This window comes from Longispora sp. NPDC051575 (genome assembly GCF_040681875.1).
In the GTDB taxonomy this organism is placed as follows: Bacteria; Actinomycetota; Actinomycetes; order Mycobacteriales; family Micromonosporaceae; genus Longispora.
Window position 1 is genome coordinate 225,897 of sequence record NZ_JBFAZP010000012.1, and the last position, 57,359, is coordinate 283,255.

Sequence of the window (57,359 nt, forward strand, 5' to 3'; positions counted from 1 at the left end):
GCCGACCTGGGCGCCCGCCGCGCCGACACCACGATCCGCGTGACCAAGGTCGACGCCGGCCCCTGCTGGGCGGGCCGCCGGTTCGTCTACGGCTACCGGCTCAACCGCGACGGCAGCGACCGCAAGGGGCAGACCGCGCCGACCTGCTTCTACGTCACCGCCGCCCGGGTGCGCGTCACCGCCCGCCCCGCCCCGGTCGGCGTCGAGGTCACCGACGCCGCGCCCGAGCAGCCCGTCGAGCAGCCTGTCGCCGAGCTGGTCGAGCGGGGCCGGTGCGCACACTGTGGCCTGCCGATCGCCCGGCGCACCCACCGGCCCGGCTGCGCCTGGGTGCACGACAGCGACGACTACGCCGGCCGAGGCTGCCCCGGCGGCGCCGACACCGAGGCGACCCCCGACGCCGTCACCGCCGCCGACCGGTACCTCGCCGAGCTGCTCGCCAGCATGAGCCCCGACGCCGCCCGGGGCCGCGTCCGTGAGCGCATCCGGGCCGGACTCGCCCGCCGCGCCGCCTGACCGTCCGCCACCCCAACCGCCCCGACGCCCCTGAGGACACGCCGCCATGTTCAGCACCGATGCCCCCGCCCTGCTGCGCAAGCTCGCCATGCTCGCCACCGTCGTCATCGCGTTCTGGGGCGAGTACCAGCTCGCCGCCGCCGCCGGGTTCCCCTGGTACGTGGCCGTGTTCTACCCGCTGGGCCTCGACTGCTTCCTCTGGCTGATGCTGATCAACGACGACCGGCGCGGCATCGCCTGGGGGCTGGGCCTGGCGCTGGCCTCCCAAGAGATCGCCCACCTGATCCACGCGAACTGGTCGAGCCCCGTCAACGTGGGTGTCACCGCGTTCGTCTCCGCCGCCATGCCCCTCGTCGCCTGGCGGATGCACCAGCACACCGAACCGACCGCCGCCGCCCCGGCCGAGCCCGTCGAGCAGCCCGTCGACGCCGCCGACCCGGACGCCGCCGCCCTGCTCGCCCTGGCCGCCGCGCTCCCGCCCAAAGGCCAGCGCCGCCGCGACCAGACCGTCGCCACCGTCGCCCGCATCCGCGCCGCGCTCCCGCACATGCCCGAGGTCACCATCGCCGACGCCCTCGGCATCAGCCCCGCGTACGTCCGCCGGGTCGCGCCCCGCGCCGCGTAGACCAGACACAGAGACGCCGCCGAGCTGCTGCCCGGCGGCGTCTCGCGCATCGTGGTATCTAGCGCTGTGCGCCCGACGCCTCGACCTCGTCCATGATCAGGTGAAGGGTCGGGTTGTGCTGGGCCACCGGGAGGGCGTTGAGCGCCTCTCTCGCGTACTTGACGCCGCCGCGTAGGTCGCCAGACCGGGCCATGAGTAGCCCGCGCTGTACGTCGATCTGAGTGACGTAGCGAGGCATGTTCGCCGGGAGCGCCGCCGCCGCCCAGTCCTGGGCCGTCACAGCGCGCTCGTTGCCGAGCAACGACAGGACCCGCGACTCACTCAGCGCGTAACGCCAGTCCGGCATCTCGTGATCGGCCCCGACTCCGGTGGTCCCCACCTGGTCGAACAGTCGCCGGGCCTGGGCGAGCAGCGAAAGCGCCTCGGCCTCGTTCCGTTCGCTGGCGGCGACCAGGGCGAGCGCGATGAACGAGTCGAGCCGGGCGACGGTCGGACGATCCGACAGGCCAAGCGCCTCGTTGGCGAGCCTGGCCGCTACCACTTGGTTGCCCCGGCTCTTGCCGTCGCCGGGCTGGGACATGCACAGCGCGGCCCGCCCTCGCGTGATCACTCGCGTTGCAGTGTCCTGCGACTTGTCGGCAGCACCGACGCCGAGCGCGTACCACCCTCGCGCGTCCTTGCCGTTCTGCGCCGCGCGGGGCGCCTGGTTGCCGAGGAGCGTGAGCATGGTCGCGGAGACCGCCCATATGCCGGTTGGCATCTTGAATAGATCGGTTGCGACGCGCTGTGTAAACGCGTCGCCGCCCATCGTCATCCGGGCAGTGCTGAGCTGCTCGGCCCTGCCGTGCCAGTAGTCGATGCCGTTGCCGTCCTCTTCGAGAGCGGCTGTGTAGCTGGCGTGTACCACGTCTGGGAGCGCCAGCGGTATCACCGCCCCGGCGACGAGTGCCGCGAGTACGCCTCTACGCTGCATGATCTCCACCCCTAGGTGTGTTTCGTAGGCTGCGATCAGATCCTCTGACGCCTGGATTAGGCCCCGTTCGATCTTGCTCAAGTTAGAAAAGCTGGTGTGAGCCGCGACCGCCATACGTCGCAGACTCCAGCCTCGACTTTCCCGGGCCTTCCTCAGTCTCACACCCATATCTGTCATCGACGGCCTACCCGATCGAATTGGAAACACGATGACACGGCCACGGTCTTCTATGTGACGTTGTGCTTTCGCCAGACTACCGGCAGGACTTGCGGGCAGGAAGGCAGAGAACCGGCATTCCGCCAGCCCAGCGAGTCCGCCCACAGTGGTAGGAGGTGATCATGATGAGTGTCTACCTCGACGGCAAGAAGGACGACGACGAGACCACGGAGGACGGCGAGTAGCCCGCCAGCTCAGCGGGCATGTACGTGCACGGGGACTGTTCAACTGGCGGCAAGGAGACCGTGAAATGACCACGTGGTTGATCGAGACGTTTGAAGCCTCCGACGAGGGGCACGAGCACCCGCTACGCCACGAGCGCGCCTCATCCCGCCAGGAGGCACAACAAATGGTCAGGAGGTGGAGCGCGTCCGCGTCGACCCGGAAGGGTCAGTACGTGGTCACCTGCACGCCTCCGATCGACGCATCGTCACCGTGATGATCTAAGCACCACGGCGACGACGGCAGGCAGGCCGGGAGAAGACTTGTCTAGGGCCATATCCCGGCCTGCCCTGACCCCGAAGGGCTAAGAACCATGTTCAACCCAACCCCTGACCAGCGCAAGGAGCTAGGCGGCAAGATCCGCGACTTTCTCAACGAGCACCCCCCGACGGACGTGGACGCGGTGCTGTTCGTCGACGACCACGCCGCCGGGGGCTACTCGGCCGGGCCGGACGTTCCTGCTGGTTGCCGGCTGCTGGTGCGCCGAGACGAGCTGGACATGATCGCCGTGACCAACGCCGCCTACGACGTGGACAGCGAGGCGGGGCGCGACGCTCTCGTCGAGCTGGTGCTCGAACGTGCGGAGCGTCAGCCGTGACGACGATGGGGGTGACGCGCGAGTTCCCCCAAGTCTCGGCGCGTCTCGCCGCTCCGCCGACACGATGCGTGCACTGCGGTTCGGGAGCCTCTCCGATGCTGCCCGATCAGATCGCCCTGTTGCTCGTCCCGACGCGACGGCCGGAAGCTTTCGCTGTGACTGACTGCCCGATCTGGGCGGGCCGGCGGCACGTGACGCGCCCTCGGAACCACGGGCGGCGCATCGTTACCCCGTTCCGTGCCCTCGTGGCCGCCCTGCTGCTGCTGGCCGCCGTGCCCGTAGCCGTAGCCGTCTGCACGGCCGCCGGGTGGGTCCGGTGGTAGCCCGGCGGCGGCGCGGGACCTGTTCTCACGGCTAGACCACCGTCGACAGCGCCGCCCAGATCACGCCACCCCGGGTAGATGGGTCGGCGCTGACCGCTGCGAGGCTGTTTCGTGCGCGTCGAGTTGGCGTGCGCTCCATTCACCGGAAGGAACCGACGATGCCCGCTCTTATGCAGGAACACCCAGGCTGGACGGCCACACCCACCGGCTACGCCCGCGTCATGCGGTCCGGGCGCGACGTGTGGCTGTTGACCTGGCGCCAGGACGGGCCGGGCACCGTCAACACCGAGGCGGTCGGGGCCACGAGCGGCACGGCCCCGACCGTCGACGTGTTCGACCCGGCGCCCGTCCGCGACCTGTTCGGGCCGCTGGGCGCCGGGCTCGTCGAGGCGGGGCCGGTCATCAGGGTCCGCAACGTCGACCTGTGGGACGCCGTCGGCACCGCGATCAATCGGCAGGTCATCACCGCCGCCCAGGCACGCAAGACGTACGAGCTGTTCTGTTCCACCCACGGCGAGCCGGTCCCGACCTCCGACGGCGATCTGTTCCTGTTCCCGACCGCTGAGCGCGTCGCCGAGCTGCCCGACGAGGCGTTCGACCGGCTCGGGATGAAGTTCAAGCGCCCGATGCTGCGGGCCGCCGCCGCCGCGTACCTCGACCACGGCGACGCCTGGGCGCACCTGGCCCCGGACAAGCTCGCCGAGGCGCTGCTCGCCGTGCACCGCATCGGCCCGTGGACGGCCGGTGCCGCTGTAGCGGACTGGTCGCACGAGTTCGCGCTCTACCCGTACTGGGACATGGCCGTACGGCACTGGGCGCGCACCACCGCGCCCGGCATCGACTGGCCTACCTCCGACAAGCCTTTCGGTGCTCTGTGGCGCGCTGGCGCCGGGGAACACCTGTCCGTTCTTACCCTGCTCACCCTTGCCCAGGGAGGCGCACGAAGTGTTAACGGAACGACTTGACGCCGGTCTCATCTCCGGCCACACCCCCGACCGCGCCCTCGACCTGCTGCTCGTCAACGCACCCTTACGTGACTACGCGCTCCGTCCCCGCGTCAACGACTTCACGCTCCCCGTGCTTGGTATGGCCTACATCGCCACCGCCGCCGCCGGGGCCGGGTTCAACGTCGGGGTACTCGACGCCGAGGCGCACGGCCTGGGCATCGAGGCGACCGTCGACCTGATCAACCGGCACGCGCCCCGCTGGGTCGGGTTCAACCTGCTCGCCCCGACGTACGAGATCAGCGCCCGCATCGCCGACGGACTCGCCCCGACGATTCTGGTGATGGTCGGTGGGCACCAAGCCAAGGCCATGCCGACGGAGATACTCACTGACCCCCGTATGCGCCACGTCGCCGCGCTGGTTCTGGGCGAGGGCGAGTCGCGCGTCGTCGAGCTGCTGCACGATCACCGCCGCCGCGCCGAGCTACCCGGGGTCATGTGGCGCGATCCGATCCTCGCCACGATCAACAACGGCAGGGGCAGTAACGCGCACCTGGCACCGTCGATTGATGACCTGGCCTACGTCGACCGGCGGTACCTCGCCCAGGACCCATACCGGGCCGACGACGGGGAGCTAGAGGCGAACATGGTCGGCGCCCGGGGCTGCCCGTACGACTGCTCGTTCTGCGGGGCTGCCGTGAGCGCGAACCCTGACGTGTCGATCCGGGTACGCCAGCCCGCGAACATCCTCGGGGAGATGTTCCAGCTTCACGCCGCCGACGGCGTGACCCGGTTCCGGTTCGTTGACGACCTGTTCCTCGGCGCTGGTCGGGTGATCAAGGCAATGATGGCGCCGTTTGCCGCCGAGCGAGTCGGCGACTGGGCGCGCTGGGACGCCACCGGCCGTATCAACGTCCTTGACCGGCTCGACGACGCCGGGCTCGACCAGCTCGCCGCGAACGGGCTACGCGAGGTTGCCCTCGGGATCGAGTCGGGAAGCACCCGCATGTTGCAGTACATCGACAAGCGGATAGACCCCGGCATGGTCCAACGCACCGTGCGCCGCCTGGGCGAGCGCGGCATCGGGGTAAAGGGGTACTTCATCCTCGGATTCCCCGGAGAGGCCCGAACCGAGATGCTCGAAACCGTCGCCCTGGTCCACGAGCTGTGGCGGATCACCGACGGTCAGCCGGGCAACTTCCGCGCCAGCGTGTTCGAGTTCCGGCCGTACCCGGGCACCCCGGAGTGGGATCGGCTGATGAAAACCGGCAGGTACACCGCCGACCAGTTGCTCGCGTACGGCGCCGTGGACCTCACCGACGACGGGCTCGACGAGGCGATGCGGGGCCGCGACGAGTTCAACTTTTCCGTGGGCATCCGGTTCGGCGAGGCGCCCGTCGACGAGGTGCGCCGCCACATGGCCGACCTGTCCCGCGAGCAGTACGCGCGCAGCAACGGGCAGCGTGGCGCGTGATCTACAACGACGCTCCCCAACTCGGCCGCCGCTGGCGCGGGTTCTTCCTCACGCTCGACGGACCGGGCGGGGTAGGAAAGTCGACGGTCACGCTGAACCTCTGTGCGCAACTCGTCGCCATCGGCGTGCCGACCTACGCCACGACCGAGCCGTCGCACGGGTCGATAGGCGAGCTGGCCAGGCACGGCACCCACGAGTTCGGGGGGCGCGCGTTGGCGTGCCTGGTCGCCGCCGACCGACACCACCACCTGAAAACTGAGATCCGCCCCGCGCTCGACGACGGGCGCCTCGTGGTCTGCGACCGCTACCTCGCCTCGTCGCTGGTGCTGCAACGCCTCGACGAGGTGCCCGTCGAGTACGTCGAGGCGATCAACGAGGGCGCCGACCGCCCCGACCTGTCGGTAATCCTCACCGCCGACCCGGACACCATCCGCGCCAGGCTCACTGGTCGGGGCGAGAGTCACGGCCGGTTTGAGGAGGCTGACCAAGTCGAGCGGGAACTCGCCTACTACGTCGACGCCGCCGCCCGCCTTACCGCTCGGGGAGTGGACGTGATCACGCTGAACGTCGAGGGTCACAAACCCGACGAAACGGCGGCGCTGATCGGCGCGGCGATGGCCGAACGCTGGGCTAGCGTCATGACGTCGACGACAGAACACCACCAGGGGAAACACGAATGAGCACTCAGCGACACCGCACCATCATCGACCTACACGCCCTGCTGATTCGTGACGGCGAGATCCTGCTCGGCCAGCGCCAGGGCACCGGGTACGCCGACGGCCAATGGCACATGCCGTCTGGACACCTTGAGGACGGCGAGAGCGCCCTCGACGGCCTCGTACGCGAGGTGAAAGAAGAGATCGGGGTCGTACTCCAGCCCGGAGCGCTGCGACTCGTGACGACCATGCACCGGGGCGACCCGGCAGAAGAGGCCCGACTCGGCCTGTTCTTCGAGGCAACCGAGTGGGACGGCGAACCGGCGAACCTGGAACCCCACAAGTGCGCCGAGTTGCGCTGGTTCCCGCTCGACGCCCTGCCTGCCGACATGGTGCCCTACCCCCGTGCCGCCGTCGCCGCGTACATCGCCGGCCAACCGTACGCCGAGATCGGCTGGTAACAGCCACACTCCGGCCCCGTCGACACCAGCTCGGCGGGGCCGCAGCACCCAGGGTTAGCCACGATCGACCAAGCAAAACGGCGCCGTACCCCGGCCCCGCGCAACCGTCCCGACCGGTCCCGCCTCCGAAAATAATGGTGCCAGTAGCCCCCGCCCGTCTTGCCGACCCCGCCCACCCCGCCGACGGTACTGATCACCACCGCGCCCGGCTGGTCCGCCAGCCCGTCGAGGGCGTCGAGCTGGTCGTCGCGCCCCGTGAAGTTCGGCACGGCCGGCGGCAGCTGGGCGGGTCGGGCGCCCGCAGCCCGGGGCGCGGGGTCCAGCGCCGGGTCGGAGTGCGCGATCGCGCGGCGCAGGTCCCGGAGCGCCGGGGTCGGGTCCAGGCCGACGCGTTCGGCGAGTTCGCGGCGCGCGGCCTCGTACACGGCGAGGGCGTCCTGGCGGCGGCCCGCGCGGTACAGCCCGAGCATCAGGAGTTCGACGAGCCGTTCCCGGTGCGGGTACTCGGCCACCAGCGCCCGCAGTTCGTCCACGACGTCGGCGTGCTCGCCGAGGGACAGCTGGCAGTCGAGGCGCCCCTCGGTGGCGGCCAGGCGCAGCTCCTCCCACCCGGGCAGCACCTCCCGGCGGACCTGCCCGGTGGCGGCGTCGGCCAGGGGCGGCCCCTGCCAGAGGGCGAGGGCCTCGCGGAGCAGCGCGAGCCTGCCGGCCGGGTCGGGGACGGTCCGCGCCCGGTCGCACAGCACGCGGAACCGGTGGGCGTCGACCCGCTCGGGGTCGCCCTCCAGGACGTAGCCGCCGGCCCGGGTGACCAGGCGGACGCCGTACCGCTCGGCGCCGGCGGCCGCGAGTCCGGAGCGCAGCCGGGAGGCCAGCACCTGGACGGCCGCCCGGGACCGGGCCGGCGGGTGGTCGTCCCACAGCAGTTCCGTCAGTCGTCCCATGGTGACGACGCTGCCGATGTGGAGGAGCAGGACGCCGAGCAGGCAGCGTTCGCTTCTGCGTCCGCCCACGTCCGCCGGCGCGCCGTCGACGATGACCCGGACGGGGCCCAGTACCCGGAACTCCATGCGGTGAGGCTAGATCATGGTTCTCGGGACGGGCGGGCTCGCCAGGTCAGGCGTCCGCCGGTGCGGTCGCCAGCACCGCCAGCGCCCGCGCCTCGCGCAGCGGGAAATTCGCCTCCCGGGCGAGCCGGGCGGCCTCCTCGGCGGGCTCCCGGGCTGGCTGCCCCAGGCCCTGCAACGCTTCGGCCATCCCGGTCAGGGCATCGATCTCCCCGTGCCGGATGGCGTGCCTGCGGGACAGGGCGAGGGCCAGCTCGTGCCGGGTCAGCGCCTCGCGGTGCTGGCCGCGACGGTGCAGGATCGTGCCCAGCGCGACCATCGCCTGCGCCTCGGCCCGGAACTCGCCGACCTTGCGGGCCAGTTCCAGTGCCGCGTTGGCGTCCCGCCAGGCCTCCGCGAGCCGCCCCGCGTCGCGGTGTACTTCCGCCAGGCCCCGGAGCGCCTCCGCCTGGGACTCCTCGCTGCCGACCTCCCTGGCGAGTTCCAGGCACCTGGTGTGGCAGTCCACGGCGCGGTCCAGCTCGTCACGGGCGTGGTACAGCTCGCCGAGGTTCCCGAGGATGGCGGCCTCCATGAAGCGCGCCCCGGCCGCCTGCGCCAGCGGCATCGCCTCCAGCAGGTCGGCGAGCGCGTCGTCGAGCCGCCCCAGCTTCGTGTTGAGGCCGCCCCGGTTGGTGAGGTTGATCGCCGCGCCGGTCTCCCGACCGATCCGGCGGTTGATGACCAGCGCCTGGGTGTAGTACTCGACGGCGTCGGACAGCCGGCCCAGCTCGTTGGCGCTGGTGCCGAGGGTGCCCAGGGCCGCGGCCTGGTACTCGGGCCAGCCCTCCTGCCCGGCGAGGTCCAGCGCCCTGGTGCTGTGCGCGATCGCCTGCTCGTGTCGGCTGGCGCTCGCGTAGGCCAGGCCCAGGCTCTGGTTCGCGGTCGCCTGGCCCTTGGCGTCCCCGGCGGCCTCCGCGGCGGCGAGCGCTGCCTCGGCGGCGGCCATCCAGTCGACCGTGAGCCTGCGGATCCAGAAGTACCCCCGCAGCGCGTCCGCGATCCGCCATGAGGCCTCGCCCTGCCCGGATCCGGCGCCCTGCACGACCGCGTCGACCAGGTTCCGCCGTTCGAGGTCCAGCCAGGCCAGGGCCTCCACGTGGTCCGCGAAGGCGAAGTCGTCGGACGGGTCCACGGGCAGCCGCAGGTTGTGCGGGTACAACTTCGCGGCGGCGGCGTCCACCTCGTGCAGGTACCACCCCGTCAGGCGGCTCAGGGCGGGCCCGGCTTCGGAGGGGTCGACCTTGTCCCGGGCGTACAACTTGAGCAGGTCGTGCAGGGTGTAGCGGTCGTAGCCGAGCAGCTCGACCAGGTGGGCGGCCAGGAGCCGGCCGAGATGCCGCCGGGCGTCCGCCACCGTCGTGCCGGACAGGGCGGCGACCGCGTCGAGGCTGAAGTCGGGCCCCTGCACGAGGCCCAGCAGCCCGAAGGTCCGCGCGGTTCCCGGGTCCAACGCCGCATAGGACAGCTCGAACGTGGCCCGGATCGAACTCAGCTCGTCGCCGTCGACCGAGAGTGCGGTGAGCCGGTCGCCGGCCCGCAGCAGTGCGACGTAGTCCGCGACCGAGTCCGCCGGGTGGTCCGCCAGGTGCGCCGCCGCGATCCGCAGGGCGAGCGGCAGGTGTCCGCAGGCTGCCGCGAGGGCGGAGGCCGCCTCCGGTTCGGCGTCGAGCCGTCGGTGCCCCAGGATCCTGCGCAACAACGCGATGGCCTCGGAGTCGGGCAGCACATCGAGGTCCAGGCGTCGGGCGCCGTCCCGGGCGACCAGCCCGCCGAGCCTGCTGCGGCTGGTGATCAGCGCCAGGTTCCCCGCTCCGCCCGGCAGCAACGGTCGGATCTGCTCGGGGCTGTGCGCGTTGTCCAGCAGGATGAACATCCGCTTGTCGGCGATCCTGCTCCGGAACAGGCTGCTGGCCTCCTCGACATCCAGCGGAATCTGTTCGGCCGGAACCCCGAGCGCCCTCAGGAACCCGGCGAGCGCGTCCAACGGGCGGGTCGCCGGAGACGGCGAGAAGCCGTGCAGGTTGGCGTAGAGCTGGCCGTCGGGAAACCGTTCGCGCACCTGGTGGGCCCACTGGATGGCCAACGCGGTCTTGCCGACCCCGCCGACCCCGCCGATGGTGCTGATGACCACCGCCCCCGGGTTGTCGAGCAGGCGGTCCAGCCCGTCGAGCTGGTCCCGCCGGCCGGTGAAGTCCGGCACCGCCTGCGGGAGCTGGGCCGGACCGGCCGTCGGGGACTGCGGCGCGGACACTGCGAGGGTCGGGTCGGAACGCAGGATCCTGCCGTGCAGGCTCTGGAACTCCGGGCGGGGATCCAGACCGCTGTGCTCCGCGAGCGTCTGCCGGGCGGTCGCGTACACCGCGAGCGCGTCCGACTGCCGGCCCGCCCGGTACAGGCCCAGCATCAGTTGCTCCGCGAAGCGCTCCCGGAACGGGTACTCGGCCACGAGCGCGCCGAGTTCGCTCACCGCCTCCACGTGCTGGCCGAGTTCGAGCTGGGTGTCGAGGCGCAGCTCGGTGGAGTCCAGGAACAGGTCCTGGAGCGCGTGCCCGATCGACAGCTGCACGGAGTCGGTGGCCACGTCCGCGATCGGCGGTCCGTGCCACAGGGCGAGGGCGCGGCGGAGCAGGGTGAGGCGCTCGACAGGGTCCGGGACGGTCCGGGCCTGTTCGCACAGTCTGCGGAACAGGTGCGCGTCCACCCGGTCCGGGTCGCCTTCGAGCACGTAGCCGCCCGCCCGGGTGACGAGGCGCACACCGTACTCGTCCGCGTTGTTCGCCGTCAGCCAGGCCCGGAGCCGGGAAACCAGCACCTGGAGGGTGCTCCTCGACCGTTCCGGCGGGTCCTCGCCCCACAGCAGCGCGGTCAACCGCTCGGCGGTGACAGGGGTGCCGATATGGAGGAGGAACAGGCCCAGCAGACAACGTTCCATCCGCCGTCTGCCCAGATCAACGGGCTCCCCATTGATCCGGGCGCCGACCGGGCCGAGCACCTGGAACTCCATGCAGTGAGGTTAGCCGGTCGCCTCCGGGCCGAGAAACGAAAAGCCCCGGCAGCCGTCCGGCTGCCGGGGCACTCGATCTCAGGCCTGACTAGACCCGCTCGACCTCCGGGAAGTGGCACGCCGCGGCCTGGGCCGGGCCACCGACCTGGAGCAGCTGCGGCTCCTCGGTCGCGCAGATCTCCTGCGCCTTCCAGCACCGGGTGCGGAACCGGCAGCCCGAGGGCGGGTTCAGCGGGGTCGGGACGTCACCCTTGAGCAGGATGCGGCCGCTCGACGCGCCCAACCGGGTCACGTCCGGAACCGCGGAGAGCAGCGCCTTCGTGTACGGGTGCGACGGGTTCTTGTAGATGTCCTCGCGCTCGCCGACCTCGACCATCTTGCCGAGGTACATCACGCCGATCCGCTGGCAGAAGTGCCGGACGACGGCGAGGTCGTGCGCGATGAACACGAACGCCAGGTTGAACTCGCGCTGCAGGTCCCGGAGCAGGTTGATGACCTGCGCCTGGATCGACACGTCGAGGGCCGAGACCGGCTCGTCGGCGACGATGATCTTCGGGCGGAGGGCGAGGGACCGGGCGATGCCGATCCGCTGGCGCTGGCCGCCGGAGAACTCGTGCGGGTACCGGTTGTAGTGCTCCGGGTTCAGACCGACGATCTCCAGGAGCTCCTGGACCCGCTTCCTCACGCCACCGGGCGGGTTGACGTTGTTGACCTCGAGCGGCATGGCGATGATCTTGCCGACCGTGTGCCGCGGGTTCAGCGACGAGTACGGGTCCTGGAAGATGATCTGCATGTCCTGGCGCAGGGACCGCATGCCCTGGTTGCCGACCCGCGTGATGTCGCGGCCCTCGAAGGTGATCTTGCCGGAGGTCGACTCGAGGAGCCGGACCAGCATGCGGCCGGTCGTGGTCTTGCCACAGCCGGACTCACCGACGAGACCCAGGGTCTCACCCGCGTTGACGTGGAAGCTGACCCCGTCGACCGCCTTGACGACCTGCTTCGAGCCGAAGAAGCCACCGCGCACCGGGAAGTGCTTGGTCAGGTTCTCGACCTTGAGCAGCGGCTCCACCGAGGAGGCCGGGACGACGGGCGCCGGGGCGCCGTTCTCGATGGTTGTCACTTCGCCACTCCCGTGTGTGCCACGTCGCGCTGGTAGGTCTCGGCCCGCTCCTGCTCCGGCAGGTGGCAGGCCACGCTGTGACCGCGCTCCTGCACCTGGAGCAGTTGCGGGATCTCGATGTCGCACGGCTTGCCGTCACCCAGCATCGCGTACCGGCAGCGCGGGTTGAACGCGCAGCCCGACGGCAGGTTGATCAGCGACGGCGGGTTGCCCTTGATCGGGACGAGATCCTCGCCGGCGTCCCCGTACAGCGACGGCACGCTGGACAGCAGGCCCCACGTGTACGGGTGCTGCGGGCGCCGCAGAACCTGCTCGGCGGTGCCCTTCTCGACGGCGCGGCCGCCGTACATCACGAGGACGTCGTCGGCGATCTGGCTGATGACGCCCAGGTCGTGCGTGATCATGATGATCGCGGAGTTGAACTCCTTCTGCAGGTCCAGCAGCAGATCGAGGATCTGGGCCTGGACCGTCACGTCGAGCGCGGTGGTCGGCTCGTCGGCGATGATCAGGTTCGGGTCGTTCACCAGGGACATCGCGATCATGGCGCGCTGGCGCATACCGCCGGAGAACTCGTGCGGGTACTGGTCCGCGCGCTTCGCCGGCTGCGGGATACCCACCCGGTCCAGCATCTCGACGGCCCGCTTCTTCGCGTCGCTCTTGCTCACCTTGTGGTGGACCTGGTAGGCCTCCACGATCTGGTGGCCGATCGTGTAGAAGGGGTGCAGCGCCGACAGCGGGTCCTGGAAGATCATGGAGATCTGCTTGCCGCGCAGCTCGCGGAGCTTCTCCTCCTCCAGGTTGAGGATGTTGCGCCCGTCGACGAGGACCTCACCGGTCATCGCGGTCCGCTTGCGGTTGTGCAGGCCCATGATGGACAGGCTCGTCACACTCTTGCCGGAACCGGACTCGCCCACGATGCCGAGCGTCTTGCCGCGCTCGACGGAGAAGGACACGCCGTCGACGGCCTTGACGATGCCGTCTTCGGTCTTGAACTGCACTCGCAGGTCCTTGACCTGGAGGTACGGGTTCTGGTCAGCCATTGGTGTCACTCCTCTCAGGCCAGCTTGACGCGGGGGTCGATGACCGCGTACATCATGTCGACGATCACGTTGAACAGCACCACGAACACGGCGGCGAGCAGCACCGTCGCCATGACGATCGGCAGGTTGTCGTCGCCGACGGCCTTGACCGCGAGCTTGCCGATCCCTGCCATGTCGAACGTGGTCTCCGTGATCACGGCGCCGCCGAGCAGGCCACCGAGCTGCAGGCCGAAGATGGTGACGATGGAGCTGAGCGAGGCGCGCAGCGCGTGCTTGATGTTGACGTCACGCGGGGCCAGGCCCTTGGCGCGGGCGGTGCGGACGAAGTCCTCGGAGAGGATCTCGAGCATCTCGGCCCGGGAGAAACGGGCGTAGGTCGCGGCGCTCAGGAAGCCGAGGGTGATCCACGGCAACAGCATGCCCATCAACCAGCCGCCGAAGTCCTCGGCAGGGCTGACGTACACCGGTCTGGGGAGCCAGCCGAGCTGGTACACCAGGACCATCTGCAGGATCAGGCCGAGGAAGAAGATCTGGAGGGACGCGCCTGTCAGGGCGAATCCGATGGAGAACTTGTCGAGCCACCCGCCGCGTTTGAGGGCGGAGGCCACGCCCAGCCCGACGCCCAGCAGCACCGAGATCACAGCGCCGCCGATCGCGATGCTGGCCGTGATCGGCAGACCACGGGCGAGGATCGTCGACACCGGCTCGTTGCTGCGGAAGGAAACACCGAAGCACGGGGCGGGGCACTCGATCTTGTCGACGCCGCCGCCGATGGTACGGCCGGTGAAGATGCCGGTCATGTACTCGGAGTACTGGACGTGATAGGGCCGGTCAAGGCCGAGCGCCTTCGTGATCCGCTCGATCTTCGCCGCGTCACAGGCCTTGCCACCGCACATGGAGGCGGCCGGGTTGGCGGAGCCAGCGAAGAAGAGCATGAAGGTCGTCACGGAGATGACGGCGAGCGTGAGCACCGCGATCAGTGAACGCTTGATGAAATACCGCAGCATTGGGGGCCTTCCAAGGTCCTGCCCGGGCGTCCGGTCGGAGCGGAACGGGGTTGAAGCTTGGCATGCCGCGGGCGACCGGTGGAGAACTCCGGTCGCCCGCGGCGTGCGGCGCCCCCTACTCGGAGGAGACGCCGCTCGCCAGGGTCACCGTCAACTACGCCTTGACGTAGACGTTGGTGAGGTTGACCTGCGCGTAGTTGGGGCTCAGGAACGCCCCACCCAGCTTGGTGCCGATCAGGGTGTAAGCCCGCGTGTACACGGTCGGGATCAGCGGAGCGTGCTTCTCCATGATCTCCTTGTCGAGCGCGCCGTAGGCCTTGGCGGCCTTGGCACGGTCGGGCTCGAGGCGGAGGTCGGCGAGCTTCTTGTTGATGCCCGGGTCGTTGAAGTACGAGTAGTTGTTGTTGCCCTCGGCCTTGATCTGGTTACCGTCCATGAGGACGCCCAGGGTCGAGTTGTTGTCCGGGTAGTCAGCACCCCAGCCAGAGGCCATCAGGTCACAGGTCGTGTCCTTCTTGCCGATGGTGGTGTAGTAGTCCTTGCGGTCGATCGGGTTCAGCGCGATCTGGAAGAGGTTCTCCCGCTCGAGGCTGGACTTGACGATCGCAGCGGCCTTCTGACCAGCGGCCGTGTTGGCGAAGCAGTAGGACAGCTTCGGCACGGTCTTGCCCGCGAGCAGCGCCTTGGCCTTGGCGACGTCACCGTTGGGGCCGGCCTTGTAGACGTCGAAGTTCTCGTAGCCGGGAACGTTCGCCGCGGTGATCGTCGTCGAGGCGACGGCGACCTTGCTACCGCCGGCGTTCTTGATCGCCGCGTCCTTGTCGTAGCCGTAGATCAGGGCCCGACGAACGTCAACGTCAGTCACCTTGGTGGTGTTGATGTTGATGTAGTTGGCGTACGGCGTGATGCCGGACAGGACCCGCTTGGTCAGCTCCGGGTCGGCCGAGACGGTCGAGATGTTCTCCTGCGCGACGCTGGAGGTCATGGTCGCCGACGAGTCCTCACCCTGGCTCGCGATCAGACGCTGAGTCTGGGTCGCGCGGTTCGGGGTGAAGTCCACCTTGATGGTGTCCGGGTACTGGTGACGGATCGGGTCCGTCTTCGGGTCCCAGTTCGGGTTCCGCTCCAGGAGGAGGTAGTTGTCGATCTTGTATTCCTTGCGCTTGTACGGACCGGAGGAGACCCACTCCTCCTCGTACTTCGCGCCGGTGTCCTTGGCTGCCGGCACCGGGGCGGTGTTCGGGTAGACGGCCAGGGACGGGAACTCCGGGTGCGGGTCCTTGAACGTGAAGATGATCGTCTTGTCGTCCGGGGTGGTGACCCCGGGAACGCCAGCGTCACCGGTCGCCGCGTCCGGGCCCTGGTACTTGCGGTCCGGGTCGAGCGCGTTCTGGATGTACTGCGCGCCCTGCTGACCGAACGTGCCGAACGAACGGGCGATCGAGTGCTTGATGTCAGCGCTCTTGATCGGGCTACCGTCGTCGTACTTCAGGCCGTCCCGCAGGGTGTACTTCCACACCTTGCCGCCTTCGGAGCTCTCACCGGCGTTGATGGCGAGGTCACCGACGATCTTGACCGTGCCACCCTCCTCCGTCGGCTCGATGTACGACGTCAGCGTGCGGTGGAAGAGGTTCGTGCTGAAGCTCAGCGCGTCGCTCACGTAGATCTGCTGCGGGTCCAGGTGCTCGAAGTTGCCGTCCTGAAGCCACAGGACCTGGCCACCCTTGCGAGCGTCCTTGACCTCGGGCGCCGGGACCGGGGTGGTGCCCTTGAGGTCGATGAAGATCGACTGCTTCTGGTCCTTGGCGTTTTCCTCGCCCTTGCTGTTCTCGGTCTTGCTGCAACCAGCGGCGGCGAGGCCGATGGCGAGGGCGCTGATGGTCAGCACCCGTACGCGGTGTCGCACGGTATCTCCTCTCTCAGGCCCGACACTCAGGGCTCGTCCGGAGGGACCAGTCCAGGTGTGGGACGACTATGGGTGGTGCAGCCGCTACTTCGTCGACTTGGGGTCGAGCGCGTCGCGGAGGGCGTCGCCGAACAAGTTGAAGGCGAGCACCAGGATGAAGATCGAAACACCGGGGATCAGCATGTACATCGGCTCTTCGCGGTACCAGAGCACGCTGTTGTTGATCATGCGTCCCCAGTCCGGCGTCGGCTCCACCACGCCGATACCGAGGAAGGACAGGGCCGCCTCGCCGGTCACCGTCGCCGGCACCGACAGGGAGAAGGTCACCAGGATCGGGGCCCAGAGGTTCGGGAGGAGCTGGCGGAACAGGATGTGGCCGAGGCCGGCGCCCGCCGCGCGGGCCGCCTCGATGTACTCCCGCTCGCGGAGCGAGAGGACCTGGCCACGGACCAGCCGCGCGGTGCCCATCCAGCCGAAGACCGAGAAGATCACGATGATCGTCCAGATCCGGCTCCACTCGCCGACCTCGCCCTTGTCGTCGGCGAGCCACGTGTTGACGATCGGGATGGCCGCGAAGGCGAAGATCAGGAACGGGAACGCCAGCATGTAGTCGGTGAACCAGTTCAGGAAGGTGTCGACCCAGCCGCCCACGTAGGCCGCGACGATGCCGACCACGACCCCGATCACCAGGGAGATCACGGTCGCGAGGACCGAGATCAGCAGCGAGGTACGCGCGCCGAAGACCAGCTGCATGAACATGTCCCGGCCGACCTGCGGCTCCACACCCAGGATGTGGATGTGGTTGGACGGGCCGTCCGAGCTGAAGGTGATGCCGCCGAGGACGCCGAGCGGGCGGCCCTCGTCGTTCAGCAGGTTCGAGTTCAGGGTGCGCGGGCCGTAGCCGTAGATCAGTTCGATCACGTCGGCCAGGGCGGCCACGATGAAGAAGAGAAGGACAATGCCCAGCGAGAAGACACCGACCCTGTCGCGCTTGAGCCGCATCCAGGCGAGCTTGCCCGGGGATCGGCCGACGATAGCGGTCTTCTTCGCCTCGGGGGCGTCCGCCACCAGGGTCGCGCCAGCTTCGGGGGCCTGCCCCGTGCCGGTCGACTTCGTATCGCTCATGAACGTGCCTCCTCCAAGCGGGTGGGCCCGTCTCGCCCTCCCACGTCGGAAAAGTAGCGGGCGTCACGGACTTCGTGGACGCCGCGCTGCATCGTTCCGATAACAGCTCGGTCACGCGGGCCCAAATACCCGGTTGATTGGACCGGTTTTACCCGCGAAAGGCAATGATAAGAGCTTTATAGAAAAAGTGGTGTACTGGTGGTTTGTCCAGATTTTGCGTCACCATCAGTAGTGATCGCTGTGCGGCGGGTAGCGCATCGCACTCACGTTGAATCACGAGCTGGCTCAATGCCACCCCGCCCCGTTCGGCTCGCCCCCGCGTCACCACTTCTGACAAGAGACTTTGCCGAATGGGAGGGCCCCGCGCAAGGCAATAGAGGTACCTGGGGGGCTCCCCACCGTGCAACGCTGGTCACAACGTCCATGCAGGAGGTTCACATATGGCACTATTCGACGTCGCCACCGCGGCCGTCGAGGCCGCTCTGGCCGCTGGCGCGCGGTACGCCGACGCGCGGGTCATGAGTCGGCGCTACGAATCGATGTCCGCTCGGAACGGGGAGATCGAGGATCTCACCCAGCAGGAGGACGCCGGAATCGGCGTCCGCGCCCTCGTCGGCTCGTCCTGGGGGTTCCAGGCCGTGCCCGACCTGACCGAGAAGGCCGCGCGCGAGGCGGGGAACGCCGCGACGGCCATCGCCAAGGCCAGCGGCCTCGTCGCCGGCCCGGCGCTCGACCTCGTCCCCACGGAGGTCCGGCAGGACACCTGGGCCGGCCCGTGCCAGGTCGACCCGTTCGCCGTGCCGCTGTCGGTCAAGGGGGACCTGCTGGTCTCCGCGACCGCCACGATGCGCGAACACGGGGCCGACCAGGCCGAGGCGCTCTACCAGCTCTGGGAGCAGCGGTCCTGGTTCGTGTCCAGTGCCGGGCACCGGATCGAGCAGAAGGTCGTCAAGTCCGGGGGCGGGATCAGCGCCACGGCGAACGGGGAGTTCGAGACCCAGCGCCGGTCGTACCCGTGCTACCGCGGCCAGTACGGCACGGCGGGCTGGGAGCTGGTCGAACAGCTCGACCTGCCGGCGCACGCCGCCCGGGTCGCCGCCGAGGCCCGCGAGCTGCTCACTGCCCCCGAGTGCCCGTCGACCACGACCGACCTGATCCTGGGCGGCGAGCAGTTGGCCCTCCAGATCCACGAGTCGGTCGGGCACGCCATCGAGCTGGACCGGATCCTCGGCTGGGAGGCCGCATTCGCCGGTACCTCGTGGCTGGAGCTCGACAAGCTCGGCAGCCTGCGGTACGGCTCCGAGCTGATGAACATCACGATCGACCCGACGATCCCCGGCGCGCTGGGCTCGTTCGGGTACGACGACGAGGGCACCCCGGCCGCCGCCCGCGACGCGGTCCGCGACGGGATCTGGGTGGGCGTGCTCGCCGGCCGGGACTCCGCGGCCGTCGCCGGGCTGGACTACGGCGGCAGCGTCCGGTCCGACGGCTGGGCGCGGCTGCCCATGGTCCGGATGACCAACGTCGGGCTGGAGCCGGGCCCGCACACCCTGGAGGAGATCATCGCGGCCACGGACGACGGCGTGATGATGGAGACGAACCGGTCCTGGTCGATCGACGACCGGCGGCTCAACTTCCAGTTCGGTACCGAGATCGGCTGGGAAGTGAAGAACGGGGTCCGGGGGCGGGTGCTGCGCAACCCCACGTACACCGGAATCGGTCCGTTGTTCTGGCGGTCCATGGACATGTTGTCGTCGGAGTCGGTGCCCTGGGGCACGCCGAACTGCGGCAAGGGCCAGCCGGGCCAGACCGGGCACACCGGCCACCCCGCCGCCCCGGCCCGCTTCAAGGGAGTACGAGTGGGAGTGCGCTCATGACCAACCTCATCGTCGAGCAGGTGCTCGACCTGGTCGGCGGCCGCGCCGAGGCCGACGTCCACGTCGACGACTCGGTGCTGTCCCTGACCCGGTTCGCGAACTCGTTCATCCACCAGAACGTGTCCGACCAGGCGGTCACGGTGCGGCTCCGGCTGCACCTCGACGGCCGGACGGCCGGCGGCACGACCACGGTCACCGACCGCGACTCGCTCGCCGAGTTCGTGGAGCGGACCATCGCGGCGGCCAAGCTGTGCCCGCCGGACCCGACCTGGCCGGGGCTGACCGCGCCGACCGCGGCCACCGGGACCGGCAACGTCGACCGGGCCACCGCCGAGGCGGACCCGGCGGTCCGGGCGGCGGCCGTGCGCGCGTTCGTCGACGCGGCCGGCGGCCTGTCCACGGCCGGGTACTGCCGCACGACCGCCAGCACCGCCACCTACGGCAACACCCTCGGCCACCTGGTCTCCGGGGTGACCTCCTCGGCGGCGATGGACGGCATCGCCCGCGCGCCGGGCGCCGACGGGGTGGCCCGGTGGAGCGGGGTGTCCCTCGACGGGCTCGACGGCGGCCGGCTCGGGCGGGTCGCGGCGGCCAAGGCCCTCGCGGGCGTGGACGCGGTCGAGCTGCCGCCGGGCCGGTACGAGGTCGTGCTGGAGCGCGGCGCCGTACAGGACCTGCTGCTGTTCCTGGCGTCGTACGCGTTCAACGGGAAGGCCGTCGCTGAGGGCCGGTCCTGCCTGCGGCCGGGCGAGGCCCAGTTCGACCCGGCGTTGACGCTGCTGCAGGACCCGATCGGGCCCCGCTCGTTGGGCATGCCGTTCGACCTGGAGGGCACGCCGCGCGACACCCGGTGGCTGATCCGGGAGGGTGTGTCCGAGAGTCCGCTGCACGACCGGCGCACCGCCGCGGCGGCCGGCACCGCCACGTCCGGCAGCGCGGTCGTGGAAGGCGAGCGCTGGGGGCCCCGGCCGACGCACCTGTCCCTGGCGACCGGCACGGCCCCCGAGGCGCACACGGACGGCCCGGTGTCGGACGACTCCGTCGGCGGCCTGGTCGCCGGTGTGCGCAGGGGTCTGCTGGTCACGGACTTCTGGTACACCCGGGTGCTGGACCCGCGCAGCCTGGTCGTGACGGGTCTGACCCGCAACGGCGTGTGGCTGATCGAGGACGGCGTGATCACCCGACCGGTGCAGAACCTGCGGTTCACCCAGTCCTACCCGGAGGCTCTCGCGCCGGGTTCGGTGCTGGGGGTCGGGGCGGTCGCCGAGTCCACCCCGGTCAGTTGGTCGTTGGAGACGGTGACCGCGCCGGGACTGCGCCTCGGGTCCTGGAACTTCACCGGCGGCGCGTCCGGGTAACCGCTCCCAGCGGCCACGGCGTAACGTGTGCGGGCGCGGACGACGTGGCGATGATCACTAGTGATGATCACCACGGCGTCCGGGCCGACACACGCCGGAAGCGCTGAATCTCAGGGAGCGCAGGGAATGACGACTACGGCAACGACGCCGCTGCGGCCACGGGCCGCCATCGCGGCCAAGACGTTGCGGACAGACCGCTGGTGGCTGGCGCCACTGTTGACCGTGCTCGGGCTCGGCGCGTGGGTCACCTACGCCACGGTCCGGGTATTCATGCAGAACAACTACTGGGTGGACGAGTACCACTACCTCACCCCGTTCTACTCGCCGTGCGTGTCGAACGGGTGCGTCGAGGCGTCCGCGGAGTTCGGCCGGTTCCTCCCGGACCACCCGCTGCTGCCGTACGCGGCCCTCACCCTGCCGTTCCTGCTGCTCTTCCGGCTGACGTGCTACTACTACCGGAAGGCCTACTACCGCGCCTTCTGGATGTCGCCGCCCGCCTGCGCGGTGCCGGACGGGCACAAGAACTACAAGGGCGAGACGAAGTTCCCGCTGCTGGGCCAGAACCTGCACCGGTACTTCTTCTACGCCGCCGTGGCCATCTCGCTGATCAACACCTGGGACGCGGTGCTCGCGCACCACTCCCCGACCGGGTTCGGTTTCGGCCTCGGCAACGTGGTGCTCTGGGTCAACGTGATCGCGCTGTGGGCGTACACGGCCTCGTGCCACTCCTGCCGGCACATCATGGGCGGCCGGCTCAAGCACTTCTCCAAGCACCCGGTGCGCTACCGGCTGTGGAGCTGGGTGTCGGCGCTGAATACCCGGCACATGGGCCTGGCCTGGACGACCCTGGCCACGCTGGCGCTCACCGACTTCTACGTGATGGCCGTCGCGGCCAAGTGGATCACCGACTTCAGGTTCGTGGGATAAATGACCAATATTGACAGGTACCAGTACGACGTGGTGGTCATCGGGGCCGGCGGAGCGGGTCTGCGCGCGGCCATCGAAGCCCGACTGGCCGGCAAGAAGACCGCGATCATCTCGAAGTCGCTGTTCGGCAAGGCGCACACCGTCATGGCCGAGGGGGGCGCGGCTGCCTCGATGGGCAACGTGAACTCCAAGGACAACTGGATGGTGCACTTCCGGGACACCATGCGGGGCGGGAAGTTCCTGAACCACTACCGGATGGCCGAGCTGCACGCCAAGGAGGCTCCGGCCCGGATCTGGGAGCTGGAGACCTACGGCGCGCTGTTCGACCGCACCCCGGACGGCAAGATCTCGCAGCGCAACTTCGGCGGCCACGAGTACCCGCGGCTCGCGCACGTCGGCGACCGGACCGGGCTGGAGATGATCCGTACCCTCCAGCAGAAGATCGTTTCCCTCCAGCAGGAGGACTTCGCGGCCACCGGCGACTACGAGTCGCACATCCGGGTGTTCCACGAGACCACGATCACCGAGCTGCTGCTGACCGACGGCAAGATCGCGGGCGCTTTCGGGTACGTCCGGGAGTCCGGCGAGTTCCTGCTGTTCGAGACGCCGGCCGTCATCCTGGCCACCGGCGGCATCGGCCGGTCCTACAAGGTCACGTCGAACTCGTGGGAGTACTCCGGCGACGGGCACGCGCTCGCGCTGCGGGCCGGCGGCACCCTGGTCAACATGGAGTTCCTCCAGTTCCACCCGACCGGCATGGTCTGGCCGCCGTCGGTGAAGGGCATCCTGGTCACCGAGTCGGTCCGCGGTGACGGCGGGATCCTGAAGAACTCCGAGGGCAAGCGGTTCATGTTCGACTACGTCCCCGACGTCTTCCGCAAGCAGTACGCGGAGACGCCCGAGGAGGGCGACCGCTGGTACACCGACCCGGACAACAACCGGCGCCCCCCGGAGCTGCTGCCCCGCGACGAGGTGGCCCGCGCCATCAACTCCGAGGTCAAGGCCGGCCGGGGCACGAAGGCCGGCGGGGTCTACCTGGACATCGCGAGCCGGCGGAGCGCGGAGTACATCCGCAAGAAGCTGCCGTCGATGTACCACCAGTTCAAGGAGCTCGCCGACGTCGACATCACCTCCGAGCCGATGGAGGTGGGCCCGACCTGCCACTACGTGATGGGCGGCGTCGAGGTCGACCCGGACAGCACGCAGGCGCGGGTCCCGGGGCTGTTCGCGGCCGGCGAGGTGTCCGGCGGCATGCACGGCTCCAACCGGCTCGGCGGCAACTCGCTGTCCGACCTGCTGGTGTTCGGCAAGCGGGCCGGTGAGCACGCCGCCGCGCACGCCACCGAGCACGGCCCGGCGACCGTCGCGCAGTCCGATGTGGACGCGGCCGTCGCGCACGCCCTGTCGCCGTTCGAGAACGACGGCGAGAGCCCGTACGCCCTCCAGCACGAGTTGCAGGAGGTCATGGGCGACCTGGTCGGCATCATCCGCACCGCCACCGAACTGGAGTCCGCCATCGAGCGGCTCGCGGTGATCCGGGAGAAGGTCGGACGGGTGAAGGCGACCGGCGGCCGGAAGTACAACCCGGGCTGGCACCTGGCCCTCGACCTGCGCAACATGCTGGTCGTGTCCGAGTGCACCGCCCTCGCCGCCCTCGAACGGCAGGAGAGCCGGGGCGGCCACACCCGCGAGGACTTCGGGAAGATGGACTCCGCCTGGCGCAAGGTCAACCTGATCTGCGGGCTCGACGGCGAGAAGGTCACGCTCAACCCGCAGCCGCTGCCGCCGATGCCGCACGAGCTGCTCAGCCTGTTCGAGAAGTCCGAGCTGAAGAAGTACATGACCGCAGAGGAACTGGAGGGGCTCACCGATGGCAACTAAGCGCCAGTTCCGGGTGTGGCGTGGCGACGACACCGGCGGTCAGCTGGAGGACTTCGAGGTCGAGGTCAAGGAGGGTGAGGTCGTCCTCGACATCATCCACCGCCTCCAGGCCACGGAGACCCCCGACCTCGCGTGCCGGTGGAACTGCAAGGCCGGCAAGTGCGGCTCGTGCTCGATGGAGATCAACGGCATGCCCCGGCTGGGCTGCATGACCCGGATGTCCACGTTCACCGAGGACGAGACGGTCACCATCACGCCGCTGCGGACGTTCCCGGTCATCCGTGACCTGGTCACCGACGTGTCCTTCAACTACGAGAAGGCCCGTGAGACCCCGGCGTTCGCGCCGCCGGCCGGGGTGGCTCCCGGCGAGTACCGGATGCAGCAGATCGATGTCGAGCGGTCCCAGGAGTTCCGCAAGTGCATCGAGTGCTTCCTGTGCCAGAACACCTGTCACGTGGTCCGCGACCACGAGGACAACAAGGAGGCGTTCGCCGGCCCGCGGTACTTCATCCGCGCCGCCGAGCTGGACATGCACCCGCTGGACGCGCGCACCGACCGCAAGGACTACGCGGTCGAGGAGCAGGGTCTGGGCTTCTGCAACATCACGAAGTGCTGCACGGAGGTGTGCCCCGAGCACATCAAGATCACGGACAACGCGATCATTCCGATGAAGGAGCGCGGCGTGGACCGGAAGTACGACCCGCTGGTCTGGCTGGGCAGCAAGATCTTCCGGCGGTCCGAGGCGAACAGCTAGGGGCGTCTCGTGATGGTGGCCCGTTCCCGGTGGGGGCGGGCCATCGCCGTGTCCGGGGGTGGGCGGTGCGCGGGGGCGGGCCGTGCCCGGGGGCGGTGTCCCGATGTGGGCGGTGCCCGATGTGGGCAGTAGCCGGGGGTGACGGTCTCCGAGGGTGGAGCTCGCTCCGGTCGGGCAGATCAAGATCCGGTTCCGATGGGTACTCGTCCCGAGCCGCCGAAAACCGGCACGCATCCGACCTCCGCCCCTGCGGACGCGACCGTCCTGACCCGAGTCGCCCGCCCCTCTCCCCCGGGCTCCTCCAGCCGCCCTCGCGAACGCGGCTGTTCACGGCGGCGGCCAGCCCCCACCCTCGCCGCAGCGGCCGCCCTGGCCAGAGTCTCCAGCCCCTGACCTAGCGAACACCGAAGGCACGACCCGAGACCGCCAGCCCCGCCACGCCGACGCGGCAGCCCTGGCCTGCGGCCCTCCAGCACCCGCCCTCACGAACGCCGATGTCCCGACCGAGGTGGCCAGCTCCGCCCTCGGCGGCAACCGTCCCGCGCCCCGGGAACCCCCGGCCGTCCGGGCGCGTCTCATCGGTATGCGTCGACTCCTCGCACTCCTGCTGCTGACCGGCCTCGCCGGCTGCGCCTCCGGGACCACCCCGTCCGACCCGCCCAGCGGTCCGGCGGCCGTGGACGAACCGCAGACCTACGCCATCACCGAGCAGGCGCTCCCCGCCTGGGCCGCCTTCCCCGTCGACCGCGCCCCCCGCCCGGTCGTCCTGCTGCACCCGTCCGAGGACCCGGACACGATCGGCGGCTCCGATCCGACCGGGAACGCGAAGACCGCCGCGCTGACCGGCAAACTCGTCCTCGCCGCAGGCCTGCCCCGGGGTCCGGTGAGCACCCCGGAGGGCGTGCCGCTGCTGTCGGCCGCCGACGCCTGGGCCGCCGTGAGCCGCCCCCGGCCGGAGAAGGCCCCCGGTTCGACCCCGACCGCGCTGACGGTCACGGCCGTCACCCTCGGCACGACGAAGGTGGACACCGACCGGGGCCCGCGCGACCTGCCCGCCTGGATCTTCACGACCGACTCGGTGGCCCTGGCGTGGCCGGCGCTGGCGAAGTCCGAGATCTGGGCGCCGGAGAAGACGCCGACCGTCGGCAGTTCGGTCGGCACCGCGAAGGTCTCGGGCAGCACCGTCACCGTGTCGCTGCCGAAGGCGCGGCAGGGCTGCCCCGGCTCGAAGGTGTTCCGGTACGAGCCGGAGGTCCGCGAGTCCGCCACCTCCGTCGCGGTCGGACTGCGCACCGTCGTCACCGACGAGGTGGTCCCCGGCGCGCCCCCGAAGGAGCCGTGCGCGCACGACATGATGCTCGTCATGGAGGAGTACCAGGTCACGCTGGCCAACCCGCTGGGCGCCCGGGTCCTGGTCGACAACCTGGGCTGGCCGATCGCGGTCGCGTGACCCCACCCCGCGCGGGACACCTGGAACCGCGACGGCCGAACGCGTCCGCTCGCGCTGACGCCCGCACCGGTCGATGAAACCGATCGGCCCGGCGACCGCGACGGCCGAGCCGGTGAGCAGGACGACGGCGAACGAGCCGAGCGCCCGGACCCGCCCGGTGCGCTGCCCGAGCCCCGTGGCGACGTCCTCACCGAGCGCGAGAGCGTCGATCCCACACGCGATCCCGGCCGCGATCAGCCCTCGACCAGCAACAACGGCAGAACCTGAAGAACCATCATCGGGGTACGCCCCGTGTGCCCGCCGACCACCCGGAACCGGTACTCCTCGAAGGTCCGCCCGTCGACCGACAGCACCCCGACCACCACGGCCCCGAACGAGGCGTCGATAGCGGCCCCGGCGAGCGCGTGGGTGACCGGACTGGCGCCGTCCCGGGCCCGCGCGGACACCCCGTGGACGAGGGTCCCGGCGAGCGTCGCGCCGAGCAGGGCGAACCCCACGTAACCGGGCAGGGTGCCCACCCCGAAGAAGGTGATCGCGACGATCACGCCGAGTGACGCCCCGACGCTGATTCCGAGCAGCCGGGGGTCGGCGAGCGGGTTGCGGGTGAGCGCCTGCATGACGACGCCGGCCACGGCGAGCGCCGCCCCGACGGCCAACCCGATCAGCGTCCGGGGCACCCGCATCGAGCGCACGATGGTGGCGGCCTCTGAACCGTCGTGCCCGACCAGGGCACGGATGACCTCGCCGGGGGGGCGAGCGGCCTGCTGCCGATGGCGAGACTGGCGAGGACGACCGCCGCGAGCAGGACCGCGGCGACCGTGATCACCGCCGCGCGTAGGCTCGGATACGCTCCGTCAGCGTAGGGTAGGCATCCCTAACACTTCCAGTCACGGTGCGTCAACGCACGAGATACTCCCGCAGCGCCTCGACGATCGGGGCGTCCGCCGGCAGCCAGGCCACACTGTCGAGCTCGTCGACCGCGAGCCAGCGCAGTTCGGCGTGCTCCAGACACTGCGGCTCGCCGCCGACCAGCGTCGCCAGCCAGATCCGGAGCACCGCCCGGCCGTGCGGGAGCAGTACGTCGGGGCCGATCCGGTCGCCGACCTCCACCTTGACCGCGAGTTCCTCGTCGATCTCCCGGAGCAGGGCGTCGACCTCCAACTCCCCGGGCTCGACCTTGCCACCAGGGAATTCCCACCCGCCGGCCAGCTCCGGGGGCTCGGCGCGGGCACAGGCCAGCACCCGACCATCCCTGACAATTGCCGCACCGACGATCAGCTGAAGTACGGGTTCACTCTGCACGGGGCACAACAGTGCCAGATCGCGCGAAAATTTGTTGTGCACCCGCGTCCGGAACATCCGGACGTGCCGAATTTGTGTCCGTAGACACAGGTGGCCGTGACCTGAAGACTCTAGGCACCGCTGATGTACCTGGGACGTCCCTTGGGTCACGAACCCACAACACCGGAGGTGGACCGTTCACCCGCTCGATCGCGCAGCGTTGCGTGACGCGCTCTCCCAGCTCGACGGCTGGCGGGGGGACGCCGACCACATTCAGCGCACCCTCCCCCTGAACGAGGCCCAGCACGCAGACCTCACCGAACGGGTGAAGGTGTTCGCGGACGCGCTCCAGCTCCGCCCCGAGATCCGGCGCGCCGACGGACAGACGCATATCCGACTCCGCAGCCCCGACGGCGCCCTGACGACCTCCGAGGTGGCGCTCGCCGCCCGGATCGACGTCGCCTTCCGCACCGTCACGGAGTGACTTTCCTCCCTGTTCACGCCCCGTATGCCGGGTTGAACCAGGCCCCGACTTGGCCGCCCACAAACCTCGCCACACCCGGCGGGGACGTGCTACCGTTGTGGTGTTACGCAGTCAGTTGTCATGTGATTCATGTGCGCCTGTGGGAAGTGACCACAGGCGTTTTGTTTTCTCAACGGCAACTGTGTGCGTGAGTAACCGGGATCCGCGCAGCGCGGAACCCACATAGATTTAGAGGAAAAACATGGCTTCAGTTCAGGGCACCGTCAAGTGGTTCAACGCGGAGAAGGGCTTCGGCTTCATCTCCCCCGACGACGGCGGCGCCGACGTCTTCGCTCACTTCTCCGCCATCGCGACCAGTGGCTACCGCAGCCTGGACGAGAACCAGCGGGTTGAGTTCGAGATCACCCAGGGCCAGAAGGGCCCGCAGGCGGACAACATCCGCCCGATCTAAGGTTTTGTGAGACTGGCCCGGTTCGCATCACGCGAACCGGGCCAGTTTTGTGTGTGCGGCCGGGGCGTCGGGTGGGTCGACGGATCCTCGGCCGGCGATGGCCGGACGCTGGGACCCCGCGCTTGGCGGGTGGCCGGGCGCGCGGCCGGGGCTGCGGGCGTCGGACGTCCCGGCCTAGGCTCGCCCGATGACCTTCGAAACCGGGCAGGACATCCTCCGACGGGACGTGCACCGCGACGGCCGGATCGCCTGGGTCCAGACCGCCCGGGTCGTCAGCGACGACGAGCGCGGCCTCCTGACCTGGACCTCCGCGGGCTCCGAGACGATGGCGCGCACGACACTCGCCGGTGACCTGATCCGCAAGCTGACCCTCGCCGAGCGGTCCGCCGTCCCCACCATGCTGAGCCCCCGGCCGTGGCGGGACACCGGCGTCCTGATCCTCACCCCGCCGGGCGCGGCGCACTCGATCTGGTGGTTCTTCGACCTGGCCGGCACCTTCCTCGGCTGGTACGTGAACCTCGAGTCCCCGGCCGTCCGCTGGTCGGGCGGGCTGGACGCGGCGGACTTCGCGCTCGACGTCTGGGTGGAGCCGGACCGGTCCTGGGCGTGGAAGGACGAGGACGAGTTCGCCGAGCGCACCGGACACCGGGCGTACTGGACTGCGGCGGAGGCCCCCGGGATCCGGGCGGAGGGCGAACGGCTCGTGGCGCTCGCCGAGGCGGCGGCCTATCCGTTCGACGGGTCGCTGGTCGGGTTCAGGCCCGACCCGTCCTGGAAGCCGTCGGTCCTGGCCCCGGACTGGGACGTCACGGCCTGACCGGCGGTGGCACCGGCACGCTCCCCTGCCGGCATCCTCCAGGCGCGGACCGGGTACCCGAACGTCGGACACGCGGGTCGGTGCCCCTGACGCAGGTCGGAGCCTGACGCTGGCCCGAGGCCGGTCAGGCGGGCCGGCCGTCTCCGGTGGGCCCGCCCGACCGCGTGCGTTCTAGACGTTGAAGCGGAAGTCGACCACGTCGCCGTCCGCCATCACGTACTCCTTGCCCTCGATCCGGACCTTGCCGGCCGCCTTCGCCGCGTTCATCGACCCGGCGGAGATCAGGTCGTCGTACGACACGATCTCGGCCTTGATGAACCCGCGCTGGAAGTCGGTGTGGATGACGCCGGCCGCCTCGGGCGCCGTTGCCCCGATCGGGATGGTCCAGGCGCGGACCTCCTTGGGCCCGGCCGTCAGGTACGTCTGCAGGCCCAGGGTGGCGAAGCCGACCCGGATCAGCTGGTGCAGGCCGGGCTCGTGCTGGCCCACGGACTCCAGCAGCTCGCGGGCCTCCTCCTCGGGCAGGTCGATCAGCTCGGACTCGATCTTCGCGTCGAGGAAGATCGCCTCGGCGGGCGCGACCAGGTCCCGGAGCGACTGGAGGAACTCCTCCTGGCCCAGTTCGGCCTCGTCGACGTTGAAGACGTAGAGGAACGGCTTGGCGGTGAGCAGGTGCAGCTCGCGGAGCAGTTCGGTCTCGATGCCCTTGGCCTTCGCGCCCGCGTACAGCGTGGTGCCGTCGTTGAGCAGTTCGGTCGCGGCCTTGGCGGCGGCGACCACCGCGGCCTTGTCCTTCTGCATCCGGGCTTCCTTCTCCAACCGGGGCAGAGCCTTCTCCAGGGTCTGCAGGTCGGCGAGGATCAGCTCGGTGTTGATGGTCTCGATGTCGTCGGCCGGGGAGACCTTGCCGTCGACGTGCACCACGTTCGGGTCGGAGAAGGCGCGGACCACCTGGCAGATCGCGGCGGCGTCGCGGATGTTGGCGAGGAACGCGTTGCCCCGGCCCTGGCCCTTCGACGCGCCCCGGACCAGGCCGGCGATGTCGACGAAGTCCACGGTCGCCGGCAGCAGCTTCTGCGAGTCGTGGATCTTGGCCAGCTCCGCCAGCCGGGCGTCCGGCACGCCGACCACGCCGACATTCGGCTCAATCGTGGCAAAAGGGTAGTTCGCTGCGAGGACATTGTTCTTCGTCAACGCGTTGAACAGGGTGCTCTTGCCGACGTTGGGCAGGCCGACGATCCCGATTTGAAGACTCACGGGGACCGAGTCTACGGGGTGCCGCGCCCCGCACCACGGCCGTGTATATACGTTCGGAGGAGGTGTCGTCTGTGACGCGACGCGTGTGGGACTTTGACCGGATCACCCCGGAAGCCGGCAGGGAGGCGGTCGCGCTGCTCACCCGGCGCTGGCGACCCGAGGACCTCGCGGCACTGCCCCGGACCGACCACCGCTACGAGATCCTGGACGGCGCGCTCCTGGTGACCCCGGCGGATTCCGAGGAGCACCAGTCCTGGAGCGCGTGGGCGCACGACACGCTGAGGGCCTCGGCCCCGCCCGGCTGGCGGGTGCACTGGAACCTGGGCATCGCCATCGAGGACGACCGACTCGTCCCGGACCTGCTCGTCCTCTCCCCCGACGCCCCCGGGGCCCACCGGACCTACAACCCCGTCATCCCGGCGCTGGTCGTCGAGGTCGAGTCCGACCGGACCAAGGGCGTGGACCGGACCGGCAAGCACGAGGCGTACGCGTTCGCGGGGATCCGGGGCTACTGGCGGATCGAGCGCACCGGAGTGCTGCACGTCCACCGGCTCCGGGGGTTCGAGTACACCGCCGAATGTGTTCTGGAGCCCGGCGGGTCAGCGGTCCTCGACTGGCCGTACCCGGTCACGGTCACGGTGCCAGAAAAGCCTTGAGAACCAGATCGAAGACACAGCAGAGGGTTACGCCGCGTTTCTGGGCCGGCGCGCATCGGCACCTGCCCGGGAAGGCCGGAGGGGCGCTCACCTCGCGATGAAGTGCAGGATGACGTTGTGGGCGTGCTGGGACTTGTCCGAGCCCCGGAAGTCGATCTCGTAGGTCTGGGTGCCGACGTGCACAGCGATGGAACCGGTCGAGAAGTACGACCCCGCCCAGGACTTGTTGCTGACCACGCTGACGCTGGAGACCTTCGAGTACGGGATCGAGGTGATGGCCACCTTCTTCCCCACGAACGACTTGTCCTGGATGATCACCCGGCGGTTCGTGAGGCCGATGAAGCCGGTGCCGACGCCGATCGCGTCGTACACCGCGATGATCTCCTCACCGGCGAGCAGGCCGCTCTGGATCTGCGCGAGCTGTTCCTTGCGGTCGTACACGATGTTGGCCATGTTCCCAAAATAGCCGGTCACGTCCACGTCCGATTCCCGCGAGCCCCGGCCCCGTACCCGGCGCATCATGGTCTTGTGGATCTGGATTTCGAGCGGTGCTACCGGACGATCGAGACGCGGGACGCGCGCTTCGACGGCTGCTTCATCACCGCGGTGCGCACGACGGGGATCTACTGCCGGCCGAGCTGTCCGGCCGTGAAGCCCAAGCGGCAGAACGTCTCCTTCTTCCTCTCGGCGGCGGCCGCCCAGCGCGGCGGCTACCGGGCCTGCATGCGCTGCCGGCCGGACGCCTCGCCGGGTTCGCCGGACTGGGACGTCCGGGCCGACCTGGTCGGCCGGGCGCTGCGCCTGATCGGCGACGGGGTGGTGGACCGCGACGGGGTGCCGGGGCTGGCCCGCCGGCTCGGGTACACCGAAAGGCACGTGAACCGCCTGCTCACCACCGAACTCGGCGCCGGTCCGCTCGCGTTGGCCCGGGCGCAGCGGGCCCGCACGGCGCGGACCCTGATCGAGAACACCGACCTGGGGCTGGGCGAGATCGCGTTCGCGGCCGGGTTCGGCAGCATCCGGCAGTTCAACGACACGATCCGCGAGGTGTACGCGGTCGCGCCCACCCACCTGCGCGGCAACCAGCGCGCCTCGGGCCCGGGCGGCCTCCGCCTGAAGCTGCCGTACCGGGAACCGTTCGACGCGGAGGGCATGTTCGACTTCCTGGCCGGGCACGCGGTCGCCGGGGTGGAGTCCACCGAGGGCGGTTACAGCAGGTCGCTGCGGCTCCCGCACGGCTCGGGCCGGGTGGCACTGGAACCGGCCGACGGGCACGTCCTGGCGACGCTGACCCTGGGCGACCTGCGGGACCTGGCCCCGGCGGTGGCCCGCTGCCGCCGACTGCTGGACCTGGACGCGGACCCGGCGGCCGTGGACGCGGTGCTCGCCGGGGACCCGGTGCTGGCCGGTTCGGTGCGGGACGCCCCGGGCATCCGGATCCCGCGCGCGGTCGACGGCTTCGAGGTCACGGTCCGCGCGGTCGTCGGCCAGCAGATCTCCGTCGCCGCCGCGTGCGGGGTGGCCGCGAGGCTGGTCCGCGACGGCCTGTTCCCGGACGCCCCGGCCCTGCTGGAGCTGCCGGACGAGGCGTTCTCGATGCCCGCGAAGCGCCGGGAGACCCTGCGCGCGCTGGCCCGGGCGGTGGTCGACGGCGACGTGGACCTGGAGCCCGGAGCGGACCGGGACGCCGCCGAACAGGCCCTGCTGGCTCTCCCTGGCATCGGGCCCTGGACGGCCGGCTACGTGGCGCTGCGGGCCCTAGGCGCCCCCGACGTACTGCTCGACACCGACCTGGTGATCCGCCGGACCGCGCACCGGCTCGGCATCACCGACCTACCCGCCCACGCGGAGCGGTGGCGCCCCTGGCGCTCCTACGCGATGCTGCACCTCTGGAGGTTGTCATGGACTACGCGGTGATCCCGACCCCGTCCGGCCCGTTCACCCTCGTCGTCGACGTCGACGGCGCGGTCCTGGCGAGCGGGTGGACCACGGAACTGGGCGAACTCATGCCCCAGGTGCATCCGGAGCTCAGACCCACCGGAGACCCCCGCGAACGGGCGGACCTGGGCGAACTCACCCGGACCGTCACTCGCTACTTCGACGGCGAGGTCACCGCGATCGACAAGGTCGAGGTGCGCCAGCGGGGCGGCGAGTTCATCGGCGCGGCCTGGGACGTCCTGCGGACGGTGACCACCCCGGTGACGTACACGGAGTTCGCGGCCCTGTCCGGCCGCCCGGCGGCGGTGCGCGCGGCGGCCCAGGCCTGCGCCCGCAACGCGGTCGCCCTGTTCGTCCCATGTCACCGGGTGGTCCGGATCGACCGGTCGAAGACCGCGGCCAACGGAGCCCGACCGCTGAATGTCCCGATTCGCCGAGGATCGGAGGACGCCGGACTGCGCGGCAGCCTCGGCGGCTTCCGCTGGGGACTGAAAGTGAAGGAACAGCTACTACTCCACGAGGCTTCCATCCGGTAAGAAAGTGTCGTGTCCAGAAGCAGAGTGGCCGCGCTCACACTCGCGGCGTTGATCCTCGCCAGTGCGGTCGTCGTCACCGCGTTGCCGAGGGCGCGTGGCGTGACCCGACTGTTCCCGGTGACGTTCGCGGCCGGGGGTGTCGACCAGCGCAGGGTCGCCGAGTCGGACGGGCGGGACTGCCCCGAGATCGTGGGGTACACGCCCGGGGCCCCGGTCTCCGAACAGGTCCAGGTGGTGCTGAAGGAGTCGGGCTGCCGGCAGGCGCTCCGCGCGGCGTTCACCCGGGGCGGCGACGGCATCGTCGTCACCCTGGCCGCCGTCCGGCTCGGCGATCCGGCCGCCGCCCAGGCGCTGGCCGAGCGGCTCACCCCGCTGCGGCCGGCGTTGAAGGGGCTGGCACTGGGGCCGAGGCGGCTCGGGCCGGACGCGGACAAGTACAAGATCCAGTATTCGGCGGACGGGGACAACGTCGTCGTACCGCCACAGGCCGTGGGCGCGTGGCTGGTCCTGACCACGGCGACGTACGGCGACGGGCGCGACGACGGGGTGTCCACCGGGCCGCTGCGGGCCGCCAGTGACGCCATCACCTCCTACTTCACCCTTGCCATCAACCAGAGTTGAGGTTCCACACTCGGGGGCGTGAAAAAGGGTCAGCAGAGCACACCCGCTCGGGACTATGGTCGGCCTGTGCCGACTGATGACGTTACTCCCAGGAAACCAGTCCGCTCCTTACACAGTCTCTGGCGTCTCCGGCAGTATGTCGGGCCGTACATCCCGATCATGTCGCTCATGGTGTTCGCCGCGGTGGTCGCCGTCGGGATCAGCATCATGGTCCCGTTGCTGGTCCGGAAGGTGGTCGACGGCCCGATCCGGCACGGCGACTCCGAGGGCCTGCTCTGGCTGGGGCTGCTGGCCCTGGTCTTCGGCCTGGTGGAGTCCGCGCTGATCCTGATCCGCCGGTGGACCCAGTCCGGCGTGACCCTGCGGATCGAGGCCGCGATCCGCTCGGACCTCTACCGGCACCTGCAACGGCTGCCGGTCTCCTTCCACGACCAGTGGCAGTCGGGACAGCTGTTGTCCCGGGCGACCAGCGATCTGGGGATCATCCGGCGGTTCCTCGGCTTCGGGATCATCTTCCTCGTGGTCAACACCGTCACGTTCGCGACCGTGGCCGTGCTGCTCCTCCAGTTGTACTGGCCGCTGGGCATCGTCGTCGCCCTGTCCGCGATCCCGCTGTTCCTGACCAGCAAGCGCTTCAGCCGGACCTACATCACGATGTCCCGCAAGGTCCAGGACCAGGGCGGCGACCTGGCCACCCTCGTCGAGGAGTCGGCGGTCGGCATCCGGGCGATCAAGTCCTTCGGCCGACACAAGTTCATGGCCGACCGGTTCGACAAGGCCTCCGGCACGCTGCGGGACACGGCCATCGACCGGGCCAGGATGCTGTCGCGGTTCTCGCCCACCTTCGACTCGGTGTCCGGGGTGACGCTGGGCGTGGTCCTCGTCGCCGGGGTGTACGCGGTCTCCGCCGGCCAGATCACGATCGGCGCCCTGGTCGCGTTCGTGTCCCTGCAGCTCATGCTGGTGTGGCCGATCGAGACGATGGGCTGGATCATCGCGAACGGCCAGGAGGCGATGACCGCCGCCGACCGGCTCTACGACGTGTTCGACACGGAGGCGACCGTGGTGGACCGCCCCGACGCCCGCGAGACCGACCCCGCCGAGGTCACCGGCCACCTGCGCTTCGAGGACGTCCGCTTCGGGTACCCGGGCAGCGAGCAGCAGGTGCTGCGCGGCGTGGACCTCGACGTCCGGCCCGGCGAGACGGTGGCCCTGGTCGGGCTGACCGGCTCGGGCAAGACGACCCTGGTCTCCCTGGTCGCCCGGCTGTACGACGTGTCCGCCGGGCGGATCACCCTCGACGGCACGGACATCCGGGACCTGACGCTGGACTCGCTGCGCCGGTCGGTGTCGATGGCGTTCGAGGAGCCGACCCTGTTCTCGATGAGCGTCCGGGAGAACGTGACCCTGGGCGTGCCCGACGCCAGCGACGAGGACGTGGCCGAGGCGCTCCGGGTCGCGCAGGCCGAGTTCGTGTACGACCTGCCCTGGGGCCTGGCGACCCGGGTCGGCGAGCAGGGCCTGTCCCTGTCGGGCGGCCAGCGCCAACGGCTCGCCCTGGCCCGCGCCGTCCTCGGCCGGCCCCGGGTGCTCGTGCTCGACGACCCGCTGTCGGCCCTGGACGTGCACACCGAGGCCCTGGTCGAGGACGCGCTCCGCCAGGTGCTCACCGGCACGACGGCGCTCCTGGTCGTGCACCGGCCGTCGACCGTGGCCCTCGCGGACCGGGTCGCGCTGCTCGCCGAGGGCCGGATCGTCGCCGTCGGCACCCACTCGGAGCTGCTGGCGACGCTCCCGGAGTACCGGGCCGTGCTGGCCTCCACCGCGGACGAGACGGAGAGTGTGCGATGACGGTCGATGTCACCCAGTGGCGCGGGGTCGCCGCCGAGGAGGACGCGGAACGCACCGCCGCCGAGAGCACCGACCGCGAGTCGGTCCGCAAACTCCGCGCCCGGAGCAAGGTGCTGCTGCGCTCGCTGATCCGCCCGCACCGCAGGATGATCGGGTTCGCGGTCGTGCTGCTGCTCGTGCAGAACTTCGCGGGCATGGCCGGGCCGTACCTGGTGAAGGTCGGGATCGACAACGGCATCCCGCCGCTGGTCCGGGGCGAGGGACCCCGGGCGGTGATCATGGTCGGGGTGGCGTTCGCGGTCGCCGTGGTCCTGGAGTACGCGACGAAGCGCGGCTTCCTGTTCCTGTCCGGCAAGATCGGCCAGTCGATCGTGTTCGACCTGCGCCGCAGGGTGTACAAGCACTTCCAGCGGCTGTCGGTCGGCTTCCACGAGAAGTACACGTCGGGTCGGGTCATCGCCCGGTCCACCAGCGACGTCGACTCGATCTCCGAGCTGGTGTCCGGCGGCATCGACGACCTGGTGCTCGCGGTGCTGTCCGTGGTCAGCGTCGCCGGCATCCTGATCTGGATGGACTGGCCGCTGGCCCTGGCCACGCTCGGTTCGTTCCCGTTCCTGGTGCTGCTGTCCGCGTGGTTCCAGCGCCAGTCCGTGAAGGCGTACCGGCGGACCCGGGAGAAGATCGCCCTGGTCATCGTCCACTTCGTGGAGTCGATGGGCGGGATCCGCGCGGTGCAGGCGTTCCGGCGCGAACCCCGTAACCAGCAGATCTTCGACGTGGTGAACGAGGAGTACCGGGAGACCAGCCAGAAGGCGTTCCGGCTGATCGCGATCTACTCGCCCGGCATCCAGCTGATCGGCAACGTGACCACGGCCGTGGTGCTCACCTACGGCGGCTACCGGGTGCTGCACGGCCAGGCCGACGTCGGGGTGCTCGCCGCGTTCCTGCTCTACCTGCGCAGGTTCTTCCAGCCGATGCAGGAACTGGCCCAGTTCTACAACTCGCTCCAGTCGGCGACGGCGGCCCTGGAGAAGCTCTCCGGGGTCCTCGACGAGAAGGCCGGCGTCCCCGACCCCGCCGAGCCGACGGCGCTGCCCGAGGCGCACGGCGCGCTGCGGTTCTCGAAGGTCGAGTTCTCCTACCGCCCCGACCGCCCGGTGCTGCACCGCCTCGAACTGGACATCCCGGCCGGCCAGACCGTGGCCGTGGTGGGCGCGACCGGGGCCGGCAAGACCACGATCGCCAAGCTGGTGTCCCGGTTCTACGACCCGACCGGCGGCACGCTCACCCTCGACGGCGTGGACATGCGCCAGCTCGGCACGGAGGACCTGCGCCGGGCGGTGGTGATGGTGACCCAGGAGAACTTCCTGTTCACCGGGTCGATCGCCGACAACATCGCCTTCGGCAAACCGGACGCGACCCGGGCGGAGATCGAGGCGGCGGCCGCGGCGATCGGCGCGGACGCGTTCATCCGGAACATGCCCGACGGGTACGACACCCAGATCCGCAAGCGGGGTGGCCGGCTGTCGGCGGGGCAGCGGCAGCTCGTCGCGTTCGCGCGCGCGTTCCTCGCCGACCCGGCGGTGCTGATCCTCGACGAGGCGACGAGTTCGCTGGACATCCCCAGCGAGCGGGCCGTCCAGCGGGCACTGCGCACCATCCTCGCGGACCGCACGGCGATCGTGATCGCGCACCGGCTGTCGACGGTGGAGATCGCCGACCGGGTACTGGTGCTGGAGGCGGGGCGGATCGTGGAGGACGGGTCGCCGGCGGAGCTGATCTCCGACGGTGGCCGGTACGCGACGCTGCACACCCAGTGGGCGGATTCCCTGGTGTAGGGGTCACGTACGGCGCGAGGCCAGGAGAGTTGTCTCTCCTGGCCTCGCGCCATCTGGTCCCAGGCGGGGCTAGAAGTCCCCGCCGCCGCCGAAGTCGCCCCCGCCGCCCCAGTCGCCGCCACCGCCCCAGTCGCCACCGCCGCCGGAGTCCGACCACGTGCCGACGTCCTGGCCGCCGCCCGCGTCGGAGAAGCTGCCCTGGTCCTGGCCGGCGTCGAGCCCGTCCTGGTAGCCGTCCCCGTAGGCGCTGTAGCCCGGGTCCGCGAACGCCGGGCTGAACAGCGCGTCCATGATCAGGATGGTGCCGAGGGTGCCCGCACCGGCCACGAGGGCGGTCTTCCACCACGGGGTCGAGTACCACCCGCCGGGGGCGGGGCGGCCGTTGACCATGCCGCCCGGGTAGTAGTAGGGGGTCTGCTGGCCGTACTGCGGGCCGGCGCGCAGCTTCTCGCCCGCGACGTCGACCTCGCGCTCCTTGGTGATCACGCCGGTGCGCCGCTGGCTGGAGAGCTGCGGCAGCTCGGGGCCGGGGTCGTAGCCCAGGCCGATCCGGGCCGCGCGCACGTACATCAGGCCCTCCAGCGCGGTGTCCCCGGCCAGCTCGTACTGGCGGACCGAGTCGGCCCGGGACAGCTGGCTGCCGGACGCGTTGTAGCGCTCGTTGGCGTCGAGCAGGGCCTGACGGGTCGGGTCGTCCGTACCGCTCAGGTTCATGACCTGGCCGCCCAGCCGCTCATACCAGCGCTGGGCCTCCTCGCGGGCATCCGCGAGCTGCTGTTTCTTCCGCTTCCCGAAGATCCACACGAAGCCCCCCACGATCACCGCGAGCAACACCACCGCAATAAGAAGTCCCACTCCTCGAAGGTACCCGAGACATGGTGCATCCTCGGTGAATGGAGATTGTGCTGCTTCTGCTGGGTCTCGCCATCGGTGTCGCGTTGGGCTGGTTCGCCGCGCGGGCCCGGGCCGCCGCCGAGACCGGCCGGCTCGCCGCCGCCCGGGACGGCGAGGGCCGGCTCGAACAGTCGCTGCGGTCCCTGACGGCCGACGCGGCGCGCGCCCAGCGGGAGAGCTTCGCCCACATCGTGGACCCGCTGCGGGAGAGCCTGGCGCGGTACGAGCAGCGGGTCGCCGAGCTCGAACACGACCGCCTCGACGCGTACGCGCAGCTGCGCACCCAGGTGGGCCACATGGCCATCGTGTCCGACCAGCTGCGCACCGAGACCAGCCAGCTGGTGGCCGCGCTCCGGGCGCCGCAGGTCCGGGGCCGGTGGGGCGAGCACCAGCTGCGCCGGATCGTGGAGGCGGCCGGGCTGCTGGAGCACTGCGACTTCTCCGAGCAGGTGACGACGGGCTCCGGTCAGCGGCCCGACATGGTGGTCCGGCTCGCCGGCGACAAGCAGGTGGTCGTGGACGCGAAGGTCCCGTTCAGCGGGTACCTGTCCGCGATGGAGTCCCGCGACGACGCCGAACGCGCCGGGCACCTGTCCCAGCACGCCCGCCAGCTCCGCGCGCACGTGGATTCCCTGGCCGCGAAGGAGTACTGGTCGGCGTTCGACAACTCGCCCGAGTTCGTGGTGCTGTTCGTGCCCGCCGACGCGTTCCTGGACGCCGCGTTGCAGCACGACCCGGTGCTGCTGGAGCACGCGTTCGCCCGCAACATCGTGCTGGCCACCCCCGCGACGCTGGTGGCGCTCCTGCGCACGATCGCGTACGCCTGGCGGCAGGAGGCGCTCGCCGCGAACGCGATGCACGTGCACCGGGTCGCCAAGGAGCTCTACAGCCGGCTGGCCACGATGGGCAGCCACCTGGGGAAGCTGGGGGCGTCGCTGGGCGGGGCGGTGACGGCGTACAACAAGGCGGTCGGTTCGTTGGAGTCCCGGGTGCTGGTCAGCGCGCGGAAGCTGGCCGACCTCGGGGTCTCCGGCGATGTGCTGGAGACCCCGGGGCAGGTGGAGTCGACGCCGCGCCAGTTGCAGTCGCCGGAGCTGGTGGCCAGCGAGAGCGAGCACCTGATCCCGCTGGAGCGGCGCGCGGAACGCTGAGCCACCGGGCGGGCCCGCCGCCGGGCGGGTGCCTGCCGCCGGGCGGGTGCCCGTCGCCGGCTCAGGTCGTGGCGACCGCCCGGCGCGGGTCACGGCAGCCTGACGGGGCTGCCGGCCCGCTCCGACGCCCGGGGCGCGCCGGTCACACCAGAACCGCCCGCCCCGCCCCCAGCTCCAGCCGCCGGTTCACCCCGACGGCCTCGGCGAAGTACGCGTCGTGCGTGACCAGCACCAACGTCCCCTCGAACGCCCGCAGCGCCTCCTCGACCACGTCCAGCATGTCGAAGTCGAGGTAGTTCGTCGGCTCGTCGAGCAGCAGCACCCGCCCCGGCGTGTTCACCATGACGGCCAACAACAGCCGGCGCAGCTCCCCCGCCGACAGGGTCCGCAGCGCCGCCCCCCACTCGTCCGGCCCGAACAGGTACCCGGTGAGTAGCTCCTCCGCCTCGTCCACGTACACCGGCACGTGCGCCCGGAAGTAGTCGAGCACGGTCACGTCGGTCCGCAGCTCGTCGTGCACCTGCGGCAGCAGCATGGCCCCGTCGGACTCCAACTGCCGGAGCAGCGTGGTCTTGCCCGCCCCGTTCGGGCCGGTGACCAGGAGCCGGTCGCCGGGTTCCAGCACGAGGTCCAGGCCCTCGAACAGGCCCGGGGCCCCGAGGTCCCGGGCGCGCAGCTCGGGACGCTCCGACGCGGGGAAGGCCAGGGTCAGCGCCGGCCGGGTCGACGGCTCGGCGATCCACCGGGCCGACGTGAGCTGCCGGGTCAGGCGGCGCTGCCGGACGACGGCCTTGCGGGCCACCATCCGGGCGATCCGCCGCTTGTGCGGGGCCCTGGGGTTGGCGATCTCGTTGGCGAGGGACTTCTCCTTCATCTTCGCGATCTCCTCCTCCAGCTTGACCCGGTACTTCTCCTGCGCCTCGTAGTCGAGCAGCAGCCGCTGCCAGCGCCGGGCCTTCTCGGCGCGGTAGGCGGTGTAGCCGCCCTCGTACACCTGGAGTTCCTCGTGGATGCCGTCGAGCTCGTAGACCCGGTTGGCGAACGCGTCGAGGAACGCCCGGTCGTGGCTGATCACGAGCACCCCGCCGCCGAACCCCGCGAGGAACTCCCCCAGCCACGCCGCGCCGGCCGCGTCGAGATGGTTCGTCGGCTCGTCGAGGACCAGCAGGTCGGGCTCCCCGAGCAGCACGCCGGCCAGCATCAGCCGGGCCTGCTCCCCGCCGCTGACCCGCCCGAGCGGCCGGTCGTCGGGCAGGTGGTCGATGCCGAGCCGCTGGCGGACGTCGGTCAGCCGGGCCTCGAAGCCCCAGCCGTCCAGCGCCTCCCAGCGTTCCAGGGCCTCGCCGTAGCCGGCCATGTCCTGGGCCCGCGCGTGCCGGTCGAGTTCCGCCGCCAGCTCGCCGAGGTCGCCGCGCAGAAAGGCACCGACCTGCACCCCCGCATCGGGTACCTGCTGGGCGAAGTAGCCGAGCCGCAGCCCCGGCGAGTACTCCACGTGACCGGTCGTCGGCCGTTCCGCCCCGGTCAGGAGCCGGAGCAGTGTGGACTTCCCCGCGCCGTTCGGGCCGACGACACCGACCCGGTCGCCCCGGCCGAGGGTCAGGTTCAGATCGGCGAACAGGGGCTCACCGTCGAAGGACTTGCTGAGAGAGATGGCTTTTAACAAGGGGAACCTCCGCGCACCGGTACCAGAAAGGGACAGACGGCATGGATGCGCCAGAGGCTGAGAAAAGAGACCTCTAATCCGACAACGGGGCGAGCACCAACGGCTCAGCGCATCCGGCGGATTACAGGATCAACGGGCCACTCCGATCGGTCGACAACAGGACCCACGGCAACAGTGCCCGGTACCCGCCGGATCGGCAAGTGATTTTCGGGCTGCGGGCCCCGACGCGCTCGGCGTTGCAGAATCCTGCAATCTCGGCCGACAAATCGGACCGCCCCCTGACCTGGGAGCTCCCGGCTGGTGTGCTGTTCCCCGGAAGGCAGCCCGTCGCCAAGTTGTAACGGGGGGCGACGGGCAGCCAACCGAAAGGACGTTGCCTATGTGGCGGGCCGCCGGCAAGATTCAACCCCATGGGGGATCTGAATCGGCTGGTCACGCCACGGACCGCAGTGCCACCACTCACCCGGTGGGGCGTTTCGCCCACCGCAGACCTGGTGTTTCGCACCCTGACCGAATGTGGACCGAGCGTGATCGGAGTACTCAGCAGATCTCTGGGCCTGCCGGCCAGGAAGGTCCGGACCGCCCTCGACGAACTGAACTCCGTCGGCGCGGCCCGCCCCGAGCAGGCGGCAACGCCCACCGGCCCGGTACGGATCTGGCGCGGCCGCCAGCCCGACGCGGTGGTGACGTCATTGCACGAGCGCCAGGTGGAGGCCGTCCGGGCCAGGCACCTGCTCCGGCAGCGGCTGTGTGGGCTCGACCTGGCCAGCATCACCCACCACGCCGACCTGGACGCGAACGACGCGGTCCGACCGTTGAGCGGCGTTCTCCGGGTCCGGGCCCGGATCGCCGAACTCGCCCCCACCGTGCGCACGGAGCAGATGACCCTCAATCCGGAGCCGGTGATCTCGGCGGCCGCGATCAAGGCCGGCGCGCACGTGGGCAAGGCCATCGCCGAGCGGGGCGTGAAGCTCCTGTCGATCGGGGTCCCGGCCGGGGTGGGCGACGCGTCGCGGCCCCATGCCGACGTGATGACGGCACTCGGCAGAAAGTACCGCGAACTTCCGCAGCTACCCACCCGGATCATCATCATGGATCGCCGCACCGCGATCCTTCCCTTCGACCCAGCCCACCAGAACAAGGGCGCGTTCGAGGTGACCGCGCCCGCAGTCGTGGACCAGCTGGTCGGGCTCTTCCTCCAGTACTGGAGCAGGGCTCAGGCTCCGGAGCGACCCTTGACAGCGGACCTACCCCTCACGACCCGCGAACGGGCCATCGTCGCGCTGCTGGCCAGCGGCATGACCGACGCGGCCACGGCGGCCGAACTCGGCCTCAGCGTGCGGACCATCGCCTACACGCTGAGCGACCTGATGAGCCGGTACGGCGTACAGAACAGATTCCAGCTCGGTCTCGTGTTGGGCGCGCAGGGTGCCCAGCCGAGGGTCATTCAGGAGGAACAGCAGCAGTGAAAGCGCAACTACGGACCCTGGGAGCGGTCGCCTCCGGCCTGCTACTCGCGATGAGCCTGACGACCCCGGCGCACGCGGTGACCGACCACCCGGTCACCAACTCCCCCCGATGGCTCGAGTGCCCGGCAGGTACGACCTCGACAGGGTCGCTGACCACGTACTGGTCCGGCACCGCCACACCGTGCGTCACACCCCGGCCGAACGAGGTCTTCGCCCTCGTGGGCTACAACCCGCAGTACGCCTACGGTCAGCCGTTCGCCTTCACCCCGAGCGGCGCCTTCGCCACCGGGTTCACCCCCAAACCCGGCACCACGGCTGTGTGTCTCGTCGTGCAGGGAAACATCAGGCTCGACTGCGTGGACTACAACACAGGCGCGCACATCAGCGTGAATGACCCGCGCGTGCAAGGGGGCGGGGGCGTCGAGGGCATCGACTTCCCGCCGGACCCCGACTGCGTCGACTGCTTCGGGGACTCGGGCGGCGACGACAACGCGAACGACTAACGGCCCGCGGCCTTCATGTCCCGCTTGAGCTCCTGCGGCAACGAGAACGTCAGGTGCTCCTCGGCGGTGTCGAACTCGGTGACATCCGCGAACCCACGGTCGGCCAGGAACTTCAGCACGTCCATGACCAGTTCGTCGGGCACGGACGCGCCGGAGGTCAGGCCGACCGTGGTCGCGCCCTCCAGCCATTCCTCGCGGATCTCGTGCGCGTAGTCGACCAGGTGGCCGGCGCGGGCGCCCGCGTCCACGGCGACCTCGACGAGCCGGACGGAGTTCGACGAGTTGGTCGAGCCGACGACGATCACGACGTCGCACTCGGGGGCCAGTTCCTTGACGGCGAGTTGGCGGTTCTGGGTGGCGTAGCAGATGTCGTCCGACGGCGGGGAGACGAGCAGCGGCAGCTTGGTGCGCAGCTTGGCCACGGTCGCCATGGTCTCGTCCACCGACAGGGTGGTCTGGGACAGCCAGACGACGCGGGCCGGGTCGCGGACCTCGACGGCGTCGACCCCGGACGGGCCGTCGACCAGCTGGATGCTGGCGGGGGCCTCGCCCATGGTGCCGATGACCTCTTCGTGGCCCTCGTGGCCGATGAGCACGATGTCGTACCCCTCGGAGGCGAAGCGCTTGGCCTCGTTGTGCACCTTGGTCACGAGGGGGCAGGTGGCGTCGATGGCGCGGAGGTTGCGCTGCCGGGCCTCCTCGTAGACGACGGGGGCCACGCCGTGGGCGGAGAAGATGACCGTCGCGCCCTCGGGGACCTCCTCGTTCTCCTCGACGAAGATGGCACCCTGGTCCTGCAAGGTCTGCACGACATGTCGGTTGTGTACGATTTCCTTGCGCACGTAGATCGGCGCCCCGTACAGAGCGAGGGCCTCCTTGACGGTCTCCACGGCACGGTCCACCCCGGCGCAGTAACCACGGGGCTTGGCGAGCAGGACACGCTTCACAGGATCGGACACCTCCCCATCGTAGGCTTGCTCCATGACCGGACGCAGCGAGGGCATCGACGGCCGCCCTGCCATCGAGCGTAACGAGACCGCGTGACCACGCCCAGGAGCAGCCCGGAGGAACCCTGGCCGGTCCGGGTGGTCAGCAGCAAGGTCGCGGAGTGGATCGCCCGGTTGGGTGCGGTGTGGGTGGATGGCGAGGTGGCCCAGCTCTCCCGCCGCCCGGGTCAGGGGATGGCGTTCCTCACCCTGCGCGACCCGTCCGCCGACATCAGCCTCCAGGTGACCGTGCGCCGGGCCGTTCTCGACGCGTGTGACCCACCTCTCACCGAGGGCGCGCGGGTGATCGTGCACGCGAAGCCCAACTTCTACGCCGCCCGGGGCACGTTCTCCCTCGCGGCCGACGAGATGCGCCAGGTCGGCCTGGGCGAGCTGCTGGCCCGGCTGGAGAAGCTGAAGAAGCTGCTGGCGGCCGAGGGCCTGTTCGACCGGGCCCGCAAGCGGCGGCTGCCGTTCCTGCCGAACCGGGTCGGCCTGATCACCGGGCGGGCCAGCGCGGCGGAGCGCGACGTGCACATGGTCGCCGAGCGGCGCTGGCCGGCCGTGGAGTTCACCACGATCAACACTCCGGTGCAGGGCGGCAGCGCCGTGCCGGCGATCATCGCGGCGCTCAAGACCCTGGACGACGACCCGACCGTGGACGTGATCATCCTGGCCCGGGGCGGCGGCAGCGTCGAGGACCTGTTGCCGTTCTCCGACGAGGCGCTGTGCCGGGCGGTGTTCGCGTGCCGTACCCCCGTGATCTCCGCGATCGGCCACGAGCCGGACACCCCGCTGGTGGACTTCGTGGCCGACGTGCGCGCGGCGACCCCGACCGACGCGGCGAAGCGGGTGGTCCCGGACCTCACCGAGGAGCTGCGCGGCCTGGCCATCGCCCGGACCCGGCTGGACCGGGGCATCGGCACCATGCTCGAACGCGAGCAGCACCGGATCACGGCGCTGCGGTCCCGGCCGGTCCTGGCCCGGCCCGAGGTGATCGTGGACGCCCGGCAGTCCGACGTCGACGGGCTGCGGACCCGGGCCGCCCGGGTGCTGGCGCACCGGATCGAGGGCGCGCGCAACGAGCTGGGCCACACCCTGGCCCGGCTGCGGGCGTTGTCCCCGGCGGCGACCCTGCAGCGGGGGTACGCGATCGTCCAGCGCGCCGACGGCCACGTCGTGCGCGCACCCGACGAGGTGGGGGCCGGCGACCGGCTCCGGATCAGACTCAACGAAGGCGAACTGGCCGCGAAGGTGGAGAAATGACAGCGAAGCCCAGCTACGAGGAGGCCCGGGCCGAGCTCGCCCAGGTCGTGGAGCAGTTGGAGGCCGGCGGGGCGAGCCTGGAGGAGTCACTCGCCCTGTGGGAGCGGGGCGAGAAGTTGGCGACGGTGTGCCAGGAGTGGCTGGACGGCGCGCGGGAGCGGCTGGACGCGGCCCGGCGCGCCACGGACTGACCGGCTACTTCAGCGAGGTAGCGAACTCGACGAGTACCGCGTCCGCGGCCTGGCCGGCGAACACGATCGTCCGGCCGGTCTCGGCGAGCACGAGCGCGCGCACGCCCTTCGTGCCCGTGTACAGGCTCCACGTCCGCCCGTTGATCTCCGCCGTGCCCTGGACCGTCGCGCCCCCGACGGCACCGTCGAGGACACCCGCCACCGGCGCGCCCGACTCGGTGAGCTGGAGGAACTCCCCGTCCGGCCCGGCGTACCCGATCCGGAGCACCAGGTGTCCGTCCTGCTGGGCGACCTTGGCGGTGGACACGTGCCAGCCGGCCGGCACCGCCGAGGGCGCCCACACCTGGTACGCGGCGCGCGCCCGGGCGTCGGCCACCACCGGGTCGGGATCGACGGTCGTCGGGGACTCCCCGCCCAGGAGCCGCCAGATCCCCAGCATCAGGACGATCGGGATGAGCAGGGCCAGCATGGAGTACGCCAGGTCCTTGGCGCCGCGCGTCTTGCGGGCCTCCTTGGCCGGCGCGGCCGACTCGCCACTGAAGATGCTCACGCCAACATCCTCCCCGATGACCCATGTCACGGCCCGACCAGGGCAACATGAAAAGATTCAGGCTGCATCGCTCGGCCGCTCCACCGCCCCGGCGTACCCGCCTGGTGGTGTCGCGGCTGCACCCGTCGACGAGGAGGACACCGATGTCCGGAGCCCGCCGTACCGAGGAGCTTGACCGCAACCTCGCCCTGGACCTGGTCCGCGTGACCGAGGCCGCCGCCATGGCCGCCGGCCGTTGGGTAGGACGAGGCGACAAGGAGGGCGGCGACGGAGCCGCCGTGGACGCGATGCGGCTGCTGATCAACTCGGTGCCGATGCGCGGGATCGTGGTGATCGGCGAGGGCGAGAAGGACAACGCCCCGATGCTGTTCAACGGGGAGCACGTGGGCGACGGGACCGGCGCAGAGGTCGATGTCGCCGTGGACCCGGTCGACGGCACCACCCTGATGGCGAAGGGCATGCCCAACTCCATCGCGGTCCTGGCCGTCACCGAGCGGGGCGCGATGTTCGACCCGTCGGCCGTCTTCTACATGGACAAGATCGCGGTGGGCCCGGACGCGGCCGACGTCATCGACATCACCGCGCCCGTCGCGGAGAACCTGCGCCGGATCGCCAAGGCGAAGAAGGGCAGCCTGTCGGACGTCACGGTGTGCATCCTCGACCGCCCCCGGCACGAGAAGCTCGTCGAGGAGGTCCGCGCGACCGGCGCCCGGATCCGGTTCATCTCCGACGGTGACGTGGCCGGTGCGATCAGCGCCGCGCGGGAGGGCAGCGAGGTCGACGTGCTGCTCGGCATCGGCGGCACCCCGGAGGGCATCATCGCGGCCGTCGCGCTCAAGTGCCTCGGCGGCGCGATGCAGGGCATGCTGTGGCCCCGCGACGACGACGAGCGCCAGAAGGCCATCGACGCCGGCCACGACCTGGACCGGGTCCTGACCCTCGACGACCTGGTCAGCGGCGACAACATGTTCTTCTGCGCGACCGGGGTGACGACGGGCGACCTACTCAAGGGCGTGCGCTACAAGGCCGGCGGGGCGTACACCCAGTCGATCGTGATGCGCTCGAAGTCGGGCACGACCCGCGTGATCGACTCCTACCACCGCCTGGAGAAGCTCCGCTCCTACTCCCTGGTCGACTTCGACGGCTCCTAGTGGGTGGGAGCCCGCTGAGAGCGGCGATGCGCGCGTTGTCGGCACGTCCGCATACAACACCGGTATGCGGACGCACCTCCGCCTTCGCCTCCCCACTCTCAGCGGGCCAAGGCGTTAGATCAAGAACACGGATCAAGAGCTTCATATGGCTACGAGTGGGGCTGTGACCTGCTTCTGAAGGCTGGAGCCCAGCAGGTCACCCCACCGTCACCTCCGCCGCGAAGCTGAGCGCCACCGGCCCGGGTCCTCAGTAGGCCGACACCGAGGCCGGGGCGCGTTCCGTCCGGGACAGCGCCCGCAGCACCGCCACCGGCCCGTTCCGCACGGTCGAGTACCGCAGCAGGCGGCGCAGCACCGTCTCCGTGACCTCCGCCGGGAACTCCGGGGTGGGCAGGCCGAGGCTGTGCGCCAGGTCGTCGGTGTGCACGACGATCTCGATCAGCCGGCTGGTCAGCAGGTCTTCCAGGGTGAGCGCGTGGTTCCCGAACAGGTCGACCCAGCGCTGCGGGTCCTCGGCGGGCAACACCGCGGCGAGACTGTCGAGCGCACCGGCCACTGAGGACGCGAGCACATCCGGGCCGTCGGCCGCGAGTTCCTCCGCGCAGGCCCGGATCGCCTGGTGCACGGCCGAGTCCAGCCCCTCGTCGCCCTTGCCCCGCGCGCCCTGGAGGTGCCACTGGTCGAGGGTCATCCGGGGCGTGGCGTCGTCGCGGGACGGCTCCGGGAGCCGGGGCCGTCCCGGGAGAGTGCGCTACAGGGCGGATGCCGCCCGCTGGATGGCCGTGCTGAACCGGGAGACCTGGGTGTAGACGCCGGGGAAGCCGGCCCGGGCGCACCCCTCGCCCCAGCTCACGATCCCGACCTGCCGCCACTGACCGGCCGCGTCCCGGCGCACCATCGGCCCGCCCGAGTCGCCCTGGCACGAGTCGACCCCGCCGGTGTCCATCCGTCCGGCGCAGATCATGTCGTTGGCGACGAAGCCGTAGCCCGCTTTCCGGTACGCGTCCCCGCACACCGGGTCGGACACGAACGGCACCTGGACCTTGCGCAGCGTGGCCGTCCCCGAGCCGCCCTCCCGGGTGGACCCCCAGCCGACCACGGTGAACGTCCCGGAGTCCGTACCGGTGTCGGTCGCGATCGGCAGGGTCGGCCCGTCGAGCGGGCGGGCGAGCCGGACCAGGGCCCAGTCGTTGCCCCGGGTCACGTCGGCGAACCCGTCGGCGCGCCGGACGTAGGTGGAGCGGACCCGCTGGGTCGGGTGGTACCGGTCCACGCCCGTGGTGACCTCGATGGAGGAGTCGGGGCCGCTCCGTCCGACGCAGTGCGCGGCGGTGAGGACCACGGACGGGCTGTAGAGCGCGCCACCGCAGCCGACGGACAGGTGCACGGTCCACGGGAACTCGCCCGCGCGTGCCGTGGTACCCCCCACGATCTCGGGGTCGTCGGCGGACTTGTCGGGGTTCGCGGCAGCCGGGCTGACCGGCAGCGCGAGGCTGGTGGCGAGGACTACCAGGAGCAGGTACCAGCGACGCCGCATGAGAAGCCTCCCTTGCCAGACAATCAGGACAAGGGAAAGTCTATGAACATATTTCGCCCAATGCGGCATTCTAGGAAAGTCGAGTCCCCGACATGCCGAAAGCTCCCCCGACCGGGGAGCTGCGGGCGGTGCTTCGCGGACAAAGCCTCAGCCTGGGAAAACTCTCCGGAACGACGAAGTGCCCGCTCGAATGTCCGAGCGGGCACGACGTGTGGACGGTGCTAGTACCAGCCGGTCGCCTTCGAATGCGACCACGCGCCGCACGGGTTGCCGTACCGGCCCTTGATGTAGCCGAGGCCCCAGCGGATCTGGGTTTCCGCGCTGGTCTGCCAGTCGGCACCGGCCGAGGCCATCTTGCTGCCGGGCAGGGCCTGCGGGATGCCGTACGCGCCGGAGGAGCTGTTCTTCGCGGCCGTGTTCCAGCCGCTCTCCTTCTTCCACAGGCTGGCCAGGCACGGCATCTGGTCGAGCCCGAAGCCGGCGGCCAGCAGCAGGGCGCACCCGGCGGCCTGGTTGCCGGTGTACTCCGAGCACGAGGCCGGGATCGGACCGTCGTACGGCTTGGGCACGCCCGGGGTGGGGGTCGCCGTGGCCTTGGCGGCCTGCGCGTCGGCGTTCTTGGCGGCGTCGGCGATGGCCTTGCCCGCCGCGTCGGCCTTGCCCTTCGCCTCGGTCTCGGCCGCCGCCTTGCGGACGGCGTCGCGGCTGGCCCGGTCGATCTCGCCGGTGCGCTGCCGGTCGTCCTGCAGTTGGGACGTGGCCGCGACGAGGGTGTCGTTGGCCGTCCGCTTGCTCTCCCGTTCACGGTTGGCGAGGCTCATGTAGCCGCCGCCGATGAGGGCGAGAACGAGGACGAGGCTCGCGAGGATTCGGATCGCTCCGCGTTGCACGCGCGAACTTCCTTCCATCGGGGACACACTTGTCAGTGGCTCACTCTGACGCACGCCGGCCGCGGACACCAGTCCGCGGCCGGGTAAATGTGCTCCAGCTCACACTACTTTGAGTTACTCATCTATCACCCGGGCAGGTCCTCCAGCAGGTCAGTGACCACCTCGGCGATCTGCGAGCGCTCGGACCGCGTGAGCGTGACGTGCGCGAACAGCGGATGTCCCTTGAGGGCCTCGATCACGGCGGTGACGCCGTCGTGCCGGCCGACCCGGAGGTTGTCACGCTGAGCCACATCGTGGGTGAGCACGACCTTCGATCCCGTGCCGATCCGCGACAGGACGGTCAGCAGCACGTTGCGCTCCAGGGACTGCGCCTCGTCCACGATCACGAACGCGTCGTGCAGCGAACGGCCCCGGATGTGGGTCAGCGGCAGCACCTCGAGCATGCCCCGCGACATCACCTCGTCGAGCACGTTCTCGTGGCACACGGAGCCGAGGGTGTCGAAGACGGCCTGCGCCCACGGCGACATCTTCTCCGACTCGGAACCGGGGAGATAGCCCAGTTCCTGGCCACCCACCGCGTACAGCGGGCGGAAGACGATCACCTTCTTGTGGCGGTGCCGCTCCAGGGTCTGCTCCAGGCCGGCGCAGAGGGCGAGAGCCGACTTACCGGTACCGGCGCGGCCGCCGAGGGACACGATGCCCACCGACTCGTCCAGCAGCAGGTCGAGCGCGACCCGCTGTTCGGCGGACCGGCCGTGCAGGCCGAAGACCTCACGGTCGCCCCGCACCAGGCGCACCGACTTGTCCGGCTGGACCCGGCCGAGCGCGGAACCACGCGGTGAGTGCAGGACCAGCCCCGTGTGGCAGGGCAGGCCCTGGGCCTCCGGTATGTCGACACTCTCGCCGCCGTACAGCTGCTTGACGTCCTCCTCGGAGACGGTCAGGTCGGACATGCCCGTCCATGTTGGATCAGAGGCCTGCCCGTGCCTGTACTCGTCCGCCGGCAGACCGACCGCAGCCGCCTTCACCCGCAGCGGCATGTCCTTCGTGACCAGCACGACGTCCTTCTTCTCCGCGAGCAGGCTGAGTGCCACCGCGAGGATCCGGACGTCGTTGCTGTCTGCCCTCAACCCCGGCGGCAGCACCGTGGGATCGGAGTGGTTCAGCTCGACGACCAGCGTGCCACCGACGTCGTTGACCGAGAGGGGCTGGTCAAGCCGCGCATGCTGGATGCGCAGGTCGTCGAGGAACCGCAGGGACTGTCGGGCGAACCAGCCGAGCTCCGGGTGGTGCCGCTTGGCCTCCAGCTCGGAAATCACCACGAGCGGGATGACGACCTCATGCTCGGCGAAGCGCAGGAACGCCGCCGGGTCAGAGAGCAGAACCGAAGTGTCAAGGACGAAAGTGCGTCGTGTGCTCACTCAGGCCTCCTGGATGACCCGGGCGCACCCCGGAGTCACATTATCGACGGTAGCCCCGAAAGTCCCCGACAGCTAGTCACGACGCGGTCAGGATTGAGTCATTCGCCGGCAGAATTGCAGGTCAGCCGCCAAAACGTCGCTGTCGGTCCGCGTAGGACCGCAGGGCCCGCAAAAAGTCCACATGCCGGAAGTCGGGCCAGTTGGCCTCGTGGAAATAGAACTCGGAATAGGCGGACTGCCAGAGAAGAAATCCCGACATGCGCTGTTCACCGCTCGTACGGATGACGAGGTCGGGGTCGGGTTGGCCCTTGGTGTACATGTGCTCGGAGATGTGGTCGACGTCCAGCAGCTCGGCGAGCTCCTCGATCGTCGTGCCGGCCTCGGCGTGCTGCTGGAGGAGCGCGCGCACGGCGTCGGCGATCTCCTGGCGCCCGCCGTACCCCACGGCGAGGTTGACCTGCGCGCCCGTGTCCCGGCCGACGGTGCGTTCCTCGGCGGCCTTGAGCGCCTGGGCGAGCTGGGCGGGGAGGATGTCGCGGTTGCCGACGACGCGCAGCCGCCACGGGTTGCCCTCGTCGGCGAGGTCGGTGGCCAGGTCCTCGATGATCCGGACCAGCGGGTCGAGCTCGACGGCCGGCCGGTTGAGGTTGTCCGTGGACAGCAGGAACAGGGTGACGACCTCGATGCCGGCCTCGTCGCACCAACGGATCAGATTCTCGATCTTGGCGGCGCCCACCCGATGGCCGTCGTTCGGGTCGACGTAGCCCATTTCCCGGGCCCACCGCCGGTTGCCGTCGACCATGACCCCGACATGGCGGGGGTGCGGCTTATTGGCGAGTTTACCGACCAATAGCCGCTCATAGAAGGAATAGACCAGACTCCGTACACCCACGCCCGCAGCCTAAACCCGGAGGACCGGCCCGGGGTAGTCCGGGCCGGAACCTCCACGGTTTCTCCGCTTTCCCGGCGGGCGACCGCGCGTTTCGCTACTGCGGTCGACTCGGCCGACCGACGCGGACCACTCGCCCGAACGGCGCGGGCCCAACGTCCGAACAGTGCGGACCGGGCGGTCCGAACAGTGCGGACCGGGCGCCCGAACGGTGCGCGGCCCGCGTCCGAACGACGCGGGCCGCGCACCACTAGGCCAGTCCGCGCGCCTGGAACGCGGCCTTCACCGAGTTCGCCGCCGCCGTCCCGTACAGGGCCTGGGCCGCCGCGATCGTCCTGGTAGCCGCCGCCGGCATGGTGGTGGTCGGCGAGATGGTGAAGTGTGCCTCCAGGATCACCCGGTCGGCGGCCGTGCGGCCGAGGGCGGTGTTGATGTCCATCAGCGCCCGGGACCAGATCTCGCCGTCGTCGTGCACCTCGCCGGCGAGGTCGGCCGGGTACACCTTGGTGCCGTCGGTGCGGCGCAGGCAGTGCGGGGCGGTCGAGGTGTAGGAGACCGCGTCCCAGTCGGCGATGCACGCCCACGGGCTGACCGCCGTGTTCGGGCTGACCGGCTGGCCCATGGTGTAGGCCCAGTAGTCGCCGAAGCCCTCGCCGATCGCGCCGCCGTCGTCGCTGGAGCCGAAGTTGGGCACCTGCGCGTCCTGGATCGCGTGGCCGTACTCGTGCCAGATCACCTCGGCGTCCTCGGCGTCGTCCACGCCGCCGGTGCCGAACGTGATCTTGTCCTTGGCCGGGTCGTAGAAGGAGTTGTCCGCCGTCAGTCCGGTGGTCTGGTAGTCCTGCGACTCGTTGTTGACGTTCGCGAACCCGAGACTCTGGATGTACTCCTGCGCCGAGGTGATGTGGAAGTAGCCCTGGACCTGGGCGAACCCGGCCTGGGTACGGTCGAAGGCGTAGCTGCCCGAGGAGGACGCCACCGGCTTCTTGCTCACGTTGTTGGCGTACCCGCCGACGAGCTTGTTCTTCGCGTAGAGCCCGGTGAGCGTGACTGTCTTGTAGGTGAACGCGGAGTTCGCGCTGTTGTCCTTCAGGTTCGAGTTCTGCTGGCTGACGACCGGGTTGGGCAGGAACACCTTGCCGGTACCCGTCTCGTGCTTGACCAGGTTCGTCGTGGACAGCACCGCGCCGCTCTCCGCGTCGACCAGGGTGCTGACCGACCCGCCGTCGGGCTCGGTGTGCACCTGCCAGGCCAGCTTGGCGCTGTCGCCGGGCAGCACCACCAGCCGGGAGCGGTAGGCGCCCCCACCGGTCCGCTGGGCCGCCGAGGCGTCCGCCTTGTCCGCGGTCACCTTCGCGCCCCGCAGGCCGCGGGCGAGGCCCCCGACGGCCTTGCGCCCGTCGTCCACGGTGACCGCGCCGCTCGCCCGGTCGGCGTGCCGACCGAGGAAGCCGCCGAGGACCGGGTGGCCGTCGAAGGTCTGCTCGTACCAGTAGTGCGTGCCGAGCAGGGACTCCTGCACCGAGACGAGCCGAAGCCCCTCGGCCGCGGGCTCGGACTGCGCGGGAGTGGCGGCGAAGACGGCGACGAGCGCCGCACTCACCCCCAACGTGCACAAGCGACGGACTGGGATGGCGAAGGACTTCAACGGGCACCTCCGGCTGAATGAGATATGGCCGGAAGGCTAGTCGTCGGTGACCGGCCGGGGGAAGAGATTCTGTCTCGTGAATGCTTAAGGGCAGGAAAATTCTCGCGTGCGGGCACCCCCGGACCGCAAAAAAGTGGGGACCCCCGGCCCGGGGTCCCCACTGTCCTACTCGCCTGTGGTCGGTTACTCGACGCCGAGGCGGGCCTTCAGCGTGTCGAGCTCGGCCCCCAGCACCGCCGGGAGCTTGTCGCCGAACTTGTCGAACCACTCCTGGATCTGCGGGATCTCGGCCTTCCACTCCTCGACGTCCACCTTCAGGACGGCCTCGAGGTCGGCGGCGGAGAGGTCCAGGCCGGACACGTCGAGCGAGTCCGGGGTCGGCACGAAGCCGATCGGGGTCTCGATCGCCTCGGCCTTGCCCTCCAGGCGCTCCACGACCCACTTGAGAACCCGGGAGTTCTCGCCGAATCCGGGCCACAGGAACTGGCCCTCGTCGCCGCGGCGGAACCAGTTCACGTAGAAGATCTCGGGGAGCTTCGACGCGTCGCCGTCGCTGCCCTTGCCCATCTCGATCCAGTGCCGGAAGTAGTCACCGGCGTTGTAGCCGATGAACGGCAGCATCGCCATCGGGTCGCGCCGGACAACGCCGACCTGGCCGACGGCCGCTGCGGTGGTCTCGCTCGACAGGGTGGCGCCCTGGAACACGCCGTGCGCCCAGTCGCGGGACTGGCTGACCAGCGGGATCGTCGTCTTGCGCCGGCCGCCGAACAGGATCGCGTCGATCGGCACGCCGTTCGGGTTGTCGAACTCCGGCGACAGGATCGGGCACTGCTCGATCGGGGTGCAGAACCGCGAGTTCGGGTGGCTGGACACGCCCTCGGAGTCCGGGGTCCAGTCCTTGCCGTGCCAGTCGGTGAGGTGCGCCGGCGGCTCGCCCATGCCCTCCCACCAGATGTCCCCGTCGTCGGTGAGCGCGACGTTGGTGAACAGCGAGTTGCCCTTGGCGATCGTCTTCATCGCGTTCGGGTTGGTGGTGTGGTCGGTGCCGGGGGCCACGCCGAACAGGCCGAACTCCGGGTTCACGGCGTACAGCCGGCCGTCCTCGCCGAACCGCATCCAGGCGATGTCGTCGCCCAGGGTCTCGACCTTCCAGCCCGGGATCGTCGGCTCCAGCATCGCCAGGTTGGTCTTGCCGCAGGCGCTCGGGAACGCGCCGGTCACGTGGTAGACCTTGCCCTCCGGCGAGGTCAGCTTGAGGATCAGCATGTGCTCGGCGAGCCAGCCCTCGTCGCGGCCCATGACGGAGCCGATCCGGAGCGAGAAGCACTTCTTGCCGAGCAGGGAGTTGCCGCCGTACCCGGAGCCGTAGCTCCAGATGAGGCGCTCCTCCGGGAAGTGGGTGATGTACTTCGTCGTGCTGCACGGCCACGCCACGTCGGCCTGGCCGGGCGCCAGCGGGGCGCCGACGGAGTGCAGGGCCGGCACGAAGACCGCGTCGTCGCCCATCGCCTCGAGGACGTGCGCGCCCATCCGGGTCATGATCCGCATGCTGCACACGACGTAGGCGGAGTCGGTGATCTCGACGCCGAACATCGGGTTCTCCGCGGTCAGCGGGCCCATGCAGAACGGGATGACGTAGAGGGTGCGGCCGGTCATGCAGCCCCGGTACAGGTCGGTCATGAGCGACTTCATGTCCGACGGCGCCATCCAGTTGTTGGTGGGGCCGGCGTCGGCCTCGTCCACCGAACAGATGTAGGTGCGCTCCTCGACCCGCGCGACGTCGGTCGGGTCGGTCCGGGTCCAGAAGGAGTTCGGCTTGATCTCCGGGTTGAGGCGGACCATGGTGCCCGCCTCGACGAGCTGGCCGGTCAGCCGCTCCCACTCCTCGTCGGAGCCGTCGACCCAGACGACCCGGTCGGGGGTGGTGAGCTCGGCGACCTCGCGCACCCACGCAAGGAGCTTCGGGTGCTGCGTGGGGGCTGCGTCGAGCCCCGGAATGGTGGCCGGAGCGCTCATCTGCAAATCTCCTCGTAGACGACAAAGCAGGCGCAAGCCCACTGGGTGGCATGAGCCTAAACCGACTGCTCACAGCGGTCATCCCGAACGCTTGTGAACAACTGCACAAGCCCCCGGAAGGTGCGGCATCCCTGCAGTTTCCTGCGTTGTCATGTCCGATTTGCGTCAAGTTTGCGCAGCGGCTGGAGTTTTCACGGCCAAAATTGGCCTACGCCGCCGATTCTTTCTCACGGCTAAACCCGTTATAAAGTGGGTACCGTGCGCCACACCGACTACTCCCGCCTCGGCTGGCTCGGCGGCCCCCTGGCCCTCGACCTGGCCAACACGCTCCCGCAGGCCCGCCCCGAGGCGCCCCTCGACCTGATCGGCACCGAGGAACAGCTGGGCGTGTGGCTCGCCCACCAGGCGTACCGGCTGCCGGTCCCCCCGCCCGGCCTCGCCCGGTTCCACGGCTTCCGCCGGCTGCGCGACGCCCTGTTCCACGCGTTCGTGGCCACCTCCACCGGGCAGCCCCTGCCCCGCGAGGTCATCGGCGCGCTCAACTCGGTCAGCAACCGCACGCCGGCCCAGCCCCGGCTGCTGGCCCTGCCGGACGGGCTCCAGGTGGAGTACCGGGGGGCGAACCCCGTCGACATCTCCCTAGCCCTGGTCGCGGCGTCCGGGGTGCGGCTGCTGGGCTCCGGGCTGGGGAATCTGCGGCGGTGCGGCGCGCCCGGATGCGGGCTGTTCTTCCTCGGCACCCGGAAGAAGTGGTGCACGGACGCGTGCGGGACGCGGGCCCGGGCGGCGCGGCACTACCAGCGGGGGCGCGAGGCGCTGACCTGAGCGGGGAGCCGCCTTGCGGAGGTCGTTTATCGTCTGCGCCGGAAGGGTAATGGACACGGCTTGCGTTACGGCGCTCTCGATGTAACGCTGTAATCATGCCTGGACCTTACGGATACCCGCGCACCGAAGCGCCCCCCACCGACGACGCCATCGGCTGGATCACCGGCCGCCTCCCCGAGGACTGGTTCGTCGGCCTGCAGATCTCGATCGACCGCGACGAGATCCTCATCGTCGGCCAGCTCCCCGAGCCGACCCTCCCCGACGACGCGACCGAGATCGACAAGGCCGCCGCCGAGGCCGGCCGGATCGAGCGGTTCCGCGAGCCGACCCGCGACCACCGGATCAAGCTCGCCCAGCAGATCGAGCACCGCTACCGGCGCAAGTGCAGCTGGGGCGCGACCTGCGGCGAGACCCGGGAGCTGTTCACCACCCTGTCCGCCCCCGTGATGAGCCGGCTCAAGCAGAAGGACCGCCTCGTCCTCGACACCCTGGTCAACGCCGGGGTCGCCCGGTCGCGCTCCGAGGCGCTCGCGTGGTGCGTGCGGCTCGTCGGCGAGCACGCCAACGAGTGGCTCAGCGACCTGCGCGGCGCGATGGAGTCGGTCGACGAGCTCCGCCGCAAGGGCCCCGACCTGTAGGTCGGCCCACCGCTCGACCGCACGGTCCGGCATCCGCCGGGGCCCGACGACCACGCGTCGTCGGGCCCCGGCGTCCCTGTCCCCACGTCGACCGCTCACTCGGGCCGGTGCTACGCCGGCTCACCGTGGTGCGCACCGGCAACCGGGGAGGCTGCTAGCGGCGGGCTCCGGACGGTACCCCTCGACGGGTCTTGTCCTTCTTGGCCGGCCGCGAGGTCGGGGGCAGCGCCACGATCGCCAGCGGAGTCAGCTCCCGGGCCGAACCCAGCGGATCGTCGCCGAGCACGTCCGCCGGGAACTCCCCCTGCCCCGCCCAGCCCAGCACCTGCGGCCCGGCGACGATCGCACACCCGCCGAGGGTCGCGTAGGCCT

The 57,359-nt window shown here is 70.3% G+C and carries 51 protein-coding genes and 4 pseudogenes (2 of these 55 cut by a window edge); 30 read left to right on the top strand and 25 right to left on the bottom strand.

Features of this window, described 5'->3' with window-relative positions:
• On the top strand, positions 1-516 hold the 3' portion of the coding sequence (locus AB0M43_RS33710; protein ID WP_363730410.1) for a hypothetical protein. It extends 324 nt beyond the left edge of the window; 516 of the gene's 840 nt are visible here — the last part of the coding sequence; the start codon falls outside the window, past its left edge; its stop codon occupies positions 514-516.
• A 46-nt stretch (positions 517-562) separates the two neighbouring features.
• Positions 563-1,141, top strand: a complete 579-nt coding sequence (locus AB0M43_RS33715; RefSeq protein WP_363730413.1) for a hypothetical protein — start codon at positions 563-565, stop codon at positions 1,139-1,141.
• Positions 1,142-1,199: 58 nt separating this feature from the next.
• On the opposite strand, the gene AB0M43_RS33720 is transcribed toward AB0M43_RS33715, so the two are convergent.
• Complete coding sequence (locus tag AB0M43_RS33720) at positions 1,200-2,291, bottom strand: helix-turn-helix transcriptional regulator (RefSeq protein ID WP_363730415.1); 1,092 nt, start codon at positions 2,289-2,291, stop codon at positions 1,200-1,202.
• Between the two features lie 574 nt (positions 2,292-2,865).
• Here AB0M43_RS33720 and AB0M43_RS33725 point away from each other — a divergent pair.
• The 5 genes from AB0M43_RS33725 to AB0M43_RS33745 all read left to right on the top strand — a co-directional run bounded on the left by AB0M43_RS33725 (position 2,866) and on the right by AB0M43_RS33745 (position 7,008).
• The gene (locus AB0M43_RS33725) at positions 2,866-3,150 is read left to right on the top strand and encodes a hypothetical protein (RefSeq protein ID WP_363730417.1); all 285 of its coding nucleotides are present in this window, start codon (positions 2,866-2,868) and stop codon (positions 3,148-3,150) included.
• Positions 3,151-3,631: 481 nt separating this feature from the next.
• Complete coding sequence (locus tag AB0M43_RS33730) at positions 3,632-4,438, top strand: hypothetical protein (RefSeq protein ID WP_363730419.1); 807 nt, start codon at positions 3,632-3,634, stop codon at positions 4,436-4,438.
• Positions 4,419-5,891 carry a radical SAM protein gene (locus tag AB0M43_RS33735; RefSeq protein WP_363730421.1) on the top strand — a complete coding sequence of 491 codons (1,473 nt, stop codon included), beginning with the start codon at positions 4,419-4,421 and terminating at the stop codon, positions 5,889-5,891. The genes AB0M43_RS33730 and AB0M43_RS33735 overlap by 20 nt, the downstream gene beginning before the upstream one ends.
• A complete protein-coding gene (tmk, locus tag AB0M43_RS33740; protein ID WP_363730424.1) occupies positions 5,888-6,571 on the top strand; it encodes a dTMP kinase in 684 nt (227 codons plus the stop codon). Before AB0M43_RS33735 ends, tmk begins: the two co-directional genes overlap by 4 nt.
• Positions 6,568-7,008, top strand: a complete 441-nt coding sequence (locus tag AB0M43_RS33745) for an NUDIX domain-containing protein (RefSeq protein ID WP_363730427.1) — start codon at positions 6,568-6,570, stop codon at positions 7,006-7,008. Before tmk ends, AB0M43_RS33745 begins: the two co-directional genes overlap by 4 nt.
• Here AB0M43_RS33745 and AB0M43_RS33750 read toward each other — a convergent pair.
• The 7 genes from AB0M43_RS33750 to AB0M43_RS33780 form a co-directional block, all read right to left on the bottom strand.
• Positions 6,945-8,078 (bottom strand): AfsR/SARP family transcriptional regulator, encoded by a 1,134-nt coding sequence (locus tag AB0M43_RS33750; protein ID WP_363730430.1) that lies wholly within the window; start codon positions 8,076-8,078, stop codon positions 6,945-6,947. The genes AB0M43_RS33745 and AB0M43_RS33750 overlap by 64 nt on opposite strands.
• Positions 8,079-8,124: 46 nt before the next feature.
• On the bottom strand, positions 8,125-11,121 hold the full coding sequence (locus AB0M43_RS33755) for a BTAD domain-containing putative transcriptional regulator (RefSeq protein WP_363730433.1): 2,997 nt from the start codon (positions 11,119-11,121) through the stop codon (positions 8,125-8,127).
• A gap of 88 nt (positions 11,122-11,209) precedes the next feature.
• Positions 11,210-12,241: a dipeptide ABC transporter ATP-binding protein gene (locus tag AB0M43_RS33760; RefSeq protein WP_363730438.1), complete on the bottom strand. Its 1,032-nt coding sequence runs from the start codon at positions 12,239-12,241 to the stop codon at positions 11,210-11,212.
• On the bottom strand, positions 12,238-13,281 hold the full coding sequence (locus tag AB0M43_RS33765) for an ABC transporter ATP-binding protein (protein ID WP_363730441.1): 1,044 nt from the start codon (positions 13,279-13,281) through the stop codon (positions 12,238-12,240). Before AB0M43_RS33765 ends, AB0M43_RS33760 begins: the two co-directional genes overlap by 4 nt.
• Positions 13,282-13,295: 14 nt before the next feature.
• A complete protein-coding gene (locus AB0M43_RS33770; protein ID WP_363730443.1) occupies positions 13,296-14,288 on the bottom strand; it encodes an ABC transporter permease in 993 nt (330 codons plus the stop codon).
• A 154-nt stretch (positions 14,289-14,442) separates the two neighbouring features.
• Positions 14,443-16,194, bottom strand: a complete 1,752-nt coding sequence (locus AB0M43_RS33775) for an ABC transporter substrate-binding protein (protein WP_363730445.1) — start codon at positions 16,192-16,194, stop codon at positions 14,443-14,445.
• A gap of 84 nt (positions 16,195-16,278) precedes the next feature.
• Complete coding sequence (locus AB0M43_RS33780) at positions 16,279-17,319, bottom strand: ABC transporter permease (RefSeq protein WP_363730447.1); 1,041 nt, start codon at positions 17,317-17,319, stop codon at positions 16,279-16,281.
• Positions 17,320-17,759: 440 nt separating this feature from the next.
• On the opposite strand from AB0M43_RS33780, the gene AB0M43_RS33785 reads away from it, so the two are divergent.
• From AB0M43_RS33785 to AB0M43_RS33810, 6 genes and pseudogenes are all read left to right on the top strand, one after another.
• On the top strand, positions 17,760-19,196 hold the full coding sequence (locus AB0M43_RS33785; RefSeq protein WP_363730449.1) for a TldD/PmbA family protein: 1,437 nt from the start codon (positions 17,760-17,762) through the stop codon (positions 19,194-19,196).
• A complete protein-coding gene (locus AB0M43_RS33790) occupies positions 19,193-20,554 on the top strand; it encodes a metallopeptidase TldD-related protein (RefSeq protein WP_363730452.1) in 1,362 nt (453 codons plus the stop codon). The genes AB0M43_RS33785 and AB0M43_RS33790 overlap by 4 nt, the downstream gene beginning before the upstream one ends.
• Before the next feature lie 126 nt (positions 20,555-20,680).
• Complete coding sequence (locus AB0M43_RS33795; RefSeq protein ID WP_363730455.1) at positions 20,681-21,481, top strand: hypothetical protein; 801 nt, start codon at positions 20,681-20,683, stop codon at positions 21,479-21,481.
• A complete protein-coding gene (locus AB0M43_RS33800; RefSeq protein ID WP_363730457.1) occupies positions 21,482-23,362 on the top strand; it encodes a fumarate reductase/succinate dehydrogenase flavoprotein subunit in 1,881 nt (626 codons plus the stop codon).
• Positions 23,352-24,098, top strand: a pseudogene (locus AB0M43_RS33805) (succinate dehydrogenase/fumarate reductase iron-sulfur subunit); the annotation flags it as partial. The gene AB0M43_RS33800 and the pseudogene AB0M43_RS33805, both read left to right, overlap by 11 nt.
• Before the next feature lie 601 nt (positions 24,099-24,699).
• Complete coding sequence (locus AB0M43_RS33810; protein ID WP_363730458.1) at positions 24,700-25,566, top strand: hypothetical protein; 867 nt, start codon at positions 24,700-24,702, stop codon at positions 25,564-25,566.
• A 132-nt stretch (positions 25,567-25,698) separates the two neighbouring features.
• Here AB0M43_RS33810 and AB0M43_RS33815 read toward each other — a convergent pair.
• From AB0M43_RS33815 to AB0M43_RS33825, 3 genes and pseudogenes are all read right to left on the bottom strand, one after another.
• Positions 25,699-25,803: pseudogene (locus AB0M43_RS33815) on the bottom strand (iron ABC transporter permease); the annotation flags it as partial.
• Positions 25,800-26,258 carry an iron chelate uptake ABC transporter family permease subunit gene (locus AB0M43_RS33820; protein WP_363730460.1) on the bottom strand — a complete coding sequence of 153 codons (459 nt, stop codon included), beginning with the start codon at positions 26,256-26,258 and terminating at the stop codon, positions 25,800-25,802. The pseudogene AB0M43_RS33815 and the gene AB0M43_RS33820, both read right to left, overlap by 4 nt.
• A 205-nt stretch (positions 26,259-26,463) precedes the next feature.
• Positions 26,464-26,844: a (deoxy)nucleoside triphosphate pyrophosphohydrolase gene (locus AB0M43_RS33825; protein ID WP_363730600.1), complete on the bottom strand. Its 381-nt coding sequence runs from the start codon at positions 26,842-26,844 to the stop codon at positions 26,464-26,466.
• A 217-nt stretch (positions 26,845-27,061) separates the two neighbouring features.
• Here AB0M43_RS33825 and AB0M43_RS33830 point away from each other — a divergent pair.
• From AB0M43_RS33830 to AB0M43_RS33840, 3 genes and pseudogenes are all read left to right on the top strand, one after another.
• Positions 27,062-27,331, top strand: a pseudogene (locus AB0M43_RS33830) (4a-hydroxytetrahydrobiopterin dehydratase); the annotation flags it as partial.
• Positions 27,332-27,572: 241 nt separating this feature from the next.
• On the top strand, positions 27,573-27,782 hold the full coding sequence (locus AB0M43_RS33835; protein WP_363730462.1) for a cold-shock protein: 210 nt from the start codon (positions 27,573-27,575) through the stop codon (positions 27,780-27,782).
• A 187-nt stretch (positions 27,783-27,969) separates the two neighbouring features.
• Entirely contained in the window at positions 27,970-28,599 is a 630-nt protein-coding gene (locus AB0M43_RS33840; RefSeq protein WP_363730464.1) for a DUF402 domain-containing protein, read from the top strand.
• A gap of 171 nt (positions 28,600-28,770) precedes the next feature.
• Here AB0M43_RS33840 and ychF read toward each other — a convergent pair whose 3' ends face one another.
• Positions 28,771-29,856 (bottom strand): redox-regulated ATPase YchF, encoded by a 1,086-nt coding sequence (gene ychF, locus AB0M43_RS33845; protein ID WP_363730467.1) that lies wholly within the window; start codon positions 29,854-29,856, stop codon positions 28,771-28,773.
• Between the two features lie 71 nt (positions 29,857-29,927).
• Here ychF and AB0M43_RS33850 point away from each other — a divergent pair, with 71 nt between their 5' ends.
• Positions 29,928-30,512, top strand: coding sequence for a Uma2 family endonuclease (locus tag AB0M43_RS33850; RefSeq protein WP_363730470.1), 585 nt, complete (start codon positions 29,928-29,930; stop codon positions 30,510-30,512).
• 87 nt (positions 30,513-30,599) lie between these two features.
• Here the strand turns inward: AB0M43_RS33850 and AB0M43_RS33855 are convergent, their stop codons facing one another.
• Entirely contained in the window at positions 30,600-30,965 is a 366-nt protein-coding gene (locus AB0M43_RS33855; RefSeq protein ID WP_363730473.1) for a PH domain-containing protein, read from the bottom strand.
• A 75-nt stretch (positions 30,966-31,040) separates the two neighbouring features.
• On the opposite strand from AB0M43_RS33855, the gene AB0M43_RS33860 reads away from it, so the two are divergent.
• From AB0M43_RS33860 to AB0M43_RS33880, 5 genes are all read left to right on the top strand, one after another.
• Positions 31,041-32,429, top strand: coding sequence for an AlkA N-terminal domain-containing protein (locus AB0M43_RS33860; protein WP_363730476.1), 1,389 nt, complete (start codon positions 31,041-31,043; stop codon positions 32,427-32,429).
• Positions 32,414-32,986: a methylated-DNA--[protein]-cysteine S-methyltransferase gene (locus tag AB0M43_RS33865; protein ID WP_363730479.1), complete on the top strand. Its 573-nt coding sequence runs from the start codon at positions 32,414-32,416 to the stop codon at positions 32,984-32,986. The genes AB0M43_RS33860 and AB0M43_RS33865 overlap by 16 nt, the downstream gene beginning before the upstream one ends.
• 9 nt (positions 32,987-32,995) lie before the next feature.
• Positions 32,996-33,607: a hypothetical protein gene (locus AB0M43_RS33870; protein ID WP_363730481.1), complete on the top strand. Its 612-nt coding sequence runs from the start codon at positions 32,996-32,998 to the stop codon at positions 33,605-33,607.
• A gap of 159 nt (positions 33,608-33,766) precedes the next feature.
• On the top strand, positions 33,767-35,458 hold the full coding sequence (locus tag AB0M43_RS33875) for an ABC transporter ATP-binding protein (protein WP_363730483.1): 1,692 nt from the start codon (positions 33,767-33,769) through the stop codon (positions 35,456-35,458).
• Entirely contained in the window at positions 35,455-37,296 is a 1,842-nt protein-coding gene (locus tag AB0M43_RS33880; RefSeq protein ID WP_363730485.1) for an ABC transporter ATP-binding protein, read from the top strand. Before AB0M43_RS33875 ends, AB0M43_RS33880 begins: the two co-directional genes overlap by 4 nt.
• Positions 37,297-37,365: 69 nt before the next feature.
• Here AB0M43_RS33880 and AB0M43_RS33885 read toward each other — a convergent pair whose 3' ends face one another.
• Positions 37,366-38,151 (bottom strand): hypothetical protein, encoded by a 786-nt coding sequence (locus AB0M43_RS33885; RefSeq protein WP_363730487.1) that lies wholly within the window; start codon positions 38,149-38,151, stop codon positions 37,366-37,368.
• Positions 38,152-38,189: 38 nt separating this feature from the next.
• Here AB0M43_RS33885 and AB0M43_RS33890 point away from each other — a divergent pair, with 38 nt between their 5' ends.
• The gene (locus AB0M43_RS33890) at positions 38,190-39,341 is read left to right on the top strand and encodes a DNA recombination protein RmuC (protein WP_363730490.1); all 1,152 of its coding nucleotides are present in this window, start codon (positions 38,190-38,192) and stop codon (positions 39,339-39,341) included.
• A gap of 142 nt (positions 39,342-39,483) precedes the next feature.
• On the opposite strand, the gene AB0M43_RS33895 is transcribed toward AB0M43_RS33890, so the two are convergent.
• On the bottom strand, positions 39,484-41,007 hold the full coding sequence (locus AB0M43_RS33895) for an ABC-F family ATP-binding cassette domain-containing protein (RefSeq protein WP_363730492.1): 1,524 nt from the start codon (positions 41,005-41,007) through the stop codon (positions 39,484-39,486).
• Between the two features lie 527 nt (positions 41,008-41,534).
• Between AB0M43_RS33895 and AB0M43_RS33900 the strand changes: the two genes are divergently transcribed.
• Positions 41,535-42,476, top strand: coding sequence for a helix-turn-helix transcriptional regulator (locus tag AB0M43_RS33900; protein WP_363730495.1), 942 nt, complete (start codon positions 41,535-41,537; stop codon positions 42,474-42,476).
• Positions 42,473-42,979, top strand: a complete 507-nt coding sequence (locus AB0M43_RS33905) for a hypothetical protein (RefSeq protein ID WP_363730498.1) — start codon at positions 42,473-42,475, stop codon at positions 42,977-42,979. Before AB0M43_RS33900 ends, AB0M43_RS33905 begins: the two co-directional genes overlap by 4 nt.
• Here the strand turns inward: AB0M43_RS33905 and AB0M43_RS33910 are convergent.
• Positions 42,976-43,983 (bottom strand): 4-hydroxy-3-methylbut-2-enyl diphosphate reductase, encoded by a 1,008-nt coding sequence (locus AB0M43_RS33910; protein ID WP_363730500.1) that lies wholly within the window; start codon positions 43,981-43,983, stop codon positions 42,976-42,978. The two genes, AB0M43_RS33905 and AB0M43_RS33910, sit on opposite strands and share 4 nt — an antisense overlap.
• 36 nt (positions 43,984-44,019) lie before the next feature.
• Here AB0M43_RS33910 and xseA point away from each other — a divergent pair, with 36 nt between their 5' ends.
• Together xseA and AB0M43_RS33920 are read left to right on the top strand one after the other, a co-directional pair.
• Positions 44,020-45,231 (top strand): exodeoxyribonuclease VII large subunit, encoded by a 1,212-nt coding sequence (gene xseA, locus AB0M43_RS33915; protein ID WP_363730501.1) that lies wholly within the window; start codon positions 44,020-44,022, stop codon positions 45,229-45,231.
• A complete protein-coding gene (locus AB0M43_RS33920; RefSeq protein ID WP_363730503.1) occupies positions 45,228-45,422 on the top strand; it encodes an exodeoxyribonuclease VII small subunit in 195 nt (64 codons plus the stop codon). The genes xseA and AB0M43_RS33920 overlap by 4 nt, the downstream gene beginning before the upstream one ends.
• Positions 45,423-45,426: 4 nt before the next feature.
• On the opposite strand, the gene AB0M43_RS33925 is transcribed toward AB0M43_RS33920, so the two are convergent.
• Entirely contained in the window at positions 45,427-45,972 is a 546-nt protein-coding gene (locus tag AB0M43_RS33925) for a DUF4245 domain-containing protein (RefSeq protein ID WP_363730505.1), read from the bottom strand.
• 143 nt (positions 45,973-46,115) lie between these two features.
• Here AB0M43_RS33925 and glpX point away from each other — a divergent pair, with 143 nt between their 5' ends.
• The gene (gene glpX, locus AB0M43_RS33930) at positions 46,116-47,123 is read left to right on the top strand and encodes a class II fructose-bisphosphatase (protein WP_363730508.1); all 1,008 of its coding nucleotides are present in this window, start codon (positions 46,116-46,118) and stop codon (positions 47,121-47,123) included.
• A gap of 247 nt (positions 47,124-47,370) precedes the next feature.
• Here glpX and AB0M43_RS33935 read toward each other — a convergent pair.
• From AB0M43_RS33935 to AB0M43_RS33965, 7 genes and pseudogenes are all read right to left on the bottom strand, one after another.
• Positions 47,371-47,817: pseudogene (locus AB0M43_RS33935) on the bottom strand (maleylpyruvate isomerase N-terminal domain-containing protein); the annotation flags it as partial.
• Positions 47,818-47,874: 57 nt separating this feature from the next.
• The gene (locus AB0M43_RS33940; RefSeq protein WP_363730510.1) at positions 47,875-48,660 is read right to left on the bottom strand and encodes a serine protease; all 786 of its coding nucleotides are present in this window, start codon (positions 48,658-48,660) and stop codon (positions 47,875-47,877) included.
• 221 nt (positions 48,661-48,881) lie between these two features.
• Entirely contained in the window at positions 48,882-49,550 is a 669-nt protein-coding gene (locus AB0M43_RS33945; protein ID WP_363730512.1) for a lytic transglycosylase domain-containing protein, read from the bottom strand.
• Positions 49,551-49,675: 125 nt separating this feature from the next.
• Positions 49,676-50,971: a PhoH family protein gene (locus tag AB0M43_RS33950; protein ID WP_363730515.1), complete on the bottom strand. Its 1,296-nt coding sequence runs from the start codon at positions 50,969-50,971 to the stop codon at positions 49,676-49,678.
• Positions 50,972-51,092: 121 nt separating this feature from the next.
• The gene (locus AB0M43_RS33955; protein WP_363730518.1) at positions 51,093-51,863 is read right to left on the bottom strand and encodes an isoprenyl transferase; all 771 of its coding nucleotides are present in this window, start codon (positions 51,861-51,863) and stop codon (positions 51,093-51,095) included.
• Between the two features lie 247 nt (positions 51,864-52,110).
• Positions 52,111-53,463: a bacillolysin gene (locus tag AB0M43_RS33960; protein WP_363730603.1), complete on the bottom strand. Its 1,353-nt coding sequence runs from the start codon at positions 53,461-53,463 to the stop codon at positions 52,111-52,113.
• Positions 53,464-53,691: 228 nt separating this feature from the next.
• Entirely contained in the window at positions 53,692-55,524 is a 1,833-nt protein-coding gene (locus AB0M43_RS33965; RefSeq protein ID WP_363730521.1) for a phosphoenolpyruvate carboxykinase (GTP), read from the bottom strand.
• Between the two features lie 258 nt (positions 55,525-55,782).
• Between AB0M43_RS33965 and AB0M43_RS33970 the strand changes: the two genes are divergently transcribed.
• A complete protein-coding gene (locus tag AB0M43_RS33970) occupies positions 55,783-56,349 on the top strand; it encodes an ABATE domain-containing protein (RefSeq protein WP_363730524.1) in 567 nt (188 codons plus the stop codon).
• A gap of 95 nt (positions 56,350-56,444) precedes the next feature.
• Positions 56,445-56,987, top strand: coding sequence for a hypothetical protein (locus tag AB0M43_RS33975; RefSeq protein ID WP_363730526.1), 543 nt, complete (start codon positions 56,445-56,447; stop codon positions 56,985-56,987).
• A 154-nt stretch (positions 56,988-57,141) separates the two neighbouring features.
• On the opposite strand, the gene AB0M43_RS33980 is transcribed toward AB0M43_RS33975, so the two are convergent.
• Positions 57,142-57,359: the 3' end of a hypothetical protein gene (locus AB0M43_RS33980; RefSeq protein ID WP_363730529.1), read on the bottom strand. It continues 2,218 nt past the right edge of the window; the window shows 218 of its 2,436 coding nt (coding positions 2,219-2,436); the start codon falls outside the window, past its right edge — the gene reads right to left on this strand; its stop codon occupies positions 57,142-57,144.

Coding starts and splice junctions, on each gene's coding strand:
- AB0M43_RS33875 (WP_363730483.1), top strand. CDS start 33,767: ATGTCGCTCATGGTGTTCGCCGCGGTGGTCGCCGTCGGGATCAGCATC.
- AB0M43_RS33910 (WP_363730500.1), bottom strand. CDS start 43,983: ATGCCCTCGCTGCGTCCGGTCATGGAGCAAGCCTACGATGGGGAGGTG.
- glpX (WP_363730508.1), top strand. CDS start 46,116: ATGTCCGGAGCCCGCCGTACCGAGGAGCTTGACCGCAACCTCGCCCTG.
- AB0M43_RS33890 (WP_363730490.1), top strand. CDS start 38,190: ATGGAGATTGTGCTGCTTCTGCTGGGTCTCGCCATCGGTGTCGCGTTG.
- AB0M43_RS33725 (WP_363730417.1), top strand. CDS start 2,866: ATGTTCAACCCAACCCCTGACCAGCGCAAGGAGCTAGGCGGCAAGATC.
- AB0M43_RS33975 (WP_363730526.1), top strand. CDS start 56,445: ATGCCTGGACCTTACGGATACCCGCGCACCGAAGCGCCCCCCACCGAC.
- AB0M43_RS33780 (WP_363730447.1), bottom strand. CDS start 17,319: ATGAGCGATACGAAGTCGACCGGCACGGGGCAGGCCCCCGAAGCTGGC.
- AB0M43_RS33840 (WP_363730464.1), top strand. CDS start 27,970: ATGACCTTCGAAACCGGGCAGGACATCCTCCGACGGGACGTGCACCGC.
- AB0M43_RS33855 (WP_363730473.1), bottom strand. CDS start 30,965: ATGGCCAACATCGTGTACGACCGCAAGGAACAGCTCGCGCAGATCCAG.
- AB0M43_RS33715 (WP_363730413.1), top strand. CDS start 563: ATGTTCAGCACCGATGCCCCCGCCCTGCTGCGCAAGCTCGCCATGCTC.
- AB0M43_RS33920 (WP_363730503.1), top strand. CDS start 45,228: ATGACAGCGAAGCCCAGCTACGAGGAGGCCCGGGCCGAGCTCGCCCAG.
- AB0M43_RS33755 (WP_363730433.1), bottom strand. CDS start 11,121: ATGGAGTTCCAGGTGCTCGGCCCGGTCGGCGCCCGGATCAATGGGGAG.
- AB0M43_RS33810 (WP_363730458.1), top strand. CDS start 24,700: ATGCGTCGACTCCTCGCACTCCTGCTGCTGACCGGCCTCGCCGGCTGC.
- AB0M43_RS33940 (WP_363730510.1), bottom strand. CDS start 48,660: ATGCGGCGTCGCTGGTACCTGCTCCTGGTAGTCCTCGCCACCAGCCTC.
- AB0M43_RS33865 (WP_363730479.1), top strand. CDS start 32,414: ATGGACTACGCGGTGATCCCGACCCCGTCCGGCCCGTTCACCCTCGTC.
- AB0M43_RS33785 (WP_363730449.1), top strand. CDS start 17,760: ATGGCACTATTCGACGTCGCCACCGCGGCCGTCGAGGCCGCTCTGGCC.
- AB0M43_RS33770 (WP_363730443.1), bottom strand. CDS start 14,288: ATGCTGCGGTATTTCATCAAGCGTTCACTGATCGCGGTGCTCACGCTC.
- AB0M43_RS33720 (WP_363730415.1), bottom strand. CDS start 2,291: ATGACAGATATGGGTGTGAGACTGAGGAAGGCCCGGGAAAGTCGAGGC.
- AB0M43_RS33835 (WP_363730462.1), top strand. CDS start 27,573: ATGGCTTCAGTTCAGGGCACCGTCAAGTGGTTCAACGCGGAGAAGGGC.
- AB0M43_RS33790 (WP_363730452.1), top strand. CDS start 19,193: ATGACCAACCTCATCGTCGAGCAGGTGCTCGACCTGGTCGGCGGCCGC.
- AB0M43_RS33745 (WP_363730427.1), top strand. CDS start 6,568: ATGAGCACTCAGCGACACCGCACCATCATCGACCTACACGCCCTGCTG.
- AB0M43_RS33795 (WP_363730455.1), top strand. CDS start 20,681: ATGACGACTACGGCAACGACGCCGCTGCGGCCACGGGCCGCCATCGCG.
- AB0M43_RS33800 (WP_363730457.1), top strand. CDS start 21,482: ATGACCAATATTGACAGGTACCAGTACGACGTGGTGGTCATCGGGGCC.
- AB0M43_RS33730 (WP_363730419.1), top strand. CDS start 3,632: ATGCCCGCTCTTATGCAGGAACACCCAGGCTGGACGGCCACACCCACC.
- AB0M43_RS33965 (WP_363730521.1), bottom strand. CDS start 55,524: ATGAGCGCTCCGGCCACCATTCCGGGGCTCGACGCAGCCCCCACGCAG.
- AB0M43_RS33765 (WP_363730441.1), bottom strand. CDS start 13,281: ATGGCTGACCAGAACCCGTACCTCCAGGTCAAGGACCTGCGAGTGCAG.
- AB0M43_RS33750 (WP_363730430.1), bottom strand. CDS start 8,078: ATGGAGTTCCGGGTACTGGGCCCCGTCCGGGTCATCGTCGACGGCGCG.
- AB0M43_RS33880 (WP_363730485.1), top strand. CDS start 35,455: ATGACGGTCGATGTCACCCAGTGGCGCGGGGTCGCCGCCGAGGAGGAC.